The organism is Faecalibacterium sp. IP-1-18, from assembly GCF_023347355.1.
Taxonomy (GTDB): Bacteria; Bacillota; Clostridia; order Oscillospirales; family Ruminococcaceae; genus Faecalibacterium; species Faecalibacterium prausnitzii.
Window position 1 is genome coordinate 630,365 of record NZ_CP094472.1, and the last position, 57,671, is coordinate 688,035.

Here is a 57,671-nt window from a genome sequence, read left to right on the forward strand (position 1 = left end):
CAGCGCGCCGCGCGTCCGCTGGAAAACGGCCTGCGCCCCGGTGCTGCGGCTTCGGTACGGCCGGACGTAGCCGCTATGACCCGCGCCCAGCGGGAAGCCTTGGAGCGCCGTGTGCTGCACGGTGCACAAATTGAACTTTAACCTGACAGGAGAAAGGAAAAAAGCATGATGAATTTTAACATCCAGCTGTTTGCGGACGCGCAGACCAACACCACCGGCACCATGTCGGTGGAGATGAAAACCTTTTACGAGAAGCGCCTGATCGATCAGGCAGAGCCGCGCCTTGTGCATGACCAGTTTGCGGATTACTACCCCGTGCCCCAGAACGGCGGCAAGACCATCGAGTTCCGCAAGTACGACAGCCTGCCCAAGGCCAGCACCCCGCTGACCGAGGGCGTTACCCCCAACGGTCAGGCCCTGAACGTGACCAGCATCACCAGCGACCTGCACCAGTACGGCGGCTGGACTCCGCTGACCGATGTGCTGCAGATGACCGCCATCGACAACAACGTGGTGCAGGCCACCCGCGTGCTGGCAAGTCAGGCCGGCCGCACCATGGACAGTATCACCCGCGATGTGCTGGCGGGCGGCACCAATGTCATTTACGCCCCGAAGCTGGGCGCAGACGGTGCCGAGACCGCCGTTACCAGCCGCAAGGCGCTGGACAAGAGCTGCACTCTGACCCCGAAGCTGTTCTTTCAGGCAGCGGCGCAGCTGGGCGCAATGAACGCCGACCCCATCGGTGACAGCTACGTTGCCATCATCCACCCCTATGCGGCCTACGATCTCAAGACCTGCAAGGAGTTCATGGAGGTGCACAAGTACGCCGACCCCGACACCATGTTCCGCGGCGAGATCGGCAAGCTGGGCAACATCCGCTTTATCGAGACCAGCGAGGCCAAGATCTGGAAGGACGACACCTGCCCGGCGGGTCTTGCGGTGTTCGGCACGCTGGTGCTGGGTGCCCACGCCTACGGCGTGACCGAGCTGGAGGGCGGCGGCCTTGAGCACATCGTCAAGCAGCTGGGCTACGGTGACGACCCGCTGAACCAGCGCGCCTCTGTGGGCTGGAAGGGTATGCGCGCCGCCGAGCGTCTGGTGGAACAGTACATGGTGCGCATCGAGAGCGTGTCCAGCTACTCTGCCACCGCTGCCGCCAACTAAGGAGGTGCCTATGGCTGAAAAGAATGTGCGCATCCGGCTGTTCAAGGACAACAGCCGCTACAAGGGCGATCTGTTCGTCAGTGTCAACGGCGTGAACTACAAGATCCGCCGTGGCGTGGAAGTGGAGGTGCCGCCCGCTGTGGCCGAGGTACTGGAGCACAGCCAGCGTCAGGACGAGCTGACCGCTGCCCGCATTGCCGCCGCGGAGAACGCGGCGCAGTAAAATCTGCAATATCAACGCTGCCCGGCTGGGAGAAATGCCCCCGGCCGGGCTTTTTATAAAAAGGATGTGATGAGATGACCATAGGAGAGGCTTTGGAGCGTGCCGAGCAGCTGCGCCCAAACTGCCGCATTGAGACCGAGACCCGGCTGCAATGGCTGCGGGAGGCGGACGCCCTGCTGCGCACAAAGCTGTTTGACCGCGCCGCCGCCGGGGCGTTTGACGCCGTGGGCGCAGACCGTCCGTGGGAGCAGCCGGTACAGGATGACCAGACGCTGCTGGCACCGCCGCCCTTTGATGCCCTGTACCCGCACCTGCTGTGTGCGCAGATGGATGCCGCCTTGGGCGAGACCGACCGCTACGCCGGGGAGCAGGCACAGTACAACGCCCTGTACGCAGAACTGGCGGTCTGGCTGCGGCAGAACTACCCGCCCCGCAGCCGGGCGCAGTGGCGCTGGTAAGGAGGTGAGGCGATGGTACTGGCAGACAGAATACGGCTTGCCAACACCCGGCAGCTGCTGCGGGCCTTTGGCGGCCTGAACGAGACCTACGGCTGCTCGGAAGCAGAGTACAGCGCCGGAGTGAACTTTTCCACCCGGGATTTTCCCGCACTGAGCACCCGCACGCCCCGCCGCAAGCTGCGGGCGCTGACCGGCCTGAACGGGATGTACCACCTGAACGGTCTGCTGACCGTCTGCGGGCGGGATATCACCTATACCCCGGACGATGCCGCCGCCCCGGCGGTGACGAAGCCGGACGCCGTGACCGATGGCCGCAAGGCGCTGGTGGGCATCGGTACAAAGATCCTGATCTTTCCGGACAAGGTGGCCTTTGATACGGCAGACGGCAGTGTGACTGCACTGGGAGCACTGTGGACGGCGGCGGGCAAAAGCGTGACCTTTGCCCCCTGCGATGCCGCAGGCAAGACTTATCAGGTGGAAGCCTTTGGCCGGGAGGAGCCCGCCGAACCGGCAGACGGACAGCTGTTTTTAAAGGTAGAGGATGCCGACCATCCGTGGCGGTACGACAGCACGCTGGAGATGTACAGCAAAAACTCCGGCAGCTGGGCGGCCATCCCGCTGGAATACTGCCGCATCACGGCGGCAGGGCTGGGCAAGCTGTTCCGGCAGTGGGACACCGTGACCGTGCAGGGCGCAGCCGCCGAAGCGGCAGGGCAGAGCCCGGAGCTGAATGGAGACCAAATCGTGTATGACGTGGGCGAGGACTGGCTGCTGGTGCGCTGCACCCCGCAGGGCGAGTATTTCTACGGTACACTGGTGCAGAACGCCGCCGCCGCCCAGTGGCAGAGCATGGACGGCAAACAGCACCGCAGCGTGGAAGCCGCCCAGACGGTATCCATGGAGCGCCGGGTGCCGGAGCTGGATTTTGTGACCGAGTGTGACAACCGGGTGTGGGGCTGCAACAGCAGGGAGAACGTTATCTACGGCTGCAAGCTGGGCGACCCCACCAACTGGTTCAGCTACCGGGGCATCGCCGCAGACAGCTACGCCGTCACCGTGGGCAGCGACGGAGCCTTTACCGGGGCAGCCTCCTGCATGGGCTATGCACTGTTTTTTAAGGAGAACACCCTGCACAAGCTGTACGGCTCCAAGCCTTCGGATTTTCAGCTTTCCAGCCTGCGCTGCCGGGGCGTAGCCAAAAACGCCGCCCGCAGCCTGTGCGTGCTGAACGAGACGTTGTATTATCTCTCGCCGGACGGTGTTATGGCGTGGGACGGCAGTCTGCCCACCAAGGTGTCCGGCGCGCTGGACGCCGCAAAGCTTTCCAACGTGCAAAGCGCCGTGGGCGGCGCGCTGGATGGCCGGTACTACCTGCACATCTCCCGGGAGGATGCCCGGCTGCTGGTCTATGATACCGAGAAGGGGCTGTGGAGCGAGGAGGACGTCTGCTCCTGCGATATGACCAGCACCGGCGGGCAGCTTTATCTGTGGGACGGACAGGCGCTGTGGGCGGCAGACCCCACCCGCGAGCCGGACTGGCAAACCACCGACGGCGTGGAAACGGACATCCCCTTTGAGCTGGTCACCGGCGATGTGGGGCTGGACAGCACCGAGCAGCGGTATCTCTCCCGACTGACCTTGCGGCTGGACGCCGAGTGCACCAGCACAGTAGAAGTGGCGGTGAGCTATGACGGCGGCGCGTGGGAGACGGTGGCTTCCCTTGCCGCCCAAGGCAGCCGTCGCAGCTGTGACCTGCCCTTTGTACCCCGGCGGTGCGGGTCGCTGCGGCTGCGGCTGCGCGGCAAAGGGCAGATCACCCTGCGCGGACTTGTGCGCACCATCGCCCCGGCAAAGGGAAAATTATGGGAGGAGGATGCCTCATGGCAAGCATGAACGGCTTGAGCAAGCTGGGCCTGCCCAAGTTCAGCGATAACATGGACCCGGAGGATGCCCGGGCACTGCGCAGCTATCTGTACCAGATGCAGGAGCAGCTGCAGTATGTACTGACCAATCTGGATACGGAAAATATGTCCGACACCCTGCGCAGCAAGCTGCAGGGATTATAAGAACGAAAGGAGAATTATATGGCATCCAAAAAGAAGGAGGAACTGCTGCAGCCGGAGGTGCAAACGCAGGCACAGCCCGCTGCGCAGTCCACTTACAGCGCCGAGGGGCTGAACAGCCGCGCCGATGTGGAAAAGGCCATGGCAAACGCCAGCTACCGCCCCGGTCAGCAGGTGACCGATGCGGCCGACGCCCTGAAGCAGTGGCAGCAGAACCGCCCTGCAGACTATCAGAGCAGCTATCAGGATAAGATCAACAGCCTGCTGGGGCAGCTGCTGGAGCGGGAGAATTTTCAGTACAGCTACACCCGCGACCCGCTTTACCGCCAGTACGAACAGCTGTATACCCAGAACGCCCACAACGCCAGCGCGGACGCGGCGGCGCAGGCCGCTGCTCTGACCGGCGGTTACGGCTCCAGCTATGCCACCAGTGCGGCGCAGCAGGCCTATCAGCAGCAGATCGGAGGGCTGGCCAGCGCCATCCCCACCCTGTACAATCTGGCGCTGGATACCTACCAGAGCGGCGGCGAAGAACTGGTGAACCGGCTGGACCAGCTGAACGGACAGGAGCAGAATGCTCAGACCCTGTACGACCGTCAGCTGCAGGACTACTACACCCAATTGCAGCAGAAAGGCGAGGCGTACAACGACGCCTATGCCAAGGACTACGGTCAGTATCAGGAGCACCTGAACCGGCTGGACACCCTGCACGGCTACTACACCGCGCAGGAGCAGGCGGAAATCAGCCAGCGCCAGCAGACCTTCAATAACATCATGACGGTGCTGGGCGTCATCGGGGACGTGGTGCAGCTGGCCATTACCGGCACCACCGGTCTGGGCACGTTGGCGGGCAGCCTGATGAACACCGGGTACAACATCTACGCCGGCAACCGCGCCTACGAGGCCGAGCGCGCCGACACCCAGTGGAGCCAGCAGATGCAGGAGAAGCAGCGGCAGGACGCACTGACCCAGCAGCAGTACGATAACACCGCCAGCGAGCGCGCCTATCAGGACGCGCTGAAGCAGCAGGCCTTCAACAACAATGTGACCACCCAGAAGCTGAACATTGCCAAGGGTGAGTGGGCACTGAAGCAGGCTAACGCCCAGCAGAAGGCAGCACAGGCCGCCAGCAAGGCAGCGGCTGCGGGCACAAGGTCCGGCAGCGGAAAGGCCACCGGCAGCAGCGGTTCTGCTTCCGGCGGCAGCCGCTCTGCTTCCGGTGGCAGCCGCAGTGCCGTCAGCGCCGGGGTGCCCTACACGGCAGCGCTGCTGCGCAGTCAGGGCAAGAGCAATGTGGCCATCACCTCCGCCCTGCGGCAGGAGGGCTATACCCCCGCCCAGATCGCAAAGATTATACAGGAGATGAATAAGTAAGAGAAAAGGCACCCCGGCAAAGCAGCTGCTTTGCCGGGGTGCCGTACTTTTGTATTATCCTGCCAAAAGAAAAAGTCCGCTGTTTTGAACAGCGGACTTTTTGGTGGGGTGCCCAGTGGGACTCGAACCCACGGTCTCCAGATCCACAATCTGGCGCGTTAACCGACTACGCTATGGGCACCACATAGATGCGCCCGAAGGGACTCGAACCCCCGGCCCACTGCTTAGAAGGCAGTTGCTCTATCCACCTGAGCTACGGGCGCACGTTGTTATCCCAATGGGTTCCATTATGGCGGCAGTTCTGTGTCGGCACAGGCTGCGAGAGAAATAATACCATACCCATCGCATTCTGTCAAGGAAAATCTGAAAAAAGTTTCAACTTTTTTGCGCTGCGGGCAAAAATGACCGTTCCAGCGTGTAGGAATGGCCTTACAGCAGCCACATTCCGGCACAGCCCAGCGCAAAGCCCAGTGCAAAGCCGCACACCACGTCCCGCACATGATGCACCCCGGTGAGCACCCGCAGACAGCAGATGAGCAGGGCGATGCCCACCATCACGCAGCCTGCAGCGGGGTAGAAATACAGCCACACCGCCGCCAGCACGGCGGCGCTCAGCGCGTGGCGGGAGGGCATGGAGTGTCCACGGCTCTCCTTTGCTACCAGCGGGGTAAAGCCGGGCTGCTCGTAGGGGCGGGGGAAGTGCAGCCGACTGCGCAGCAGCGTGCCGCCCCAGAACACCAGCCCCGGTACAAAGACGGAGCGGGCGATGAGCACCATAAAGTCCAGCGCGGCCTGCTTCTGGGTGAGGAACAGCCGCGAGAGCCGGATGTTCAGCAGGCACAGCAGCACCGGATAGCACACAAAGGGCACCAGCGGCAGCCACCGGTCCAGAAAAACGACCAGCCGCTTTACGGCCGGATGGGCGCTGAACCAGTGATAGATGGGCTTATACTGTTCTGCGGTCAAAGCAGCTCTCCTCCTGTCGGGACGGACATCAGAAACAGGTGTCCAGATAGTTTTCCACATCAAAGGGCTCCGGAGTGGAATCCTTGCGCAGATACAGCGGGTGGTGCGGGTGTCCCTTTTTGCTGCGCTTGCCAAAGGTGACCCACGGGATCTCCCGCTCCCGCGTCAGAGCTACCATCTCCCGCATCAGACCGGGCAGGTAGTCACGCTTTTCGATCAGGGTGCCCCATGCCGCCCACATGGTGGGCTCGGTCTGGGCCAGAACGGCCTGCAGCCAACGCAGGTTTTCATCGCACAGGGCGCGGTCGGGGGTCTTGTCCATATCGTTGGGGTCGGTGGCGCGCTGGGGGTAGACGTTGAACATGATCCAGCTGTCAAAGCCGTTGGCGGCGGCCAGCCGCTCCACACTTTTTAAGGTGGGGTCCAGCGCACCGGGCTGGGCGGTACTGGGATTGATGCCGATGCACACCAGCGGGTGCTTGCCCACCCGCCCCAGAACGTAACGGTAGCTTTGGTAGGTGTGGGGCTCGTAATACCAGATGCCGCCGGCGTATTCGCCCGCCTCGAGCACGGGCAGAGAAATGGTCTGCATGATCGTAAACTCCTGTCGGTTTTGAATATCATTCTTATCGTACCTGAAACCACCGGGAAAATCAACCGTTTTAGCCCTAAAATACTGCCTTATTTCTGTTTTTGTGGTATACTGGAGGTGTTCCGGTGCGGCAGGGGGACTGCGGCACCGCGCTTCGCTTACAGAAAAAAGGAGTTCTTATGCTGGAAGATTATAAAAGTGCACTGCGCGCAGGGCAGCGCGCCTATCGTGCCCGCATAGCCCGCGGCCAGTCGCCCTATCTGGCTGTTCTGGACGATGTGCTCAAGGGCGTGGATATCGTGGCGCAGGAGCCGCTGGGTCTGGTGGAGATCCCGTCGGACAGCCTTGTGGGCACCAAGACCAGCGGACGGCACACCGCTTTTTCGTATGACTTTATGCCCTTGCTGGAGCCGGATACCGAGTTTGCTGCCAAGTGGTCGAACCTGTGCGACGCGCACTTGGAAGAGGGCATCCATACCCCCATCATCGCCTTTGAGTACATGAACCGGTTCTATGTGCAGGAGGGCAACAAGCGGGTCTCGGTGCTCAAGTATTACGGCGCCGTCAAGATCCCGGGCACGGTCACCCGGCTCATCCCCGCCCGCACCGAGGATCTGGAAAATAAGATCTACTACGAGTTTCTGGATTTCTATAAGTTGTCCAAAGTGAACTATGTGCATTTCTCCAAGCTGGGCGGCTACAGCAAGCTGCAGACGCTGGTGTGCAAGGCCAGCGGCGAGGCATGGTCGGAGGATGACCGGCTGAACTTTGCCGCCTTCTACACCATGTTCCACCAGCAGTTCGAAGCCTTGGGCGGCAGATCCCTGGGGCTGACCACCGGTGATGCGCTGCTGGTGTACCTGTCGGTGTACCGCTACTCCGACACCTACGACGCCACCCCGGCGCAGGTGCGGCAGAACCTGGAAAAGCTGTGGAACGAGGTGAAGGTGCTCACCGAGCCCCATGGCGTGGAGCTTTCGCTGGAACCGCCCAAGAGCCCCGCAGAGCCGCTGCTGTCCAAGCTGAATATCTTCAGCCCCAGCAAGCAGCCCAGCGAGCTGCGGGTGGTGTTCCTCCACGAGTACAACGCCAAGATCAGCGCATGGGTGCGTGCGCATGACGAGGGGCGCGATGCGCTGGCCAAGGTCTTCCCGGACAAGGTGTATATCAGCTGCTACGAGGATGTGAACCCGGAGGTGGACGCGGAGCAGATATTGGAGGAGGTAGCCCACAACAATGCGGACGTGGTGTTCGCCACCAGCGTGCGGATGTACAACGCCTGCCTGAAGGTGGCGGCGCAGCACCCCAAGACCCGCATCCTGAATTGCTCGCTGAACGCGCCGCACCCGCTGGTGCGCACCTACTATCCCCGCACCTATGAAGTGACCTATCTGCTGGGCATGCTGGCCGGTATCATGACCAAGACCGGGCACATCGGCTATGTGGCGGCAAACCCCGTGTACGGCGTGCCCGCTGCGATCAACGCCTTTGCGCAGGGGCTGAAGAGCGTGCGCCCGGCAGGCCGTATCTGGCTGCGCTGGGCCTGCCAGCCCGATGCCGCCCATCCGCTGGATTTTGCTGACTGCCCGGAGATCGACATGGTTTACGCCCGGGACAGTCGGGAGCCTGCCGACACCAACCGGGACTACGGCCTGTGCCGCAAACTGCCGGACGGCAGCTTACAGCCGCTGGGTCTGCCGATCTGGCGGTGGGATACCTTTTATGTGCAGATCGTGCGCTCCATTTTTGACGGCAGCTGGGACAATGCAGCCACCACCCGCGCAGTGAACTACTGGTGGGGTCTGCGCAGCGGCGCAGAGGATCTGGAGTATCAGGAAGCGCTGCCCAGCGGTACGCGGCAGCTGCTGGATCTGCTGGAAACGCTGCAGGGCTCGGATAATGTGCACATCTTCCCGGAAAAGCTGTATGATAACGAGGACAACCTGCACTCCCCGGAGAATAGAGTTTACAGCCCCAAAGAGCTGATGGAAATGGATTGGCTGGATGCCTGTGTACACGGCAAGCTGCCCCATTACGATGAATTGGACGTCAAGACTCGTACCGTGCTGGCGATCAACGGACTGGACAACGTAAAGGGTCTGGAGAAATGAGCCGGCCTGACCGGAAACAGAATGGAGCATACGAACGTGAAGATTCTTGCCATTTCAGATGTCCCGTCCAAGGCGCTGTGGGACTATGACACCCGCGCCCGGCTGGAAGGCATCGACCTGATCCTCTCCTGCGGGGATCTGCCCAAAAAGTATCTGGAATATCTCACAAACTTTACCGCTGCGCCCATCCTGTATGTGCACGGCAACCACGACGGCAGTTACCAGACTCAGGGGGAACCCGGCGGCTGCATCTGCGTGGACGATCAGGTGTACACATGGAAGGGTCTGCGCATCATGGGGCTGGGGGGCTGTCAGCGCTATAATAAAGAGGATACCTATCAGTACACCGAGAAGGCCATGCGCCGCCGTGTGCACAAGCTGGAGCATCAGGCGCACAAAAGGGGCGGCATCGACCTGCTGCTGACCCACGCCCCGGCCAAGGGACTGAACGACGGGGACGACTGTGCCCACAGGGGCTTTGAGTGCTTCAACGAGATTTTGGACGAGTACCAGCCTAAATGGTTCATCCACGGGCACGTACACCTGAATTACGATGCAAAGCTGCCCCGGGTATGCACCCGCGGCAACACCACCGTCATCAATGCCACCGAGCGCTATGTGTTCGAGATCCCGGACCCGACACCGACCGAGGAGCGTAAGACCCTTTGGCGGATGCTGGGGTTCTGAGCCGCTGCCTATGCAAAAAAGACACCGCACAGCTGTGCGGTGTCTTTTTTTGTTGATGGAGCCTTATGCGGGAATGGCGGGCGCGGCAGCAGTGCGGTGCTGTCTGCGGCCCTGTAAAAGTTACAGTTCCAGCTTGCCGGAGAACTTATTGATGACGTAGTAGGCTGCGCCTTCCTCGGGCTTGACGTACACCTTGCAGGACTGTACGCCGACCTTGTGGGTGGTGCGGTAGTCTGCCTTGGCGCGGTCAATGATGTCGGTGATGTTGTACTGCTCACCGCCCATCTCTACATACAGCTCGGGGGCCAGCGGCGGGCGGCCGCGGCGGGCGGGAGCCTTGGTGGATTTGCGGGTCTTGCCCTCGGCAGCCGGAGCATCGGCTGCGGGAGTAGAAACTTTCTTTTCAGGCATGATGCATAACCTTCCTTCTGTATTTGATCTGGTGCAGCGGGGCTGCACCGGCGGGCTCCAATGATCTATCGTAAGGCAGAAGCAGTGCAAAAAGCACAGACCCGGCTGCCCCATACGAACCGGTACGAAACTATTTGCGTAAAGAAGTTGAACCTATAATTATATAATATGTTTTTGAAATTCATTTGTAAAGCCTTTTTTGCAAAAAACATTGTAAAATCGGTAAGAAACGGCGGAATAAATGGCCGAAGCAGTCTTCCGGTGCTTTTTTCCGGGCAGAGTACGACTTTTCGGCAAAACAGGCAGCCATTCTCGGGAAAGCCGGGCCACAAATGCGGCGGGCAAAAACGCCCTTTCGCAGAGGAGGAATAAGGCGGAACGGAACTGTCGGCACACGCAGGGGACACAGCAGATAAAAAGCAGAAGCTGCCGCACCGTATTTTTGTGCGGCAGCTTCTGCTTTTCGGTTTTGATATGTACCCCCAATACTGGACACCCAGTATTGGGGGTACATATCATTTTTGCTTATTTCTCAGTCTGTACTCAGAGCAGCATTTCCGGTGCTTTCAATTTGTTTAGCAATCATGCTTTCCAGTTCCTGCGTGATCGTTGCACAGTTTGCAACACGGTAATTCCAGAAATAAGAAACACCTTCGCACTCTTCCACGGACAAATCGCTGTTGACCAAAAGCAAGCTTTCTGGTGTCACATTCAGCTTTTCGCACAGAGAAGCATATTTTCCATAATCAATGCTTCGACTGGATGATTTGGCTTCTACCCAGAAAAATTTTCCATTGATGGAGAATACGACATCCAATTCGTGCGTGCTCCCTACGGATGCCGTTTCTGAAAGAACCACATTGGAGCAAACCGAAACTTCTGCGCCCTGCTCCTCCTGATAGCGGTTCAGGATCTGCTGAACCTGATGCTCTACAAAAAGCTCCAGCCACTTTCCGCTCAAAAAATGCCGGACGGTTTCATTTTGCGCAAGTTCATAGACGATATTCTGCGGATAAATCACAATGGCTGCAAAAAGCCCCATTTTGTCCCACGTCTGCGCAATCTCTGAAAGTGTGGCAAACGATTTTTTGGACGCACCCTTTGGGATACGGAACGAAAAAGAGCCGTCGCTCTGCATATGTGTTCGGATAAACTGCAAGAAATCCACCACCACCGGGTCGCAAAGAGCCTCGCCTGTTTTCCATGCCATCCGCTGAACAGCAATCGGTGGGAGTTTTTCCGGTACGACCTGCTGAACGATTTTATACCCACAGCGTTCCAGATGCTCTAATGCGGTCAAAGGCTTCTGGATTTTTGCTTTGACTTCGGGCTTTTCTGCGCCGGATGTATTCTCGGCCAGATAGTTGAATTTCCATCCGTATTCCCAAGCAGGCGAACGGGTCAGTACTCCGACCGCATGAAATCCGCTGTCATGCTCCTCCATCGGAAAAGTGATCTTGTTCTTATGAATATTGATTTGGAGCGTTTTGTTTTTTAGTGCTTTCTGATAAGCGTCAAGAAAAAATTCCTTTCCCTTATACGCCAGCTCACTGGAATTATTTGTAGCAAGACCAGCACTTTTTGCCAAAGAGAGGAGCAGACAGGTCGCTTTGGGCTGCTCAAGGATCTGTTCCATCTGCGCACCGTCCGGAATATTTGCATTATCGGACTGCGACGATTCGTCTGCAGGAATCTCCTTTGCCGGTGCAGAAACCTCGGGTGTCTTTTTTGAAGCGGTCTCAGACTTTCCAGACTTGGGCAAAGGCTTTGGCTCCGTGTAAACTTCCGCAATGAATGATTCATAGGAATCGATGCACGGAAGTTTTCCAGCCGCTGCAAGTCCTACATAGATTGCAGCCGCCCGCGAGGAATCGCCATAATACTTTTTAGAATCCGCTGCGGCAGCAATATCAGAAAAGGCATTATATCTGCTCAGCTGCGCAGCCTTTTCCGGGAGCTGCTTCAACGCACGGCAGTAGAGCCACTCAAAAAATGAATCCGGGTACGGCTCTATCGGATACTCATTTCCTTCCAGAGAGTAGCGCAGCAACTTTCCATTGGTTCGCAGTCGAGTGTCCTTATGGACTTTGGATGGCGCACAGGTCAGAAGGTCAGCGAATGGCCCACCATGTTCAAATACCTTGGCGGCTTCAAAAACCGTGCTGATGGGCACATCCTGCGCAACAGAATCCAGACGCAGCAGAAGCCGCAGAGAAGAGACAGCCTCACCCTCCGGCTGAACGGATGCAGAGCTGACTTCCAGAATTGAAACATCCGGGTCTGTTGTATGGACGGCATCATGGACGGCACGGATATTCTGCCGCTTGCTACCTTTTATCCACGTGAATGTCACCGGCTGTTCTTTGCAATAGGGGTAGCCGGATATGGGAAAACAAATGGTTCGTGTAGCCATGAGCACCTCCAACTTTTTAGGACGAACAGGTTTATGTAAATCAAGTATAGCACAATCCCGGATGTGCTGCATAGCACTATTTTCTGCTTCCGGGAATCTATCTGTGCAAAAAGTGCCGATACCACAGGCATCGGCACTCAGATTAAAAAAGCATTTTGCAAAAATGCGCAGCCTGCATCGCACGATGCAGAACGATAGGGGATTGGGCACAGCCCAACAAGCGTTTTGAATTTGGATTTTGAAAAATCCGATTCAAAAATCGCAAGTTGGTACCAAGTTGCACTGCTTGCGACGTAGATGTTTCCGTCAACTGCTGCGTCAGAAATTTTCAGATCACTTCAGCTTTGCGAGGATATCGTCTGCGCTCACGCCGCTTGCCAGCAGCTTTTTCAGAACATCCTCTGCTTCGGCTTTCTTTGCGGATTCCGCTGCTTTGGTTTCAGCCTTGATCTTTTTAGCTTCAATTCTGGCGATTTCCTTGTCGATCGATTTCAGCTCTGCCTTCTTGGTTTTCAGGTCGGCTTTCAGCGTATCGATATTCGCAGTGATGGATGCGATTTCAGCGGCAGCGGCTTCCTTTGCAGACTGCTTTTCAGCAATCTGTGCAGCAAAGTCAACGGTTGCTTTTACGGTCTTGGTCTTGTTCTTGCTTCCTTTGGGACGGGGCATAGTAGACACCTCCAATGTTTTTTGATGGTTTCAGTATAACACGCGTTTTTTGTGTTCGCAAGAGGTGCATTTTGTAGAATAAAAATATATCTATGAGTGAAGCAATAAATCGATTTTGGAATATGCACCGGCGTGGGTTGCCAACTTGTTGGGATGTATCTCCCGCTGGTCGTAGAACTGTTCAAAGTGTTTGGCAACGGCATCGTTTACAGTCGTGATGAAGTTCACCTCACTATGATGTTACAGAAATCCGTGCAGCTATGCATACGCATCTGCGTATGATGCAAAAGTATTTTATGATACAGAGAATGTACAGCCGCGTAATGGCAAAGAATATATTTAATAAAAAAAGTATCCTCCACAGTGATAATGGAGGAACGACGTAGAAATCGTGCACTATTACGTTATATTTAGCACATCCCCGCCCCTCATGGACACCTGATGGGAGAAAATTCGGTTCATCTCCCGGCGCTTTCGGGTCAGGTCAGAGTGCACATAGCGCTGCAAGGTGATGTTGGCGTTAGCGTGTCCTAACAATTCGCTGAGGGTCTTTACATCGCACCCCGCCTGCAGACAGGTCGTTGCAAAGGTATGGCGCAGCGCGTGCGGACGTACCTGCCGGACAGCTGCCTGTTTCAGATATGATTTGATGCTTTTTCGGTAGCAGCGGGGCTCGGTGGGCTTGGACTCGTTGCCGGACAGAAACCATGCAGCATTGCTGACACATCCGCGCAGCTTTTTCAGCATAATGAGCAGCTGTTCCGGGATTGGAATTTCCCGGCGGGAGGTGCTGGTTTTAGGCGTTTGGATGACAACCTTTGTATGCCCATTTTCACAGGAAATTCGGCAGACCGTCCGGTTGATTTTCAGCGTTCCGAGTTTCAGGTCGAAATCGCCCCACTGTAAGCCGCAGATCTCGCCAATACGCAGCCCCAATTCCACCCCTAATAATAAGCCAATTTTGCGGGGCGTTGGGTCCTCCTGTACATACTGATAAAGCCGCTGCTGCTCTGCCGGGGAGAGAGGCACAGAAATTTTGTCGATGGCTTTTGGCAGCGCTACTTCTAGCTCCATCGGACGGATCAGGCGCAAGTGCGCGGCATATTTGCAGATACGGCGCAGCATCGAGAGGCATTCCCGGGCAGAGGAGTTCCCCAGCGGCTTGTGTGCGGCATCTACCGGCGCAATGATCTGCTGCATAGCCTGTTCCAGAAAGCTTTCCTCAAGGGATGCGACTGGCACTTTACTCAAAACCGGAAGAAGATATTTGTGCAGCGTGTACGAGTAATGCGCATAGGTGGATTCTTTTACTGCATTCCGCTGGGAGTGCAGCCATACCTCAGCCAGTGCTTCAAAGGCCAGGTCGGTTCTCTTTAGATTGTAGAAGCCTGCCTCTGCTTTCTTTTGAATCAGCACACGTTTGACCTCAGCATAGACCGTGCCATAGACGTAGCCCCACTGGATTTTTCCCTCCGGTGTACGCGCTTTGATGTAGCGGCCTTCCCACCGGCCATCCTTGCGTTTGTGAATGTTTTCTCCCCGTCGTGCCATTTCTGTTTCCTCCTGCGTCTTGGACACCCTTCTGACCACTTATTCTGTCCACCTTCGTTTTTTGCTGGATTTTTCATGCAGAACTGGGCAATGTGCAACAAACTTTTAGCTTCTGCGAGTTTTTTTCTAAGGTCAGGTGGGATGCATTTGTAAGGATTTCTATTGATTCCCAGATATAACCATGATAAAATAAGAGAAGAATTCAAACAACGATGTCGAAAGATTTGTATCCTCCATTATCACTGTGGAGGATACCCTTTTATGCGGGAAGGGGTGAACAAGGTGGCATTATGTCTGTTTGAGCACAATGAAAAAGCATATCATGCGGCAGTCCGGATGATGGAGCAGTATGGCAAGGCTGCCATTGTTCATCCCACCGGCACCGGAAAGAGCTACATTGCGTTCAAGCTGATCGAGGACAACCCGGAGAAGGTCGTAATCTGGCTTTCTCCCAGTGAATATATCTTTAAGACCCAGCTGGAGAGCCTGAAAAGGAACGACCCGGATTTTCCGCTGGCAAACGTTCACTTTTATACCTATGCCAAACTGATGTGCTGCACGCAGGCGCAGCTGGACGAAATAGCAGCGCAGAAGCCTGCCTATATTATACTCGATGAATTCCACCGTGCCGGTGCTGAATGTTGGGGCGAAAGCACGGTGGCTTTATTAAAGTTATGCCCGGATGCAAAGCTTCTGGGGCTGACGGCAACAAACATCCGATATCTGGATAATAACCGCGATATGGCCGAAGAGCTTTTCGATAGCCGTGTTGCGAGTGATATGTCCCTTGGCGAAGCAGTCGTCAGGGGCATTTTGCCTGCCCCGAAATATGTGACCACGGTCTACCAGTACCAGAAAACGCTTGCAAAGTATCAGGCGCGGGTGGATAACCTACGAGCACCTGGCATTCAGGATGTGAATCAGAAATATCTGGACGCGTTGCGCCGCGCACTGGAGCAGGCAGACGGCTTGGACAGGGTCTTTGCCCATCATATTACAAACAAATCTGGAAAATACATCGTGTTCTGCGCCAACAAAGAGCACATGGACGAGATGGTATCCCACGTGCCGGAGTGGTTCGCAGGGGTCAATCCAGATGTTGTGGTGTACGAAGCCTACTCCGATGATCCGAATACTGATAAGGCGTTTGCAGACTTCAAGACGGACATCAGTGACAGGCTCAAGTTGCTGTTCTGCATTGATATGCTCAATGAGGGCGTTCATGTGGAGGGTATTTCGGGAGTCATTCTATTCCGACCAACGATTTCGCCCATCATCTACAAGCAGCAGATCGGACGCGCCCTGACCGCTGGGGATAATACGACACCACTTATCCTAGATGTTGTCAACAACTTTGAAGGTCTGACCAGTATTTCCGGCCTGCAAAGCGAGATGCAGGAAGCAGTCCATCGTCTGTATGCCAACGGCGAGGGCGATAAGATCGTGACCGAACGGTTCGAGGTCATCGAGCAGGTGCATGACTGTCGGGTGCTGTTCGAGCAGCTGCAGGCAAGCCTTTCTTCTAGCTGGGAGCACTATTTCTCCGAAGCAAGCATCTACTATGCGGAGCACGGCAATTTGGACGTCCCGAAACTGTATACGACGCCCGGTGGTCTGAGCCTTGGGGTGTGGCTGGTCACCCAGCGCCGTGTGCGCGAGGGACAGATCCAAGGCAATCTGACCGAGCAGCAGATCGCGCGGCTAGACAGCATCGGCATGGTCTGGGGCAACCGGAAGGAAATTGCGTGGCAGCATGGATTTGAGGTTGCCAAGAAATACCACGATACCTACGGGAACCTGATGGTGCCCGGAAAATATGTAGACCCGGACGGCTACCCACTGGGACAGTGGATCATCAAGACCCGGCAGCAGAAGCTCAATGGCCGTTTGAAGGAAGAACGCATCGCACAGCTTGATGAGATCAGCATGGTGTGGAACATTTTCGATGCCAAGTGGGAAAAGGCTTATGCGCTGGCTGCCGCCTACTATGAGGAAAACGGCAACCTGAATATTCCGCGCTCCTATGTGACAGCGGCTGGTGAACGACTGGGACAGTGGGTCGCAAGCCAGCAATGGGCATACCCGAAAGGAAAACTGACGGGCGAACAGGTCGAGCGGCTGAACCGTATCGGAATGTACTGGGGCAACCGCAATGACCGCCAGTGGAACGAAGGGTATCAGGAAGCGAAGCGCTACTTTGATGCCCACGGCGACCTGAATATCCCGGCAGAATATGTGTCGCCGAACGGATACAACCTTGGCAATTGGGTCAAACGGCAGCGGTATACCCGCCATAATCCTGAAAAAAGCTGCGCTGTCCTGACAGAGGAACGGATTGCAAAGCTGGATGAGATCGGGATGAGCTGGGAAACCAGAAATCCGAAATCTCAAAAATCATGTCTCAATTTAAAAGAAAATGTAGAACCTGCAAAAGCAGGATGATAGTGTGAGGAAAACATGGAAGAATTGAATTACCACGTTGATTTTGGACAGTTCTATGTCCATCTGACTCGGAAACAGAAGAAATACCTTGCGGTGAGATCTGTAATTGACCGCATTCTGGCGGCGCTGGCGCTGATTGTACTTTCCCCTTTGTTTTTGGTGGTGAGCGTTGCACAGAAGATCAGCGCACCGGACGAACCAATTTTCTTTTTACAAAAGCGGGTAGGCAGAGGCGCACATTGCTTTAATATCATCAAGTTCCGGACGATGAAGAGTTCTGCGCCGAAGAATGTGGCAACTGGTGATCTGGAAAGTCCAGAGACGTACATTTCCCGACTGGGACGTTTTCTACGAGACACCAGCATTGATGAGTTGCCGCAACTGGCAAACGTGGTTCGTGGTGAAATGAGCCTGATTGGTCCTCGTCCACTGGTATATACGGAACGTGAGATTCGTTTTCTGCGCCGCTGGTACGGGGTGTATCAGGTAACGCCGGGCATTACTGGTTGGGCACAGATCAATGGTCGGGATACGGTGGAGGTATACGATAAGGTTTACTACGACCGCGAGTATGTCCAGAATGTTAGCTTGAAATTTGACCTGAAAGTCATTTGGAAAAGCATTCAGGTCGTGCTGGGCCGCAAGGGCGTTGTAGACGGAAAAATCGACCCGGAGTTCCGGAAGGAAAGCATTGTGCTTCTACGGGAGAGCAGGCTGGTGTCGGTAAATGATACAAATTGTGAAACGGAAAAACTACAAATGGTGTGAGTGAAAGATGCGAATTATTTTAGCTGCAAACGATACTACTTTTATCTATAATCTGCGCCGGGAAATTTTGAAAGGCTTGATTGCAGAAGGACACGAGGTGTCTGTAATGTGTCAGGTACTCCAGTTTAAGGATGAGCTCGAGCAGATGGGGTGCGGTGTTATCGATATCGAGACCGCTCGACAAGGAAAGAACCCATTTAAGGATATTGTCCTCTTCCGAAAATACCATCAGACGTTAAAAAGGCACAAACCGGATGTGATGCTGGGAAACAATATCAAACCGAATGTTTATGCAGGGCTGGCCTGTCAGATGTTAAAAATCAAGTACATCCCCAACATTACCGGCCTCGGTACTCCGGTGGAAAATCCCGGCCCTTTGCAGGCACTGACGACCCGGCTTTACAAGATGGGCGTGGCCGGTGCAAGCTGCATTTTTTTCCAGAACAGCGAAAACCAGCGCTTCTTTGAAGCACACAAGATGATGCCGAAGCATGCGAAGATCCGGTTGTTGCCGGGGTCCGGTGTAGATTTGGAGAGCCATCCAGCGTTCCCATATCCGGAAGGTGAGACAGTACACTTCCAGTTTACATCCCGAATTTTGAAGGAAAAGGGAATCGACCTGTATCTCGCTGCTGCCAAACGTATCCATGCGGAGTACCCCAACACGGTGTTCCATATCTGTGGAGGCTGTGACGACCCTGCCTACGAAGAGATCCTGAAGCAGGCACAGGAAGCTGGAGATGTGGTCTATCATGGCCAGCAGAAGGATATGATCCCGTTCCTGAAACAGGCAAGCTGCATCGTACATCCGTCCTACTATCCGGAGGGAATGAGCAACGTGCTTCTGGAGGGGGCGGCCAGCGCCCGGCCTATCATCGCCACAGACCGTGCAGGCTGTCGGGAAACGGTGGAAGATGGAGTGACCGGATTCCTGATTCCCATTCAGGATGAGGAAGCTCTAGTCCATGCGCTGGAACGGTTTATGCAGATGACGCCAGAGCAGCGGAAAGCCATGGGGCTGGCCGGTCGTGCAAAAATGGAACGGGAATTCGACCGGAAAATCGTGGTGAAGGCGTATTTAGAAGAGATTCAGGCGTTGGAGGGGAAAGATGAATAAAATACATTAAGGCGCTGTTTTGTGTTCCGTTTGGGGGAATCAAGTATGCTATTCTGAAGATTGAGAATGGTGGACGGTTTCATGCAGCCTTTCCGGAAATTATGTCGCCGATGACCGAAGTCACCGTAGATGGAAAATCCGAGTTGCGCATTGCGAAAAAGTTGAAAATGCATAATGGTGCAAAGATCCGAGTTCGCAAAGGTGGAAAATTGGAAATTGGAAAGAATTTTGGAATGAGCAATGGGTGCGTTGTTACTGCCTACGATCATATTAAAATCGGCGACAATGTGATGTTGGGTCCCAATGTTCTGATCTACGATCAGGACCATGATTACCGTGCAGAAGGCGGTGTGGCTGCAATGAGGTTCAAGACCGCGCCAGTTGTCATCGGCAATAATGTCTGGATTGGTGCCAATACGCTGATCCTCCGTGGAACAACAATCGGGGATAATTCTGTCATCGGGGGGGACAGTCATCAAAGGAGAGTACCCGCCTGACAGCGTAATTATTCAGAAAAGATTAACAGAAGTGAGAGAATGTAATGAAGAAAATTCTATATATCGGCGGATTTGAACTTCCAGATAAGAATGCAGCCGCACACCGTGTTTTGGCCATTGCAAAAGGATTGCGAGACAGCGGTAATGAAGTGGTTTTCATGGGAGTTTCGAAAGATAACAGAGAGACTGACGTATTAAAGACCAAGTCAGAAGTGCAGGGGTTTATCACATATTCAGTGCCGTATCCCCAGGGAAATTCGGACTGGGTGAAATATTTAACAGATCCCAAGCCGGCTGAAAAGCTGATGAAAGTGTGTGGACCATTTGACGGTGTTATTTGCTATAATTATCAGGCTGTTGCATTTGATCGGCTTAGAAAATTTTGCAGGGCAAATAAAATAAAGATTTATTCGGATTGTACAGAGTGGTACAATACAAATGGTGCGTCTTTGCCCTTTAAAATACTCAAAGGATTTGATACATGGTACAGAATGACTGTGGTTCAAAAAAAACTTGATGGAATTATAGCAATCAGTAATTATTTGAAGAATTACTACAAATCATGTAAAAATGTTGTCGTTATTCCCCCGTTGGTTGATTTCTGCGAAGAAAAGTGGTCGGTGGAGGCAGAGAACCTTGGAGAGGGTGTTAATTTCATTTATTCTGGTCAGCCGGGGAAAAAAGACAAAATTGGTGAAATTGTTACCGCGTTTTCCAAAGTTGCAGAAAATGGCAACTGCAAATTATTTGTGGTGGGAATTAATAAAGAGCAGTTTTTGAAAAGCAATCCTCAATTCACGGCAGCGGATGTGCCAGAATCGGTAGCCTTTTTAGGCAGAGTGCCTCATGAGCAGAGTATTGCATATCTGAAGGGCGCCGATTGCTCTTTGATCATTCGTGATTCAACAAGAACAAACAATGCGGGGTTCCCGACGAAGTTTGCGGAAGCGGTTACTGTGGGTGTAGATGTTATAGCAACGGATATAAGTGATCTCAAGATATATTCTAAAAAATCTAATAATGTTATGATTGTTGAAGAAACACTTGAAGAAACGATGGCAAAATTTGCGTCCGTAATGCCTAGAGAAAAAAAGGAGAGAAAACTGTGCGATTTATTTGATTACCGAAAGTGGACGAAAAACATAGAAGCGCTTATTGGGTAAAATAAGAAGAAGTGAAGCTAAAAAATTGCCTTGATGTTTAAAGAGAATGGAGAAAATGACATACAAAATATAAAGGCTGTATGATAAAGAAAGTACACTTTGTACTGCTTAATGGAGAAAGATACATTATGGAAAAGTGTCCTAGAGTGTTGATCGTGAACGCTCAAAGTATGTATAAGAAGAATGCGACTGGAATAACGCTGCAAAGCATATGGAGCGGATGGGATGCAGATTGCCTTTTTGAAGTGTATTCGGATCCGGTGGTAATGGATCAATGTAATCAAAGGATTAAGAGCTATTGTATTCCTCCTAGCCATATAATTCAATTTTCAAGAGGGAAAGTAGCTCAATCAATCAACAGCAATATAAAAGCCGCGAGCACACAGCAGAGTAGCAACAATAAGATCAAGTCCTATCTTCGTCAATTCGCAGTTTGCACACTTGATAGCATCTCGGTAAAGTTGGATAAATCTACGATTGATGCTATCAGGGATTTTCACCCGCAGGTGATTTATACGTTGGGAGCCAGCGTTTCAATAATGCGTTTGGTGAATCAGCTGTCTATGCAGCTGAATATTCCAGTTATAATGCACTTCATGGACAATTGGGCAGAACACATTCAATGGGAAGATAACCCGCTGTTATCACTGTACAAATCCAGCTTAAAAAAGAAAATGCTGGCGTGTATAAAGCGGTGCAAGCTAGTGGTAACGATTAGTTCTAGTATGGCTGAGGCCTACCATGAGAAATTCCAGAAAGAAACGCTGGTTCTGATGAACACGGTTGATTTATCAAAATTCAAGGGTCCGGCCTCAAAGCCCACTGGAATCACCCATTTTGTCTATGCAGGTGGATTACACCTAGACCGATGGAAAGCGTTAAAAGAAATTGCTGAGGCAATTAAGGAAACCGACGGGAAGGGTATACTGGATATTTTTACCTCAAAAGACAGTATAGAGTTATATCATTCCAATTTTAAGATGCTTCCTGTTGCTTTCCATGAAGCGGTGCCCCATGAACATATTAACGAAGTATATCAAAAAGCAGATGTCCTTGTGCATACAGAAGTTCAAAGTGAAAAAATGAAGGGCTTTTTCAAATATTCGATTTCCACCAAAATCCCGGAATATCTGGCAACGGAAAAACCAATTTTGTTTTATGGACCACAGGATATGAAGCTGTTCGAGTACCTCTTACAAAATCGAGTAGCTCTAATGGCGAGTGCGAAAGAGGAACTACAGTGTTGTGTAAATCGTTTGGTGTCGGATGAAGACTTTACAGAAATGTGTAAGAACGCACGGTGTCTGGCTGAGAAAAATCATTGCGCAAGTGAAAATCAGATAAAACTGTACAATGCAATTGAAACGGTTCTATTAAATTCATGATAAAAATGAGAGGTTAAGATGGAACAATTTAATATTCCAGTCGTGCTATTCTGCTTCAAGCGAACTGACACGACTAAACGAGTGCTAGAAGCTATTCGTAAAGTACAGCCGAGGAAAATGTACATACTTGCGGATCAGGGAAGGACTGCACAAGAAAAAGAAATGGCAGCAGCTTGCCGTAACATGGTTGAATCTGAAATCGATTGGCCGTGTGAGGTAATTAAAAATTACGCAGCAGAAAACAGGGGCGTTTATAAAAACATTGGCTTGGGAGCCAAATGGGTATTTGAACGTGAGGCAGAAGCTATATTTTTAGAGGACGATTGTTTGCCGGATATTACTTTCTTTTCATACTGCAAGCAATTGCTTGAGCACTATCGTGAAAATGAGAAAGTTTTATGGATTTGCGGCACAAACTACCTCGGCGAGTATCATAATGCAAATCAAGATGACTACATGTTTACCTCACATCTATTGCCTTGTGGATGGGCCTCTTGGTCAAAGAAGTTTCTGAAGTACTATGACGCAGAATTCAATTTGTACACTCCCGAGTATCTCAAGATTGCTCAAAAAACATATGATGTTCCAGCACTGTTTAGGCAGCAAAAACGAAGCATAGAGTCGGAAATAAATGCGTTCAAAAGACGCGGAGTGCCGACATCCTGGGACTTCCAGATGATTCTCTCTTTGCGAGCAAATGGCATGTACGGTATAAGTCCTTCAGGGAATCTGATTCGAAACATTGGAGCCGACGAAAACTCCACTCACGGTGGAACATCCTTGAATAAAGTGATGACAAAACGTTTTTGTGAGGTGCCGCTGCATTCGGTTCCGGTGCAATTAAAATATGTGGATGAGATATGTGTAGACCCGGAGTATGAGAGAAAAATATCGAAGATAATTCTCTATCCACTGAATATGCGAATTGAATTTTTTGCCAAAAGGAATATCGGAGCTTTGATACGAAAAGCTTTCCGTATCGACCCTGATATCCGAATCAGTAATTGGATTGGAGCTAAATTTCATGCCTAAAAAAATCCTTCGGCCAAAACTGGATGAGATTGTGTCCAATATGTGGTGCCTGTACGGAATTTTTATGGTGGTGTATTGTAGCGGACACTACCACATGGTAACGAGTTCCAGTGTGGCATTGTATATGATGCTCCCATTTGCATGTGTATCATTATTGATGTATGTGCACCAGAATGGATTGAAATTGCCTAAGCACAGTGGTTTATTTTTGCTATTCTGTATATTTACGGCAGCAGTTTCGATGCTGGCGAATTTTCCTTCGGAAACCATTTATTCTCTTGTCTCTGTCATCGTGTTATTTTTTACAGCATTTGCGATTTCGGAACAGATTGAATGGAATAGGTTTCAAAAAATATACGGAGATGTAATGCTGGTTATAAGCGTAATATCTCTAGTGCTTTATCTTGCAGTCAATGTTGCCAAAATACAAATACCATTTTCTCATGAATGCTTTATTGGAACCGAGTCGTATACAGGCAATTATATATTTGCGTATCGGACGATTTACAGCATAAGAAATCAGGGACTTTTTTGGGAGCCAGGTCTTTTTGCAGCCTATCTAATTCTGGCATTAGTTCTTCACATCCTGTACGAAAGTAAGATTTCTATCGTGAGGGTTATTGTGATCACGTTCACTATTTTTACGACACAGTCTTCTGCAGGAATTATACTTCTGATAATAGTTGTACTGTTGCTGATTTTGAGGAATTCAGGAGAAATGGGAAAGATAAAACAGGGCATGATTGTGTGTCTTGGAACAGGAATCTGCTTTTTGGGATTAAGTCAGAATGAATACTTAAGTGCAAAATGGTTGGGAGGAATACAAGGTGCAATAGATAAGATTTCAGGTCAGAGTGTAAATGTTGTGAGTAGACAGAATAGCCCGCTCATAAATTTGAAAATTTTTTCTAACTATCCTATCTTTGGTGCAGGTTACCAAAATGCAACGAATATTTACGTTAATTTGAGAAATAGCTTGGGGACGGTAGATTCACAAACATCAACAACGACCTATCATCTTGCAGCGATTGGAATTGCGGGAATAGTATTTTCAATTGTTGTCTTGATTGGTATTTTACATTTAAAAAAATTTAACCTTGCTTCCCGCATTCTGTTACTGGTTTTATTTTTTTCGCTGATCAATGTCGAACCATACAGTGGATTACTTATTTACTACATTCTATTGTTCTACTTGGTCAAGCAATTCGATATCCCTACGATGTCTCTAAATGAGGGGTGATGGCTTCAAAGTATATAGAATTACTCGATGAATATGAATTTACCCAAAATGATAAAAAGATACTAAAACAATATTTTAGGAGGAAATAAAAATGTCTGATTTTAACAATGCAACCCTTATGATCACTGGTGGTACTGGTTCTTTTGGTTCTACCGTTCTGAAGCACTTCCTGGACTCTGACTTGAAGGAAATCCGTATCTTCTCTCGTGACGAAAAAAAGCAGGATGACATGCGCCATGAGCTTCAGGCCAAGCATCCGGAGAATGCCAAGAAGGTCAAGTTTTACATCGGTGACGTCCGCAATCCGCAGTCCATCCGTGACGCTATGCCCGGCGTTGACTACATCTTCCACGCTGCCGCTTTAAAGCAGGTTCCTTCCTGCGAGTTCTTCCCCATGCAGGCTGTCCAGACCAACATCATAGGCACGGACAACGTCCTGCACGCCGCCATTGATGCCGGTGTAAAGCGTGTCGTCTGCCTGTCCACCGACAAGGCAGCCTACCCCATTAACGCTATGGGCATCTCCAAGGCCATGATGGAGCATGTCATTTATGCCAATGCCCGTGTAGCTGCTGAGCGTGGTGGCACTACCATCTGCTGCACCCGTTACGGCAACGTGATGTGCAGCCGTGGTTCCGTCATTCCGCTGTTCATTGACCAGATCAAGGCTGGCAATCCCATCACCATTACCGACCCCAATATGACCCGCTTCCTAATGAACCTGGACGAGGCGGTAGATCTGGTCTTGTTCGCTTTCCAACATGCAAATCCTGGTGATTTGTTCATCCAGAAGTCTGATGCTTCCACCATCGGCGATTTGGCAAAGGCCGTCCAGCAGCTGTTCGGCGATACCGGTACGAACATCATCGGCACTCGTCACGGCGAGAAGCTGTTCGAGACTCTGATGACCCGTGAGGAGCGTCTGCGCAGCCAGGATATGGGCCATTATTTCCGTGTTGCTGCGGATAACCGTGACCTGAACTACGATAAGTTTGTCGTCAACGGCGAGGTACATACTATGGCAGACGAGTCCTACACCAGCCATAACACTACCCGTCTGGATGTGGAAGGCACTGTTAAGAAGATCCTGACCACCGAATATGTCCAGAACGCACTGAAGGGCATCCCGAATGTCTAAAGAAAAGTTGCTGCTGGTTGGTGCCGGCGGCTTTGGGCGCATAGTGGTGGAGCAGGCGATGCTCCAATATGACTGTGCCTTTGTGGATGATGGGCAACCTGTGGGCACTGACATCTGTGGCATTCCGGTGGTTGGCAGTCTTGCTGATTTGCCGGAGCTGCGGAAGGAGTACGGCTTGCTGGTGGTGGGTATCGGCAACAATCGGTTCCGGGCACAGGTGTATGAGAAGGCGAAAGTCCTTGGCTTTGCTTTTCCCAATATCGTTGCGCCCAGCGCCTACATTAGTCCGTACGCAAAGTTGGGCTGTGGCTGCGTGGTGCTACAAAATGCCTGTGTCCAGAATGGTGCATCTGTTGGTAACGGCGTTCTGTTAAATGCCGGAACAGAAGTCCACTGTGATGCAGCGGTAGGGGACTACGCCCTGATTTACACCAACAGCGTCATTCGCACTGGTGCGACTGTGGGCAACTTTACCCGCATCGGCAGCAACTGCACCATCTGCAATAACGCAACTGTGCCGGATGGCGCAGATATTCCGGACTGCACCGCAGTACATTAAAGAGGTGATAGGATGAACATTCTAGTCACAGGTGCCAAGGGCATGGTGGGAACCGCCCTGTGCAACAACCTGAAAAACATCCGAGATGGGAAAAATAAGACCCGCCCGGCGCTGAATATTGAAGAAATCTACGAGTATGACCTGAATTCCACCCCAGAAGAGCTGGACGGGTACTGCCGGAAAGCAGACTTTGTATTCAATCTGGCTGGTGTGAATCGCCCGGAAAACCCGGAAGACTTCATGAAGGGCAATTTCGGCTTTGCATCCGACCTGCTGAATTGCCTGAAAAAGCACAACAATAAGGCAACCATCATGTTGTCCTCTTCCATTCAGGCCACGCTGGCAGGTCGGTTTGGCAACAGCGAGTACGGCCGCAGCAAAAAGGCTGGCGAGGAACTGTTCTTCCAGTATGCTCAGGAGACGGGGGCAAAGGTTGCAGTCTACCGCTTCGTCAACCTGATGGGTCACAGCCGCCCCAAGTACAATAGTGCCGTCAGCACCTTCTGCTGGGCGGTCGCCAATGACGAGCCCTTCACTGTCAACGACCGCAGTACCGAGTTGGAACTGCTGTACATCGACGATTTGGTAGAGGGAATGTTTGACCTGCTGGAAGGCAAGGAGCAGCACTGTGAATTTGACGGTGTGGAGACTGTTCTGAAAGCAGACGGTCGCTACTGCTGCGTTCCCGTGACCCACAAGGTTACGCTGGGGGAAATTGTGGATCTGCTGCAGGAGTTCAAGACACAGCCGACTACGCTCATGATGCCCAAGATGCCAGATGGCTCCTTTGCTAAGAAACTGTACTCCCTGTACCTGACCTATCTTCCCACGGACAAGTTTAAGTACGCCCTTAAGATGAACGTGGACAACCGTGGTTCCTTTACCGAGCTGGTACACACCGCCGATTGCGGGCAGGTGAGCATCAACATCAGCCGTCCCGGAATCACCAAGGGGCAGCACTGGCACAACTCCAAGTGGGAGCTGTTCATTGTGGTCGCCGGTCACGGCTTGATTCAGGAACGGAATATCAACACCGGGGAAACGGTGGAGTTTGAGGTTTCCGGGGATAAGATCGAGGCTGTCCACATGATTCCCGGCTGGACTCACAATATCATCAATCTGTCTGAAACAGAGAATCTGGTGACAGTGATGACCTGCAACGAAATCTTCAACCCGAACCACCCGGACACCTTCTTCGAGCCGGTGTGAGAGAAGCTGCTGGTTGACGTTAGGAGATTTTTATGGAACACAATTTTACATGGAAAAATGATGGGCGCACCAAGGTCATGATTGGTTGCGGTACCCGTCCGGAGATTATCCGACTGGCTGCGGTTATCAAGCGTTGCCGGGAATACTTTGACTGCTGCGTGGTCTACTACAATCAGAACTGGGACAGAAACCTTTCCACCGTGTTTTGGGAGGATTTCGAACTGAAGAACACCTTCGGGGAATATGGCCCGGACATTCTTGTGCCTGTGGTTGGCGAGAATCTGGGTGTGACCTGCGGTAACATTCTGGGACGTAGCTATGAGCTGCTCAGCGAATTGCAGCCGGAGGGCTATCTGGTGCTGGGCGATACCAACTCCTGCCTGTCTGCCATCTCTGCGAAGCGACTGCACATTCCTCTGTTTCACATGGAGGCCGGCAACCGCTGCAAGGATGAGTGCCTGCCTGAGGAGACTAATCGCCGCATCGTGGATGTGATTTCTGACGTGAATATGTGCTATTCCGAGTTTGCCCGGAAGTATCTGGCGGACACCGGACTGCCCAAGGAACGCACCTACCAGACCGGCTCTCCCATGGCGGAAGTCCTGCACATGAATCTGGAGAAGATCCAGAAAAGCGACGTGCTGGAGCGTCTGGGACTGGAGAAGGACAAGTACATTCTGCTGTCTGCTCACCGTGAGGAGAACATCGACTCTGAAAAGAACTTCCTGAGCCTGTTCACCGCTATCAACGCACTGGCAGAAAAGTACGATATGCCCATTCTCTACTCCTGCCATCCTCGCAGCAAGCACCGTCTGGAAAAGAGCGGCTTCCAGCTGGACCCTCGTGTCCGGGTCAACGAGCCGCTGGGCTTTAACGACTATAACAAGCTGCAAATGAACGCTCTGGCAATCGTCTCCGACTCCGGCACTCTGCCAGAGGAGAGCAGCTTCTATCTGTCCATCGGTCACCCCATCGCCGCCGTGTGCATCCGCACCAGTACGGAACGCCCTGAGGCGCTGGAAGCCGGTGATTTCATCCTAGCTGGCATCACTACCCGGGAACTGCTCAACGCCACCGATATGGCGATTGAAATGAAGAAGAAGGGCGTCCTGGGCAAGCCCTGCCCCGATTATGTGGACGAGACCGTGTCCATGAAGGTGGTTCGCATCATTCAGGGTTATGTAAATGTCGTTAATAAGATGGTGTGGAGAAAAGGGTAAGGGTGATAAAAATGGGTAAAACAGTATTCATTACCGGTGCATCCGGTTTTATCGGCTCCAACCTTGCCAAACGTATCCTGACCACTGAGCCGGATACCAAGGTCATTGGTCTGGACAACATGAACGATTATTATGACGTCCGCATCAAGGAGGCTCGTCTGGCGGAGCTTCAGAAGTTCGAGAACTACACCTTTATCAAGGGTAACCTTGCGGATAAGGCACTTATCAACAGCATTTTTGAGCAGTACCATCCGGATATTGTGGTTAATCTGGGTGCTCAGGCTGGTGTTCGCTACTCCATCACAAACCCGGATGCCTACATCGAGAGCAACATGATTGGCTTCTACAACATTCTGGAGGCCTGCCGTCATTATCCGGTGGAGCATTTGGTGTATGCATCTTCCAGCTCTGTCTACGGCAGCAACAAGAAGGTGCCCTACTCCACCGATGACAAGGTGGACAATCCGGTTTCTCTGTATGCGGCTACCAAGAAGTCCAACGAGCTGATGGCACATGCTTACTCCAAACTCTACAATATCCCCTCTACTGGTCTGCGGTTCTTCACGGTCTATGGCCCTGCTGGTCGTCCGGATATGGCATATTTTGGCTTTACCAATAAGCTGGTGAACGGCGAAACTATCAAAATCTTCAACTACGGCAACTGCAAGCGGGACTTTACTTATGTGGATGACATCGTGGAAGGCGTTGTCCGTGTGATGGCGAAAGCTCCTGAAAAGAAGAATGGCGAGGATGGTTTGCCCATTCCGCCCTATGCAGTCTACAATATCGGCAACTCCAACCCGGAGAACCTGCTGGACTTTGTGCAGATCCTGTCGGAGGAGCTGGTGCGTGCCGGTGTACTCCCTGCGGACTATGACTTTGAGGCTCACAAGGAACTGGTTCCCATGCAGCCCGGTGACGTGCCTGTGACCTTTGCTGACACTGAGCCGTTGGAGCGTGACTTCGGTTTTAAGCCCCATACCCCACTGCGTGAAGGCCTGCGGAAGTTTGCTGAGTGGTATAAAGAGTTTTATATGGAATAAGAAGAGAGGGGAAGACTATGAAAATCGCAGTTGCTGGTACCGGCTATGTCGGTTTGTCCATTGCTACGCTGCTATCGCAGCATCATGAGGTCATGGCAGTGGATATTATCCCGGAAAAAGTTGACCTTATCAATCACAAGAAGTCTCCGATTCGGGACGAGTACATTGAAAAGTATCTCGCCGAAAAAGATCTGAATCTGACTGCCACACTTGATGCTGAAGCCGCCTACAAAGATGCGGATTTTGTTGTCATTGCAGCACCTACCAACTATGACAGCAAGAAAAACTTCTTTGATACTTCTGCAGTAGAAGCTGTCATCAAGCTGGTGATCCAGTATAATCCTGATGCCATCATGGTCATCAAGTCCACGATTCCGGTCGGATTCACGGCTTCTGTGCGTGAAAAGTACCACTGCGACAACATAATTTTCAGCCCGGAGTTCCTACGGGAGTCTAAAGCTCTGTACGACAATTTGTACCCGAGCCGTATCATTGTTGGCACTGACGTGGACAATGCCCGTCTGGTGAAAGCCGCCAACACATTTGCGGGTTTGCTGCAGGAGGGTGCTATTAAGGAGAACATCGACACGCTGATCATGGGCTTCACGGAGGCAGAAGCTGTTAAGTTGTTTGCCAACACCTATCTGGCCCTGCGTGTCAGCTATTTCAACGAGTTGGATACCTATGCAGAGATGAAGGGGCTGAACACCCAGCAGATTATCGAGGGCGTCTGTTTGGATCCTCGCATTGGCAGCCACTACAACAACCCTAGCTTTGGTTATGGCGGTTACTGCCTGCCCAAGGACACCAAGCAGTTGTTGGCCAACTATGCTGATGTTCCGGAGAATCTGATTGAGGCCATTGTGGAATCCAACCGTACTCGTAAAGACTACATTGCCGACCGTGTGCTGGAAATTGCGGGCGCATACGAAGCAAACGAGGCTTATGATCCCAGTAAGGAACACAATGTGGTGGTTGGTGTATATCGCCTGACCATGAAGTCGAACTCCGATAACTTCCGTCAGTCTTCCATTCAGGGCGTTATGAAGCGCATCAAGGCAAAGGGCGCAACGGTCATCATCTATGAGCCGACGCTGGAGAATGGTTCTACCTTCTTTGGCAGTGAAGTCGTGAATGATCTGGCGGAATTCAAGAAGCGCAGTCAAGCCATTATTGCCAACCGCTACGATAGCTGTTTGGACGATGTTCAGGAGAAAGTATACACGCGCGATCTGTTTCGCAGAGACTAGTTTAGCGCTGAGGCATCTTAGTCGGCATGTACTATTAAATTTGCAGAAAAATGGTTTTTGCAGACAAAGCGAAAGTTGATTTCCTCATTTCCACATATATTTTCCTACTATAAAACCAGCATTTCAAGGTTGTACTTGTTTGACGAATTAAGATGGCATGAAGGAAGGAATAATCCAAAATCTCCGAAATGACCTGAAGGAGTACATTTTATATGGTGGATATTAAACGAAAACTTCAAAAGATGTCAGAGAGTGCGAAGTCGGCGATTGTCTATACACTGTCTACAGTCTTTTCAAGAGGATTGGCGATTATAACAGTTCCAATCTTCACCAGACTGATGACAACAGATCAAATTGGCGAAGTTAACCTGTACAATTCATGGTATTCCCTGATAAGTGTTGTTACAACGCTCTCGTTGACATCGGGTGGCTATTCAGTGGCAATGAAGGAGTATCCGGATAAGAGAGACCAGTACCAATCTTCTGTGCTGTCACTGACATCTTTGATTGCTCTTATTATTGCCATCATATATTTTATTACTCCTGATATTTGGAGTAGATTGTTGGGACTGCCAAATGGATTGATGGTTTTGATGTTGATTGGATTCCTAGTGGCCCCGGCTCGTGATTTTTGGCTGGCACGTCAAAGATACGAATATAAATATAAGTTATCAGGATGCGTAACGATAGGATCTGCGATATTGGCATCAGTATTGTCAGTTGTTGCAGTGCTTGGCGCAAATAGCGTTGGACATGAGAATATTGCAGAGGTACGACTTTACGCAAACTATCTCGTTGTATATGGTGTGGCTGCAGTAATTTGGGTGTGCCTGTTTTGGAAGGGAAAGACACTGTACAATAAAGAATATTGGAAGTTGTCTTTATCTCTAAGCATTCCGCTTATTGGATATTCAATAGCCGCACAAATTCTAAGTGTATCTGACCGAATGATGATTAGTCAGATGGTAAATAATAGTGCAGTTGGAATTTATAGTACCTTGTATACAGTGAGTTCGCTGTCCTTGATGCTTTGGCAGGCAATTCACGCTTCTTTTGTTCCGTATCTATTTCAGAATATAGAGAGCAATGTAAAAGGTATAAAGAGGATATCGTCTCAAATTATGCTTTTGTATGCAGTGATGGCAGTGATGATGACCTATATGGCACCGGAAATTGTTAGAATACTCGCAACAGAAGAATATTATGAGGCTATCTATATTATGCCGCCGATTGCTGCGGGAGTCTTCTTCACGGCATTTGCCAATATTTATTCGGATATAGCTGTGTACTACAAGAAAACACAGTATGTGATGTATCCGGCAGTGATTGCAGCTGTGGCAAATCTTGTGTTAAACTACATCTTTATCAATGCTTATGGATATATGGCTGCGGCATATACAACGCTGTTCTCTTATATTCTGATGGCACTCTTCCAAGGAATTTGGGCTAGAAAATTGTGCAAAGAGAATGGTATTGCGGAATCTTCTGTTTTTGAAGATAGAAAACTAATATTACTCGCATGTGTAACAACGGTTCTGTGTTTGCTTGGTATAGCTTTGTATAATTTCTATATTATCCGGTATTTGATTATTGTACTTATGGCAGTGCTGAGTATAGTTTTTTATAAGAAATACAAAACAGCCAAGAAAAACTGATGTAAAATAGGCCATGTGTCCTCAAGCACATGGCTGTGCTGCTCAAGTGTGCCACCTCTCCATGGTGAGCAGCAGGCAACGGATAATTATCCGGCTAAAGCATATATACGTAAATTCACTCTTTGGATGAGGAAAAAACTATAATGGGAAAGTATTTTGGAACCGATGGCTTCCGTGGAGAAGCTGGTATTGACCTGACCGCCGACCATGCCTACAAGGTTGGCCGCTTCCTTGGCTGGTATTATAACGCACTGCGCGAGCGCAACGGCAACAACGAGCCTGCACGAATCGTCATTGGTAAAGACACTCGTCGCAGCTCCTATATGTTCGAGTATAGCTTGGTTGCTGGTCTGACTGCTTCCGGCGCAGACGCCTATCTGCTGCACGTCACTACTACGCCCAGTGTGGCCTACATCGCCCGCGTGGACGACTTCGACTGTGGCATCATGATTTCTGCCAGCCATAATCCCTACTACGATAACGGCATCAAACTGATCGACTGCTATGGCGAGAAAATGCCCGAGGAAATCCTGTTGCTGGTAGAGGACTACATCGACGGAAAGCTCCATGTGTTCGACAAGGACTGGCCGGAGCTGCCCTTTGCTCACCGTGAGCACATTGGCTGCACTGTGGACTATGTTTCTGGTCGTAACCGCTACATGGGCTATCTGATCAGCCTCGGTATCTACTCCTTTAAGGGTGTCAAGGTCGGTCTGGACTGTGCCAACGGCTCCAGCTGGAACATTGCCAAGTCTGTGTTTGATGCTCTGGGAGCAGATACCTACGTCATCAATGCACAGCCCAACGGCACCAACATCAACAACAATGCGGGCTCCACCCACATTGAGGGTCTGCAGAAGTTCGTGGTGGAGAACGGTCTGGACGTTGGTTTCGCTTATGACGGTGATGCGGACCGTTGCCTGTGTGTGGATGAAAAGGGTAATGTGATCACTGGCGACCATATCCTGTACATCTACGGCTGCTACATGAAGGAGCGCGGCAAGCTGCTGACCAATACAGTCGTTACCACGGTCATGTCCAACTTTGGCCTGTATAAGGCTTTTGATGAGCAGGGCATCGGCTACGCAAAAACCGCTGTGGGCGACAAGTACGTCTATGAGTATATGGCTAAGAACGGCTGCCGTATCGGCGGTGAGCAGAGTGGTCATATTATTTTCAGCAAGTATGCCAGTACCGGTGACGGCATCCTGACCAGCCTGAAGATGATGGAGGTTATGCTGGCCAAAAAGCTGCCCATGAGCAAGCTGGCTGAGCCGCTGAAGATCTACCCGCAGGTGCTGGAGAACGTTCGTGTGACTGACAAGAAGGCCGCACAGGATGACGAAGCAGTGCAGGCAGCAGTCAAGGCCGTAGCCGAGGCACTAGGCGACACTGGCCGTATCCTTGTCCGTGAGTCCGGCACTGAACCGGTCGTGCGTGTGATGGTGGAAGCACCTGACCACGACACCTGCCAGAAGTATGTAGATGAAGTTGTGGAGACCATCAAGAGCCGGGGTTACGGAGTTTGTGAGAACTGCTGAGCCAGATCCACTACGCCACATCTGCAAACCTGTCGCCCTCGGAGCTTGTGCTTCTGGTACTACTGGGTACGATTGCGTGGCACAACCGCAAAGATAAGCAATGGCTCCCAGTTGTGTACTGTGTCTTTCTGATCCTCTATATCACGCTGCTACGCCGTGCGCCGGGATATAACGAGAGCATTCGACTCAGGCTTAAGCTATGGCCGAATGCGGGTGTATGGGCAGGCAACTTGCTCAATTTGATTCTCTATGTGCCGTATGGGGTAACAAGCTGGCAGTGGAAGCGGGAAGGCAAGAAGATCGTCGTTGCCGGGTTTGCCTTATCTGTGTTCTGCGAAGTGCTCCAGTACTTGACTGGGCGTGGAATGGCAGATGTCAACGACGTGTTGTTCAACACGTTGGGGGCGGCTGTGGGAGTATGGTTGGCCAGGAGAATAGCTTAGTAGTCACTGTCGTCGTTATCCTCCTCATCTTCATCGTCCTCTGGTTCTATGCCATTCCATCCGATGAATTCTTCTGTGGAGGACGGACGGGATAGTCCATTTCGCCCTCGTCCTCGTCGATGATAGAATTGTTGATGTCGGATTTGTAGAAATCTGTGTTCATTTTAAGTCACCTCTATGGATAAGCATAAAGGCGAAATTGGAACATTATGATGTATATATGCTTGATATCGTAAGTTGACCTTGAAAACAATGGACTGAAAGTATAATATTGAGCTGTGAGGACCTGTGTCTCACAGCTTTGCCGCTCGAAACTTTGCACACCTCTACGCGGTGAGCGGCAGGCAACACAAATGATTGTGGCTAAGAATGCAAAGTTTTTAGCAATTCAAAATATTTAGGCAGGTGAATTCGACTATGGCAGAATACAGAATGACCTATTTGGATGCAAAAAAATTTATTGATGATTGTGCCGATAAATCTAGCACGCCTGAACTTATTAAATCACATTCACCGGAAATACTTGCGGCTTTAACGGCGAAAACAAGTGTGGATTGCGGGATGAATGAGAAATCTCTAGATGAAACAGTAACACTGTGGAAAAACCAAATAGGAAATCCCAGCGAATTATTACTTGGAACAAAGTATTTTTCAATTAAGAGTAGTATGATAGAACTGGTTGAAGGAATGGCTGGATCGGGAATACTGGACTTAATTATTTCGAATTGCGTAGCAGGTGTCCCGTTTAGTTTTCAGGGGATTACGGTGGGGGCAATTGCTAATTTGGTAATCACCTTAGAACATATTTTCAAGGCAGCCAGTGATTTGGAAGATCATGATTTTTGTGTCTACATGCAAGCAACAACACACTTTAGAGAATATAGAGAATTTACGCATGATGATTTGGTTCATTGGTTCCCTGATGAACCGGACAACATCTGTAATATGCACAATTCAACATGGGATTGCGAGTACTACATAAATGATGATAAGTGTGATATGCTGAAAAACGGCCACCTTGATTGTGCTTTGGCATCTTTGAAAGGAAAAGGAATCCTGTCTTTAAAACGAAAAAATGGTAAGGATTACTATTCATTTGTGTGGTAAATATGGTGTAAATATGAATGACGAAAAAGAAAAGTACACAGCAGATGATTATAGGGAAACTTCGTTTTTAGTTATTGACGATGAAGATTCCTCGAAGGTGATTCACGATTTTTGTGATGCTGTATTCGCCCAACAGTTGCCAAGTGAAAATGATAAGAATGAAGATGTTAAAGAGCAACATGATGCGGAAGAGCTCATTCTTTCTGGAAAAGAATTTCTGGCACATTTTATAATTGATTTACCAAAACCAATTACAATTGTCCAGGAAGTCTACCATATAGATCGGAGCTTTAGAGATACATACTATATGTATTTCTCAAATCAACATTTTCAAGTTGAACGGTATTCGCGACGCTTATCATTCTTTTTTGGATCATACGGCAGAAAGAAATTCTTGGGTAATAGTAGTAAAATACAGACAGAACTGGAGAATAATTTCATTGGATGTTGTGTCATAAATCCTCTGGTAGCAGGCGGTTTGGGAAGAACACTGATAAATCCAAAGTATGTCCTTCCAAAGAAAGAACTGCCGGTGTATATGAGACTGTCTGATTTCTGTGTTCATATTTATGGAAGAACATTGAAGGTAAGAGCATTTCCGTACAGAATGCAAGATCAGGAAACTATGCGTTGTGCGGAAGTGACTCTTATGAATATATTGGAATATTATTCGAATGGCTACAACGACTATAAGAGTGCTCTTCCCAGCGAAATTATTGAAAAAGAAAGAGAGTGTGCTTATGAGCGTGTGCTTCCGTCAAGAGGAATTACATACACGGTCTTGACAAAGGTTCTTTCTGAATTTGGATTTTCTCCAAGGCTATATCATATTTCTGCTATTGATGACTTTGAGTACTCATCGATACGGCGAGAAAACGAATTGAGAAGATGGTTGCACTATTACATTGAATCTGGCATTCCTGTGGCAATAGGACTTGGTTCAGTGGAGGGAAATGAATCGGGCCATTCTATGGTTTGTATTGGACATGGAAAAGCAAAAGATACATTGAAGAATCAGGCGTACAGAAACAGATGGATCTCGTGGGAAAATCGAAATCAAGCCCATCCTATTATCAATTCAGCGGATTTTTATGAGGATTACGTTGTGGTAGACGATAACCAGCCAGTTTATCAGGTTAGAAGCTTTGACAATCTTTCCCTCTATCCCAATATGAGAGTTGAGAATTTAGCTGTTCCACTGTATAAACGTATGTTTTTAGATGCACCGGATGCGACATCAACTATTAGATCACTGTTAAACGATGAGAGATTAGGTCTGAATGTGTGGGCAAAGGATTGTCTTCATGAAGGTGAAAGTGTTGTAGTCAGAATGTTTATGGCTTCTTCACGCAGTTATAAAGCTTTTAGGGCGAAAACACTGTCAGGTGTGCTTGTAAAAGAACTTTATACACTTATCCCTATGCCACGATTTATTTGGGTCTGTGAATTATATAGGATTGGCGATTATGACAACTTAATGGCTTTTGGGGAAATCGTTATAGATGCAACATCTGCGCCTAATCGTAGTCATCAAAGCCTTATTTTAATGCATTATCCAAAATTGATTGCATATCGCGAACCGGACCAGAATGAAGCTGGATTTAGTAAAATGGCAGAATTGCAAAGTGATCAATTGATTCCAGGATATAGACGAAATCTGGACGAGATCACTTTGGAATGATGCGTATTTATGTCGAAGCGAACTATAATGGCGTTTGAAATGATAATTTGCACTCCTACGAAAAAAAAGATTGACGTGACCCGGAGAATGTGCTATAATAGTACAGCGTTTATTTGAAGCGTCGGAGATTTTTGATCGTTAGAACGACGAGGTGATTTCATGAAGACTAGTAGTATGATTGAGCGAGAAATGAGACGCAGCGGCGGGCGGGTTAAGATTATCTCGGTTCCTGCTAGTATGCGACCGACTAAGGCATCATTGAAAAAACTTGACAGAGAAATTTCGGCGCAGGTGCGTGCAAATGAAGCGATGAGTACGAGAAGCATTTTGTACTCGTCTCAGTCTTCTTTGAAGTGACAGGTGCGGGGATTGGAGTGCTAGTAGCATAAATGATGGTGATATGGCATTTTGCTGTTGCGCTATCAGCACCTCGATCGTTTTTTTGGTGCTGATTAGTGGCATGAATGCAGACGAGATTCTCGCCAAGTTGAAGTTAGCATAGTAGCCGTGTGAACTCCAGAAGTTCACACGGTCATTTTTAGAGGTATCTATATAGTTAGTGATGGAAATAAAAGGAAGAGATATCCTGTGGCTAAGACGCGCAAGCCCGGCGGAGGGCGGAAGCCATCAAAACCAGAGTACAGTGCAGCCAAGAACTTAGCACAGCAGATGAAAGCAGCTACTGAACTTTATACGGACAAAATGAGTCTGCAAGCCATCGCGGACGCACTGTCCCTCAACCCCATCAAGGTGAGAAAGTTGCTCATCACTGCCGGAGTCTACGAGTCGGATACGGCAAAACTCGTTCAGCAGACGTTCCGTTCTTTTAGAAGCACACAAAACTACTCCACTGCCGTCACCTCCACAATGTCTGCCTTGCAGTTATCCCATTCCTCTGTGACCTCTTATCTGCCGTATGAGAAGGGCGTGTACTTCCCGGAGGAAGCTGAAGCGGCGAATATCAGTGCCGGGGCAGAGCGGCAGCGACACTACCGAGCTGTGGTTGCGCTGAGGAAGGATCCCTGCGAAGAAAACCTCTGGAAGTGTGTGGTGGCTTTTCGGGGATACAAGTTCAAGACGATATCCGGCTTGCCCTTTACATATACGCTGAAAAAGGGCAGGGGAGATGAGTTCACCAAGGAGCTGTGGATCGACCGCAGAGAGGACAGCAAGAGCCTTGCTTGGAGTTCTGTGCTGCTGGCGTATCACAATATCGGTAAAATCGGAGAGGTAGTGGACAGACCCAAGGCGCTGGGAGATATCCGGGGTGTGTCGTATATCTATGGGCTGTTCTACCGCTTTGGTCTGATCGACGTGCCGGACAAGGCTAAGGAGAAGATGGCGAAGCAATAAGAAAACGAGACATATTTTGTTTTAAGATGGAATGTGATATAATAAAACTGGCGGTTTACCGTACTACATGAAAAGGGCAGGTGAATGTGCTAATGTACATCATTTGTCAAGATTCAATCCTTTCATCAGCTATCGAGGCGATTACTGAGGCAGTAAGTCTATTGGAGCTGAAGCAAGAAAAGAACAGAATCAATAAGCGGATTCAGTCATTGCTTCATATTGCTGATGATCTGGCACCGGATTCTGTGGAGTATCAGTGCGTTTATGAAAGAATTCTCGAATTGGAAAGGATGCGAGAACTGATCAGACGCATTAGAAAGGCTAAGTGTGCACAGATTTATGCGCAATTGCATATGCTATGGGTTAATAGAGCCAAAAAGGCCGGTCGCGCGACTGCGGGTTTGACTACTGATCCAATGAGCATCGCTATGCCCATTCCTCCCACGTTTGAGGCTACCTTGAGTAGTTTCGGATGTGGGAGGGATTTGGATGCCCTCGCATGCTGAAAAAAATCAAACAGAGATCGAAAACTACTATCATATTATAGACCCGGAAGGAAGGCTGTCTAAGTACGAGAAGGCTGAAGAAGAACGCAAGGTGTTAGCGAATATGCCTGCTTGCTTCCCGGAAGCACTACGATATGTGATGACACGCTTCGGATTTACGCAAGAGGCTCTGGCCTTTGAATCAAAGGTGTCGGAGTCAACGATCGGTCGCTACAGAAATGGAAAGGTTGAAAGTTTTTCTGAGAAAAACGTGGTTGCACTATGCGTTGCTATGCACCTTCCTCCATGGCTTTCGTTTGCGCTCATAGCAAAAGCGGGTTTTAGCTTGGCTGCAACCAGAGAACAGCTAGCACATTTGATGATTCTTAACTGTATGTATATGAGGTCAATTGATGAGGTGAACGAGTACTTAAGGGAAAGAGGAAATGCTTCACTGTCCCGAGAGACGGCACAGGATTGTCGAGCTTCTTGAGATTCTGAACCTAAAATGATGAGCCGTGTGTTCAACTCCCTGCCGGAGAAGGATACACGGCTCATTTGCACTGTTTGAGGACAAGGACAAGAAGAGCCAGATGCGAATCTGCACACTTGGCTTATCGGGAGACCGTGTGAGCCAGTTTAAAACTGAATTGCTGCCTGTTTGGTGCTGCTCAGAACGCGTAGTAAGCCGGGGTGGACTTCAAAAAATCTGAAATTATTTCGGATTTTAGGAGTCTATTCCGGCTTTTTTGCGTTTATAGGATCGGAATTGGCAGATTACACAATTTTCCGACTTATTTCTCGTCGCTTCGATGAAAAGTGGCTGCTCCTATTTACAAATAGAGTTTTGGCTGCTATATTATAGATATAATAATAGCCTGAAAAGCTCTATTGAAAAGATAATAATTTGTAACGTGGAGGTGTATTACCAGACAAAGATAGTCATGTTGTTCAGTTAAAAAAATCCTTCTGAATGACGTCTCAGCAAGAGACATTACATAGGTTTTTAGTAGAGTGCCGCGATTGTTGGAGGCAGTCAGCGCACAATTATTGAGGAGTTATAACTAAACGGTCCTTAATTCAATACTAAAACACTACTGTAAGGTTGAAGTGCGTCTACTTGCTGATAAGACTATAAAATGTCTGGCTAATACACATCCGGTCAATGAGTACGGAAACGGAAATACATAAGACCGGAGTAAATTTAGAAACAAGTAATGCGTAAGCAACTTGAAATCTGAATTTGCTCCGGTCTTTTTTTGTTTGCATTTGCAGTATGGAAGGGGGTGAACCGAGGTGGCATCCGATGTACATAAGAATACGGATACCAAGGTGGAAACCGTCAGTGCCAACTCGGTTTGCCGTCAGTTGCCGCAGAAAACTGCCGAACAGGGATTGGCAGCTGCAGTTGCGTTTGCGGAGGAGGTTCAATGGTCGTTGGCAATACGCAGAACGATTTCGGGGGTAGGGTTTGGAGAGGCCTTGAAGCTGCTGATGAACGACCGGGATATGTCTGTGGAACAGATGGAGTCAGAGTCTGGGCTCTCTGTATCTACGGTAAAGCGGCTTCGTGCAGGACAGGATGCAAGTGTGGAGCAGATCGTTGCCATTTCGGTGGCACTGCACCTTCCGCCACCTGTAAGCGGTGATTTGTTGAGGATGTGCGGAATCACGCTGGATTTCAACAATCAAAAGAATACTGTCTATCAGATGATTCTGACGGAGTATTACAAAGAGGGCATCGAACAAGTCAATGTCTGCCTTGCAGCATGTGGATGTGCGCCACTCAAAACTGCTTGTTAATGCGGACACAACAGAATATACCTATGAGGCGATTGGACCATAAAACGGTCTGGTCGCCTCTTTTTTTTGAAATTTTTTCTGAGGTAAGGGCTCAAGAAGTGAGCCCTAAACGGTAATAAAACGGCGCAGTAAGGCTGCATAAGAGCATCTGACATGACGGTATTTTTTTATAAAAGTACGAAATAACGATGCTTTGTGCGCTGCTTTTTAGAGCTCATCTGATGAACTGGTGATTTGAGGTGTTCTCGGTTATCATGTAGTCAGTTCAAGGGACAAGCCCCAAGAACAAAAATATCGTAAGGCCCGATTCTAGAGAGGGTTAAGGATACCATAACGGAGTTTTACCATCCGGCAGACGCTGTCTGCTGCGATAGAACGACCGGTCTATGGGTGTACCTCCCATCTCTGGAATCGGGCCTTTTTGCGTTTTGCAGGCTGGTTCAGTGCACGGCGTGAACCCCTATCCAGTCTCCGTCATCGGTATCCTTCCCCTCCCTGAGTCCGGGGGAAAGGACACGAAAATGACTGACGTGATGAACTGCGTAGACAAGCTGCGGGAGAAGAAGATCTCCGGCTACAAGCAGCGCATGGCTGTGAACCCCTGCGGTGATTATCGTTAGCCTTCCAAATTTTCGACTTTTAACGCTTTATCGAAAATTTGGAGGTTACACATGAGTTTCAATAATGGTAATGAACGTCGCAAGCTGAATGCAAAGTGGGAGCAACTCCGTGTGCAGTACCGCGAAGCCGGAATGAGCGAAGAGGCAATTCAGGAGATGTATGAGTTTGATCTGGGCGTCCTGAACAGTGAACGCGCCTATGATGCCAATACGGTGGCAGTCTGTGCTGGCGAAGATGACGTTGACGCAAGGAAAGCAGCGGATCTTAAGCAATATGAGGCTGCAATCACGGTAACGGATACCTACCACGAAACCAAGAGCCGTTTTGGATGGATCGGCGAGATCGAGAATGAGCGGCTGCTGGCTGGTCTCGAAAATTTATCGGAAGATGATCTCAAACTTTTGACACTCTATGTTTATGAGAGTTACACAGAGAGCGAAATTTCTAAAGCTTTTAATGTTTCACAGCCTTCAATTCATAAGAGAATCATGAAAATTGCTATATTTTTGAAGAAGTTTTGATTTTTGGCTATAATTTGCCCCTTCTCGATGGCTCGTAAGTGAAGGGACAATTTCCCAAGCGGCACTCACCGCAAGGCAAAGCGTCCGACCTCGCGCACCTTGAAAACTGAATAGTTCCGTCATCTGGTACTCCGATAATGATACTTCCGTAATTCGCGGCCCGGTCACAAAGCAGACGGGGTGGCTGAAATGCCAATGAAGCGGTAAAAGTCCGCTGCCAGATGTTTATGCCCCACTCGCAGGGGGCCGAGGGCGAATATGCGAGACCTTTAATCATATTGATCCGGGAACTGCCGGGTACGTTTTTGCGCATCTGGCAGTTCCCGTTTTTTACGTATCCCAATTTATTCTTTATCCGAATATCCACTTTGATACATATAGGAGGACACTTTTATGGATGAGTTGAACCCCACGGTGCGCGAGCAGGAGATCTACGAGGAGATGGAGCTGACCCCTGAGATGGTCAAGTCCATCCGTACCCTCTGCAGCACCTGTCTGCGGCACTTTGTGGACGCAAAAGTTTTCAAGATCGCGCTTGTACCCAGCGCAGACCGGAGCATGGACACTTGCACAGTCTGCCAGACCCGGCGCGGTCATGACTACGTTGTGATGAACCGCTGAACAAACACACCGCACACTGCCAAGGAGGTGCAGCGGGCGGTGTACATATTACAAAGGAGGGCAGCTTTTGATTCAAAACTGGAAATTCCAGCGTGGAGACATTTTCTTCACCCGTTTCGACAACGCCACTGGTTCAGAGCAAAGCGGGAATCGTCCGGCGGTCATTCTTCAGAATGACGTGGGTAACTACCACTCGCCGACCCTGATCGTTGCAATCATGACAAGCAAGGCGGAAAAGAAAGTAAACCAGCCGACCCACTGCCTGTTGGAAAACGCAGGGTTGAATATGCCGTCCGTTGTGCAGGCAGAGCAGATCTTCACCATCGACAAAAGCCGGGCGCTGAAGTATCTGGGGCATCTGACCCCGGAGGAGATGCGCCGGGTGGACGATGCAGTTCGGATCAGCCTTGCGCTGAACCCCATGGGCAGCATCCAGCAGATGGAGCCTATCCGGCGCTCTACGTCGCTTTACGCGCCGCCTGAGGTGGTGGATGGCAAACCGCCTGTCTACCCCTATACGCCCATCCGGTCGTCCTTTGAGAACGCCGGAAGCATCGAGGAAATGATGCTGTACACCGAGTTGCAATCCGCGGTTCATGCCATGATCCAGCGGCTGGAATACAGCTTCACCTTCAATCCCAGCCTGCTCACCATCCCGAAGCGTAAGCAGCAGGTGGCTGAGATCTTAGAGGAAGCCGAAAAGTACATTTGGAGAATCAAGGAGGAAATGCGATGCGCCTGAACGACAACAATTCTTTCATCGGTATCAACCCGCCGTACCAGCTTTCGGTCATCCACAGCAGCAAGCTGATCTATCCCCGCGAACTCTACCAGCTGGGCGAAGAAATCTACTGCGAAGCCCTGCGGCACATCGTGGAAGCGTGGGAGGGCAGACCGGATTCCTTGCAGCAGGTCGGTGACCTGTCTGTGCCGGAATACCTGACCCGCTGGCTGCGGGAAAGCGTGATGAACCTTTCCCCGGATACTTACGGTCGATACGCCTACGATATGGGCAGGGTCATCATCCCGTACTTTGAACGAAAGCGGCTGTCTTTAAAAGCGCTCACTCCGCGCGATCTGGAAACGTTTTTCCGCTATGAGCGTCAGCAGGAGGAAGCGACCGTACAGCAGCTTCTGGATTGGCACAGGGAGCTGACCGATGCCCTTCAGTATGCCGTTGACAGTAACTGGCTGAAAGCGAACCCCGTCAAGACGGTTGACCCCTGCCTTGATAACTCCCCGGTACTTTTCAACGATTTTCTCATGGACTGGTTGAAAATGATGAAGTCCCGCGTGGCGATCACGACCTATGCAAACTACGAGATCGTGATCACACGCCGCAGATAAAAAAGAAAACTCCCCCAGACAAGCTGGGGGAGTTTTTTATGCCGGTGGTGGGGGTCGAACCCACACGTGTTATTAGCACAAGGGATTTTGAGTCCCCCTCGTCTGCCATTCCGACACACCGGCGCATCGGTTTGAACGTCTTTTATTATACCGGATTCCCTGGGCAAAATCAAGAGAAAGTTTGCGTCTTTTTTCAGATCGTCCCGCATGGCGTAAAATACATGACTCCGGTTCTTGCCCGGCGGCGCGGGCTGTGCTACACTAAGGTCAGATCAAAACGTAAATGATACCCACAAGGAGGGAACCGGACTTTGAAACATCTGCATTCTTTTGCCCGCCGCGCGGCGGCTTTTCTGCTGGCGGCGGTGCTGTGCGTCTGCATCCCGGCGGCAGCGGCTTCGGCTGCCACCACCATCGGCGGGGCCGATACCACCCTGATCCCTGCAGAGGACGAAAACTGTCTCAGCTGGCTGTTTGGCTCCAAGGATAAGATCACCATGCCCTACCTGAACATCAAGGGGCAGGGGCTCAAGCGCAATGTTACGCTGGATCTTGAGGACTGTCTGGTGGGCATCACCTATACCGAGCTTGGCTCCATTGGCAGCTATGTCAGCGCCAGCGCCGCGCAGCAGGCGTGGAAGGCGCAGGCGGTGGCCATCCACTCTTATCTGGAATACCACAAGCAGTACGGCTCGTCCACCAATGCGCTGATCTATACCCCGGTCGATCAGATCCCGGCCTCTGCCCGCAATGCCATCCGCAAGGCGGTGCAGGCGGTCAAGGATGAGGTGCTGGTGTACAACGGCAGCGTGTGCGATGCAGTATGGTCGGCCAGTGCGGGCTACAACACCCAGACCGGTGTGTACGGTACCTGCGCCAGTCTGGACGCGTGGGGCACGGATGTGCCCTACCTCCAAAGCGTGGAAAGCCCCTACGAGGAGCAGTACCACAAGCTGCTGCGCCGGGTGATCGGCAAGGACTACACCTATATAGAATACAACGACAGCCGCACCGGCGAGCCCTACCAGAGCGCCGACACCACCCACAAGGATCTGGGCGGCTTTGTGCAGTACAACACGCTGGTGTCCAACGGACGCAGCTACCGGTATATCAACCAGTTCGTTTCCTCCCGCTACTGCTTCGATTTCGGCACCGATGCCAGCGGCACCCCCTGCATGACCTACTACGGCTATGGTCATGGCGTGGGTATGAGCCAGTGCGGCGCAGTGGGCTACGCCGCCGAGGAGGGTATGAATTACAAGCAGATCCTGCAGCACTACTACACCGGGGCGAAGATCCGTACCAGTACTACCCGCAGCGGCGGACTGTTCGGCTGGCTGGCGGGATTGTTCCGCTGAACGTGTTTCACTGAAATTTTGGAAAAACCTTCTCAAACGCCGCAAGATTTGGTATACTATATCCGTTTGTGAAAAATGAACGGGAAACATAACTGCGTAGAAAAGCGCACGGATTGGAGTATCAGCATGGAGTTGGATCAGGAAAAGCAGAATCAGGAGGCCGCCGAGCGCAGCCGTGCACTGGCACAGCGCATCGTGCGGGAGCTGGCTCCCCGCAGCGTACAGGTGCTGGAGGACAGCGGGCTGCTGGAAAAAGCTTTTTGTAAAATGAATACTGCGGTGGTGCAAAGCGCCCCGGAGCTGCTGGTGGTGGCAGACCCCCAGTGGGTCACCCTGCCCGCCGTACAGGCGGAAAAAGTGCTGCTGGTGTGCGCAGAGTACGCCGGCATGGCAGACTGCGCAAAGCAGCTTGCCGCGCAGGGCTTCTGCCGGGAGCTTGCGTGGAAGGACCGCGGCAAGGAGCAGCTGACCGCGCTGTTCTGCCGCATGGACGCCCCGGAGCTGCCGGAACTTGAAGATGGCTACGAGCAGCAGCTGGATGTTCTGCGGGAGCGTACCCTGCTGGCCGAGCGCACCGCAGCCGAGCAGACTGCCCAGCTGGAGCGGCTGCGCAGCGACCTTTCCCTGAGCCGCAGCCACGAGCAGGAGCTGGAAAAGACCCTGAACAGCGTGGTCAACTCCACCTTCTGGAAGGCCAGCTGGCCGCTGCGGTATCTGGTAAGCAAGTGCCGCCAGCTGTGGCGCACCTTCCCGCTGTTCGTCTTTTTTGCCACCCTGCGTCGGGTGGGCTTTGCGGGCGTAATGGCACAGGCCAAGGCCAAAAAGGAGTACAAAAAGCTGTTTCCGGGCAAGGCGATGCCCGCCGACCGCTTTGCGGACGTGGAGCTGCTGGTAAAACAGGCCGCAGACCAGCCCGCTGCACCCCTGATTAGCATCGTAGTGCCGCTGTACAACACCCCCCACGATTTTCTGGTGGAGCTGCTGGACTCGGTACAGAACCAGACCTACCGCAACTGGGAGCTGTGCATGGTGGATGCCGGACAGGACGCGGACGTGGGTGCCCTCGTGCAGGAGCGTGCCCGCACCGACAGCCGTATCCGCTACCGGAAACTGGACAGCAACGAGGGCATTGCGGGCAACACCAATCAGGGCTTTGCCCTTGCCACCGGTGACTATATCGCCCTGCTGGACCATGACGACATTTTGCACCCCTGCGCACTGTGGTATGTGGCGGAAGCCATCGCCAAGCAGGGCGCGGACTTTGTGTACACCGATGAAGTGACCTTTGAAGGGGACATCGACCATCTGACGGTCTACCACTTCAAGCCGGATTATATGCTGGATAACCTGCGCTCCAACAACTATATCTGCCACCTGAGCGTGTTCAGCGCGGCGCTGCTGGCAAAGGTGGGCGGCGATGAGCGGGCAGAGTTCAACGGCAGTCAGGATTACGACCTCTACCTGCGCCTGACCGAGCAGGCGGAAAAGATCGTGCATATCCCGCACCTGCTGTACTACTGGCGTTCCAGCCCCGCCAGCGTGGCCAGCAACATCTCTGCCAAGACCTACTGTCTGGAAGCAGCCATGAAGGCGCTGCGCGCCCACTACGACCGCATGGGCGTGCCGGTGGACGCGGTGACCATGGTGCCCAACACCCCGGGCTTCTACAAGACCGATTACACCATCACAAAGCCCGGGCGGGTCAGCGTGCTGATCCCCAGCTGCGACCATTCGGGCGATTTACGGGTGTGCGTGGAGTCCATCTACCGCAAGACCACCTACCCGGATTTTGAAGTGATCATCATCGAGAACAACAGCAAGGAGCCTGCCACCTTCCGCTGCTACGAGCAGCTGCAAAAGGAGCACCCGGACACCCTGCATGTGCTCACATGGCAGGGTACCGGCTTCAATTACAGCGCCCTGAACAACTTTGGCGCACGCGCCGCTACCGGCGAGTATCTGCTGCTGCTCAACAACGATACCGAGGTCATCTCGCCCCGCTGGATGGAGGAGATGGTCATGTATGCCCAGCAGGACCGTGTGGGCTGCGTGGGCGCAAAGCTGCTCTACCCGGACAATACCATCCAGCACGCAGGCATCGGCTTCGGTTTCCTGACGCTGGCGGCGCATATGCACAAGAACTTCCCCGTGGGGCACCCCGGCTATATGGGACGGCTGGTCTACGCACAGGATGTGTACGCCGTGACCGCCGCCTGCCTGATGGTGCGCAAGGACGTATACGAGCAGGTGAACGGGCTGGACGAGAGCTTTGCCGTGGCCTTCAACGACGTGGATTTCTGCGTCCGTGTGCGGGAGGCAGGCTACACCAACGTGTTCACCCCCTTTGCCCAGCTGTACCACTACGAGAGCAAGAGCCGCGGGCTGGACGAGAGCCCTGCCAAGCGCAAGCGCTTTGCCTCTGAGGTGGAGCGGTTCCAGAAGCGGTGGGCAAAGCAGCTGGCTGTGGGCGACCCCTGCATGAACCCCAACTTTGACCTGATGAAGGAGGACTTCAGCTTTGACATCAAGCCGCTGGAGTGAGCCTTCCGCCAACGATAAAACGAAAGGGGGAACGCAGATGGAGCTTTCGGCCTGTATCGTGGTGTATAACGGCGCCGGGGAGGCTATCAAGGCCGCCCAGACCGTGCTGGACTGCACCCGCCGCTACCCGCTCACCTTATATCTGGTGGATAACGCCAGCCCGGACGGCAGCGGCCGGCAGCTGACCGCCGCTGCCAAGGACGGCACCCTGCGCACCGCCCCCGGGCAGACGGTGCAGGTGCTCTGCCGACTGGAGAACGGCGGCTTCGGCACCGGGCACAACACGGTGCTCTCGCTGCTGCACAGCCGGGTGCACTTTATCCTGAACCCGGACATCCAGCTGACCGCAGACACCCTGAGCGACCTTGCGGACTGGATGGCGGCGCACCCCGGCGTGGTGATGACCCGCCCGGGGCTGACCTTTCCGGACGGCAAGCCCCAGCAGCTGCCGCTGCGCCGGTGCAACGTGCGCGCCATGGTCTACCGTCAGCTGCCCTGTCTGCGCTTCTGGGCAAAGTACAACGACCGCTACCTGATGGCAGACAAAGACCTGACAAAGCCCACCGAGATCGAGTTCTGCACCGGCAGCTTTTCGGCGGTGGACACTGCCGCCTTCAAGGCCGTGGGCGGCTTTGACGAGGGCTACTTCATGTATGTGGAGGACGCTGACCTGACCCAGAAGATGCGCACCCGGGGCAAGGCGTATCTGGTGCCCCAGTATACCGCCATCCACGCATGGCACCGTGCGGCGCACCGCAGCCTGAAGCCCTTTCTGTGGCAGCTGCGCAGCCTGCTGCGCTACTTTTCCAAGTGGGGCTTTGCGTGGTGAGCGGGGAAGAAAAAATAGTGTTTTTGATTCACAGAAAGCGGTGTGCCGTCGGCACACCGCTTTCTGTCGTTTCCGCCTCTTGCATTTTGCGTGCTTTCATAGTAAAATAAAGTGTACTGCCATCGTCTTTTGCAAAAATGCGGCCATGGCAGACCCAAAATCGTTTACAGCGGACGCAGCTCCGCTTTGAATTAAGCTGCACATCTTTTTATAAGAAAAAAGGAGTGCACAAGTATGAAAGGCATTATTCTCGCCGGCGGTGCCGGCACACGGCTCTATCCCTTGACCATGGTCACCAGCAAGCAGCTGCTGCCGGTCTACGACAAGCCCATGATCTACTATCCGCTGTCCACCCTTATGCTGGCGGGCATTCAGGATATCCTGATCATCTCTACCCCTACCGATACGCCCCGCTTTGAGGCGCTGCTGGGCGATGGCAGCCAGTACGGCATCCATCTGCAGTATAAGGTGCAGCCCTCCCCGGATGGTCTGGCACAGGCCTTTATTCTGGGCGAAGAGTTCATTGGCGACGACTGTTGCGCCATGATCTTAGGCGATAACATTTTCTACGGCAACGGCTTCTCCAAGCTGCTCAAGAGCGCCGTGGCCAACGCAGAGAACAAGGGCCGCTGCACCGTGTTCGGCTACTATGTGCAGGACCCCGAGCGCTTTGGCATCGTGGAGTTCGACAAGGACGGCAAGGTGCTCAGCGTGGAGGAAAAGCCCCAGCATCCCAAGTCCAACTACGCCATCACCGGCCTGTACTTCTACAACAAGGAAGTGGTGCAGATGGCAAAGCAGGTAAAGCCCTCTGCCCGCGGCGAGCTGGAAATCACCACCCTGAACGATATGTATCTGAAGCAGGACGAGCTGGATGTGCAGCTGCTGGGCCGTGGCTTTGCATGGCTGGACACCGGCACGATGGAGAGCCTTGTGGAGGCTGCCGACTTTGTGCACATGATCGAGAAGCGTCAGGGCATCAAGATCAGCGCACCGGAGGAGATCGCTTTCAAGTACGGCTGGATCGACCGCGACACCTTGCTGGAAAGCGCCGAGCGCTACGGCAAGAGCCCCTACGGCCAGCATCTGAAGAACGTGGCCGACGGCAAGCTGCGCTACTAAGCATAAGGAAAGGCACATTGGTATGAAAATCATTGTCACAGGCTGCAAGGGGCAGCTGGGCACAGAGCTGCTCAAGCAGCTGCAGGAGGGCCGCAGCGAGCTGGGCCCCATCCCCGAAAAGCTGCTCAACGCTACGGTGATCCCGGTGGATCTGCCGGAGCTGGATATCTCCAACTACAGGATGGTGGACGAGTTCGTGCGGCGCAACCGCCCGAATATCATCATCAACTGCGCCGCCTACACCAACGTGGACGGGTGCGAGGTGCACCACGACGATGCCTTTAAGGCAAACGCCCTCGGCCCCCGCAATCTGGCGCAGGCTGCCGAAAAGACCGGCGCACGGCTGGTGCACGTTTCCACAGACTATGTGTTCTCCGGCCGGGAGAACGGCGGCATCCCGCAGGATGAAGCCACCCTGCCCGGGCCCATCAGCGCCTACGGCTCCACCAAGCTCATGGGCGAAAAGTATGTGGAGCGGTTCTGCCACCGCCACTTCATCGTGCGCACCGCGTGGCTGTACAGCTACTACGGCAAAAACTTTGTCAAGACCATCGTGAATGCGGGCAAAAAGTTCGGCAAGCTGGAAGTGGTCAACGACCAGTGCGGCAACCCCACCAACGCTGCCGACCTTGCCCACGAGATCTTGCAGCTGTGCGTGACCCACGAGTACGGCCTGTACCACTGCACCGGCGAGGGCATCTGCTCCTGGTACGATTTTGCTGCCGAGATCATCCGCCTTTCCGGTGTGGACGCTACCGTTGCCCCCTGCACCAGCGAGGAGTACAAGGCAAAGCACCCGGACAGCGCCGACCGCCCCAAGTGGAGCGCACTGGACAACCGGATGCTGCGCTGCACCGTGGGCAACGATGTCCGCGACTGGAAGGACGCGCTGGCCTGCTTCTTCGCCCACTGGGACGGCGAAAACGGCATGAAGGGCTGAGAAAAAACTGAAAATCCCCCCTGCGGAAGAACTGAGGATGTATCATGTTTGATGCGATTTTTGGCAGATCTGTCAAGATATTAAAGATCCTTGCAAAGGTGCAGTGTGTGCTGGCCTTTGTGCTTGCATCCATGCTGTGCGGCGCGGTCCATGAAATGCTGAAGCCCATCAACCAGTTTTCAGCCATCGTGCTGGGGCTGGTGGTCGCCGTGGTGTTCTGGGTGCTGCAAATGTTCCTTGCATGGGCGCTGTACGCCTTTGCGGAGCTGGTGGAGTACACCAAAGCCACCCACAAGGAGCTCAGCAACATGAGTGCAGGTCTGGCACGGTACACCCAAGCCACCTACGAGGAGCTTCACAGCATGAACAAAGGGCTGGAAGCATACACCAAGGCCATGGGCAAGACCATGAACAGCATGAACAAGAACCTCTACCTTGTGGCAAAGCACTGCTGCGCCGAGGAGGAACGCGCCCGCGCCGCAGCCCGCCCGCAGTCCGGGAACAACAACAAATAAATAAAGAGGGATACTGACCTATGAAAACCTATCTGATCACCGGCTGTGCCGGTTTTATCGGTTCCAACTTTGTGCACTATATGCTCAAGAAATACCCGGAGATCCTGCTGGTCAATCTGGATAAGCTGACCTACGCGGGCAATCTGGAAAACCTGAAGGACGTGGAGGGCGACCCCCGCCATGTGTTCGTGCAGGGCGACATCTGCGACAAGGAGCTGGTGGAGAGCCTGTTTGCAAAGTACGATTTCGACTACGTCATCAACTTTGCCGCCGAGAGCCATGTGGACCGCTCCATCAAGAACCCCGAGATCTTTGTGCAGAGCAACGTGATGGGCACCGTCAACCTGCTGCAGCGCGCCAAGGAGGCATGGTACGACGCCGATGCCAAGACTTGGAAAGAGGGCAAGAAGTACCTGCAGGTGTCCACCGATGAGGTGTACGGCGCTCTGGGCGCGGACGGCTTCTTTATGGAGACCACGCCGCTGTGCCCCCACAGCCCCTACTCCTCCTCCAAGGCCAGCGCCGATATGTTCGTCATGGCCTTCCACGACACCTACGGCATGCCGGTGAACATCACCCGCTGCTCCAACAACTACGGCCCCTACCAGTTCCCGGAGAAGCTGATCCCCCTGATGATCAACAACGTCAAGCACCACAAGCAGCTGCCCGTCTACGGCGACGGTATGCAGATCCGCGACTGGCTGTATGTGGAGGATCACTGCAAGGCCATTGATATGGTGGCAAACGGCGGCAAGGTCGGCGAGGTGTACAACGTGGGCGGCCACAACGAGCGCCCCAACATCTTCATCGTCAAGACCATCATCAACCAGCTGCACGACCGTCTGCAGGACGAGGGCATCAGCGAGGAGCTGATCAAGCACGTCGCCGACCGTCTGGGTCACGACCGCCGCTACGGCATCGACCCCACCAAGATCAAGAACGATCTGGGCTGGTACCCCGAAACTCCCTTCGAGAAGGGCATCGTGCTGACCATTGACTGGTACCTGAACCATCAGGAGTGGATGGACCACGTCACCAGCGGCGACTACCAGAACTACTATCAGGATATGTACAAGAATAAGTAACAGCCTGTAAATTTAAACTCCCTCTGCATCTCACGGTGCAGGGGGAGTTTTTTGCTGTCATTCCCGTTACGACCCCTCCCGTGAAAATGGAATAGCGGAGCGTCCGCAGACGCTCCGCTATTCCGAAATTATAAATATTCTTTCCGCTATTTATGCGCAGAGCAACGCGGCGCGCATTCTAAATCGTCCCGCCTTGGGTGGTCTCCACCACAAAATCCGCGCTTTCGGCTATGCCGTACTGCGCAAAATAGCCCTCCTCCAGCGGCACCCACCGGGCGGCAAAATCCGCGTAACGCGCGCCCTCCCGTGCCTGTAAGCGCCGGGTCTGCTCGGCCTTGGTGCAGGTCACGAACACCCGCAGCGTCTCGTAGGGGCGCAGCAGCGGGTGGTGGCTGTAACTGCCCTCTAAAATCACCAGCGGCTGCGCGGGCAGCTGTACCGGGGGCAGATAAGCCCCCTGCCGGCAGCTGTACGCCCGGTAGGCTACGGGCTGCCCCGCGTAGGCAGGGCGCAGGGCTTCGTCCCGCAGACGGGTAAGGTCCATGTTGGCGCAGGGGGTGTGTGCCCAGTCCGGGCTGCGCCGGGCGGGCGGCAGGTAGAAATCATCCGTGCGCAGCAGGGTGCAGCCGGGAAACTGCGCCGCCAGCCCGTTGGCAAGGGTGGTCTTGCCGCTGCCGCAGCGGCCGTCCAGCGCCAGCACCAGCGGGCGGGTGGGCTTTTGCGCCAGCGCGGCGCTCAGCAGCGCAGACAGGGTGGACGCGGTGATGGGTGTGGGCATGGGTTTGGCCTCCTTGGCAGGGGTGCGCCCAAAGGGGCAGACCCGATAATACCCCGATTATATCATAACCGCCGCCGGAAGGGTAGCGCGGGCGTGGTTTGCCATAAATAACTTTTTTGCCGGAAAGGCTTGACACGCCCCGCTGCGTTGTGGTACACTACTGGCGTTAGAAGCAACTAACCATGTGAGACCCCACCGGCAGCGCCCGCAGACCGGGTGTGCTGCTTCTTTTTTGGGATGACGGTTAGCTGCGTCTTACTTATAACCGCCCGGCATCCGGGGCACACTGACCCTGACACCGCCGCCAAAGGAGAACCGCCATGGAGCGTGATTTTGAGACCGTAATGATCGAACAATGTGCCCCGGTACTGGCGGGGCTGAAGCCTGCGGGGTTGTTCCGCTACGAAACGCGAAACCGTGCCGACCTTGCCCGGCGGGTGGCGGGCTGGAACGCCCAGCTGAACCCCAAGGGCCTGCAGGTGCGGGTGCTGCGGGGGTGCATCGCTACCCGGCAGTATCTGGTGTACGTCTACCGCGCCGCCAAGCTGCAAACGGTGCTGGCAGATGCCGCTGTGCGCGGCTTTTTAGCCCGGGAGGGCTACCGTCTGCCGGAAGATGCTGCGGACTGCAACGCGCTGCTGGACCAGCTCAGCCTGCGTCTGTGCTGCGCGGCGGAGGCGGCGGATTTCCCCCACGAGATCGGGGTATTTCTGGGCTATCCGCTGGAGGATGTGGTGGGCTTTATCCGGCACCGGGGCAAGTGCTTTACCTGCTGCGGGTGCTGGAAGTCCTACGGCGACCCCGCCGCCGCCCAGCAGCACTTTGACCAGCTGGCCAAGTGCACGGCGGTGTACCTGCGGCTGTTCCACAGCGGCACGCCCATTTTAAAGCTGGCAGTGGCCGCCTGAAAAATTGATATTCTCTTTTCAAATACTCTCTTTTATCCTTGGCAACTCTCCTATGCTTCCGACACAGGAGAGAGCGATCCTCCTTTTTACACATGACCGCCCGGTGCAGTTTTGACCCCTGCGCCGGGCGGTCGTGTTTCTCCGTCACCCTGCCCTATAAAATGGCAAAGCGACCCTCTGAAAATGTAAACATTGGCTAACTTTAACTCAAGAAATAGAGTTAGTCATTGATGATTTTGATAAAAATGTGGGCCGGTTCTGGCATAAAATTTGTTTGTTCATATAAACTAACTATGAGATATGAAAAAACTATTGACAAGCTTGGTTAGCAGCGGTAAACTATCTATGCTGATAGTTACGGCTGACTAACCACCGCAGCATCACATCATTTTTATGGAAGGGGAGCACAGCGATGATGCCTTTGACGATGACAAAAGCAGGCGAGACCGTCACCATCCGCAGGATCAGCGGCAAGGACGAGGTGCGGCTGCATCTGGCCGAGCTGGGGTTCGTGGTTGGCAGCGAGGTGACCGTGGTCAACGAGATCGCGGGCAACCTGATCGTGCAGGTCAAGCAGAGCCGTCTGGCACTGGATAAGACCATGGCAAGCCGCATCATGGTGGACTGAGGCAGCGCCTTCCCGGTGCTGCATGAGATACTGCAAGGGAGGAACGAGTACGATGAAAACACTGAAAGACGTAAAGGTGGGCGAGACCGCCACCGTGGCACGGCTGCACGGCGAAGGCCCGGTGAAGCGCCGCATCATGGATATGGGCATCACCAAGGGGGTGCAGATCTATGTGCGCAAGGTGGCGCCGCTGGGCGACCCCATGGAGCTGACCGTGCGCAACTACGAGCTGAGCGTGCGCAAGGCCGACGCTGAGATGATCGAAGTGGTCTGATACGACCAAAAGGGAGGAAAGGTATCCGCAATGAGCATTAAAATTGCACTGGCCGGCAACCCGAACTGCGGCAAAACGACCCTGTTCAACAACCTGACCGGCTCCAACCAGTACGTGGGCAACTGGCCCGGCGTGACCGTGGAAAAAAAGGAAGGCAAGCTGAAGGGCGACAAGGACGTTGTCATTCAGGATCTGCCCGGCATCTACTCGCTGTCCCCCTACACGCTGGAAGAGGTGGTCTCCCGTACTTACCTTGTGAAGGAGAAGCCCGACGCCATCCTGAACATCATCGACGGCACCAACATCGAGCGCAACCTCTACCTGACCACCCAGCTCATCGAGCTGGGCATCCCGGTGGTGATGGCTGTGAACATGATCGATCTGGTGCGCAAGAACGGCGACACCATCGACCTGAAGAAGCTGAGCGCAGAGCTGGGCTGTCAGGCAGTGGAGATCAGCGCGCTGAAGGGCGAGGGCACCGAGGCTGCCGCTAAGGCTGCGGTGGCAGCTGCCAAGGCCGGCAAGACCGGCGAGCTGCCCCATGTGTTCACCGGCAGTGTGGAGCACGCCATTGCCCACATCGAGGAGAGCATTCAGGGCAAGGTGGATGACCGCTTCCTGCGCTGGTACGCCGTCAAGCTGTTCGAGCGCGACGACAAGGTGCAGGATGAGCTGAAGCTGGACAAGGCCCTGATGGATCACATCGACGAGCACATTCAGGACTGCGAAAAAGAGATGGACGATGACGCCGAGAGCATCATCACCAACCAGCGCTATGCCTACATCAACACCGTGGTGGGCAAGGCTGTCAAGAAGAAGGCCCGCGTGGAGCACCTGACCGTTTCCGATAAGATCGACCGGATCGTTACCAACCGTGTGCTGGCACTGCCCATCTTTGCAGTGGTGATGTACCTGATGTACTCCCTGTCCATGGGCACCTCCATTGCGGACGGCGGCTGGGCCATCGGTACCTTTGCCACCGACTGGACCAATGATGTGCTGTTCGGTGAGATCGTTCCCAATGCGCTGGGCGGCTTTTTGGAGAGCATCGGCGTGGCGGGCTGGCTGTACGGCCTGATCATGGACGGCATCGTGGCCGGTGTGGGCGCGGTGCTGGGCTTTGTGCCCCAGATGCTGGTGCTGTTCTTCCTGCTGTCCATTCTGGAGGACGTGGGCTATATGTCCCGCGTGGCCTTTATCATGGACCGTATCTTCCGCAAGTTCGGCCTTTCCGGCAAGAGCTTCATCCCGGTGCTGGTGGGCACCGGCTGCGGCGTGCCGGGCATTATGGCAAGCCGTACCATCGAGAACGAGCGTGACCGCCGCATGACCATCATGACCACCTGCTTCATCCCCTGCGGCGCAAAGATGCCCATCATCGGCCTGATCGCCGGTGCAATGTTCGGCGGCTCTTCGCTGGTGGCAGTGTCTGCCTACTTCATCGGCATGGCAGCCATCATCTGCTCCGGCATCATGCTGAAAAAGACCAAGCTCTTCGCAGGTGATCCCGCACCCTTCGTGATGGAGCTGCCCGCCTACCATGTGCCCGCATGGGGCAACGTGCTGCGGGCAACTTGGGAGCGCGGCTGGTCCTTCATCAAGCGCGCAGGCTCTGTGATTTTGCTCGCTACCGTCATCCTGTGGTTTATGCAGGGCTTCGGCTTCGAGAACGGTGCCTTCGGTATGGTCGAGGATCAGGACAACTCCGTGCTGGCTGCTATCGCTACCAAGGTCGCATGGATCTTTGCACCTCTGGGCTTCGGCAACTGGCGTGCAACCGTCGCTTCCGTCTCCGGCCTGATTGCAAAGGAGAATGTGGTGGGTACCTTCGGTGTGCTGTACCACTTCGGCGGCGAGCTGTCTGAGAACGGCGACGAGATCTGGGCTGCTGTTGCGCAGGACTACACCGCTCTGTCCGCTTACGCCTTCATGATCTTCAACCTGCTGTGCGCTCCCTGCTTTGCTGCGATGGGCGCCATCAAGCGCGAGATGAATAACGGCAAGTGGACGGCCATCGCCATTGGTTACATGTGTGCTCTGGCTTACTGCTCTGCGCTGGTGGTGTATCAGCTGGGCGGCCTTATCACCGGCGAGGTGCACTTCGGCCTGTTCACCGTGGTGGCTGTTGTGGTGCTGGCAGCGTTCATCTACCTGATGGTGCGCCCCAACAAGTACGCCGACAACAACGAAGTAAAGCTGGATACTTCCCGTATCTGATAGAAACGAAAGGGTGTATGCTGTATGATGGAATTTATTGCTACAAACTTTAATCTGCCCACCATCATCGTGGCAGCGCTGGTGTTCGGCGCGCTGGGCTGGGTCGTATGGCACACCCACAAGCACGGCGGCGGCTGCAGCTGCGGCGGCGATTGCAGCCACTGCAAGGGCTGCCACTGAGCACTGAACGGAACACTGAACCGCAAAGGAGCGCGGGCTGAAACTCTCGGCTCGCGCTCCTTTTTTAAGTGAAATAAAGTTAGCTTATGATAACACCGGGCAGGCCCCGGCGCGTAAAAAGGAGAGTGACCGGTATGCAGCTGACCGCAGCGCATCTGCGCTATCTGCTGGCCATCTACGAGGTAAGCCGCACCCATCTGGACATCAGCTCCCGCAGCATTGCGGAAAAGCTGGGGGTGACAAAGCCCTCGGTGGTGCGCATTTTGAACCTGCTCATGGAGCAGGGCATGATCGTAAAGGAGTACTACGGTAAAATCTACCTGACCGACCGCGGCATCTGGGTGGCAAAGCGGGTGCAGCAGGAGCTGGACGC

Annotated in this window: 55 protein-coding genes and 3 tRNA genes (2 of these 58 running past the window's edge); 48 read left to right on the forward strand and 10 right to left on the reverse strand. The window is 52.6% G+C overall.

Annotated elements, in window-relative coordinates; translation table 11 throughout:
* From MTP43_RS02975 to MTP43_RS03005, 7 genes are all read left to right on the forward strand, one after another.
* Window positions 1–141, forward strand: partial view of a ribosomal-processing cysteine protease Prp gene (locus tag MTP43_RS02975; protein ID WP_113621464.1) — the final stretch only. Its footprint begins 786 nt before the window's first position; the window shows 141 of its 927 coding nt (coding positions 787–927); its start codon lies beyond the left edge, outside the window; it ends in the stop codon at window positions 139–141.
* A gap of 24 nt (window positions 142–165) precedes the next feature.
* The gene (locus MTP43_RS02980) at window positions 166–1,164 is read left to right on the forward strand and encodes a N4-gp56 family major capsid protein (RefSeq protein ID WP_015536641.1); all 999 of its coding nucleotides are present in this window, start codon (window positions 166–168) and stop codon (window positions 1,162–1,164) included.
* Window positions 1,165–1,174: 10 nt separating this feature from the next.
* Window positions 1,175–1,387, forward strand: coding sequence for a hypothetical protein (locus MTP43_RS02985; RefSeq protein WP_005927203.1), 213 nt, complete (start codon window positions 1,175–1,177; stop codon window positions 1,385–1,387).
* A 74-nt stretch (window positions 1,388–1,461) separates the two neighbouring features.
* Window positions 1,462–1,845 (forward strand): hypothetical protein, encoded by a 384-nt coding sequence (locus MTP43_RS02990; RefSeq protein ID WP_005927206.1) that lies wholly within the window; start codon window positions 1,462–1,464, stop codon window positions 1,843–1,845.
* 12 nt (window positions 1,846–1,857) lie between these two features.
* Complete coding sequence (locus MTP43_RS02995; protein WP_113621463.1) at window positions 1,858–3,738, forward strand: hypothetical protein; 1,881 nt, start codon at window positions 1,858–1,860, stop codon at window positions 3,736–3,738.
* The gene (locus tag MTP43_RS03000) at window positions 3,726–3,911 is read left to right on the forward strand and encodes a hypothetical protein (protein ID WP_015536643.1); all 186 of its coding nucleotides are present in this window, start codon (window positions 3,726–3,728) and stop codon (window positions 3,909–3,911) included. Before MTP43_RS02995 ends, MTP43_RS03000 begins: the two co-directional genes overlap by 13 nt.
* Window positions 3,912–3,929: 18 nt before the next feature.
* Window positions 3,930–5,282, forward strand: a complete 1,353-nt coding sequence (locus MTP43_RS03005; RefSeq protein WP_113621462.1) for a cell envelope biogenesis protein TolA — start codon at window positions 3,930–3,932, stop codon at window positions 5,280–5,282.
* Window positions 5,283–5,386: 104 nt separating this feature from the next.
* Here MTP43_RS03005 and MTP43_RS03010 read toward each other — a convergent pair.
* From MTP43_RS03010 to MTP43_RS03025, 4 genes are all read right to left on the reverse strand, one after another.
* Window positions 5,387–5,463: transfer RNA gene (locus tag MTP43_RS03010), tRNA-His, on the reverse strand.
* Between the two features lie 8 nt (window positions 5,464–5,471).
* Window positions 5,472–5,545 (reverse strand) — tRNA-Arg (locus MTP43_RS03015).
* A 166-nt stretch (window positions 5,546–5,711) separates the two neighbouring features.
* Window positions 5,712–6,248 carry a phosphatase PAP2 family protein gene (locus tag MTP43_RS03020; RefSeq protein WP_113621461.1) on the reverse strand — a complete coding sequence of 179 codons (537 nt, stop codon included), beginning with the start codon at window positions 6,246–6,248 and terminating at the stop codon, window positions 5,712–5,714.
* 28 nt (window positions 6,249–6,276) lie between these two features.
* A complete protein-coding gene (locus MTP43_RS03025; RefSeq protein ID WP_112121283.1) occupies window positions 6,277–6,840 on the reverse strand; it encodes a DUF1643 domain-containing protein in 564 nt (187 codons plus the stop codon).
* A 179-nt stretch (window positions 6,841–7,019) separates the two neighbouring features.
* Here MTP43_RS03025 and MTP43_RS03030 point away from each other — a divergent pair, with 179 nt between their 5' ends.
* Together MTP43_RS03030 and MTP43_RS03035 are read left to right on the forward strand one after the other, a co-directional pair.
* Complete coding sequence (locus MTP43_RS03030; protein WP_117928656.1) at window positions 7,020–8,951, forward strand: BMP family ABC transporter substrate-binding protein; 1,932 nt, start codon at window positions 7,020–7,022, stop codon at window positions 8,949–8,951.
* Window positions 8,952–8,972: 21 nt separating this feature from the next.
* Complete coding sequence (locus MTP43_RS03035) at window positions 8,973–9,638, forward strand: metallophosphoesterase family protein (RefSeq protein WP_242965713.1); 666 nt, start codon at window positions 8,973–8,975, stop codon at window positions 9,636–9,638.
* A 120-nt stretch (window positions 9,639–9,758) separates the two neighbouring features.
* On the opposite strand, the gene MTP43_RS03040 is transcribed toward MTP43_RS03035, so the two are convergent.
* The 4 genes from MTP43_RS03040 to MTP43_RS03055 form a co-directional block, all read right to left on the reverse strand.
* Window positions 9,759–10,049, reverse strand: a complete 291-nt coding sequence (locus tag MTP43_RS03040) for a DUF6465 family protein (RefSeq protein ID WP_005927234.1) — start codon at window positions 10,047–10,049, stop codon at window positions 9,759–9,761.
* A 532-nt stretch (window positions 10,050–10,581) separates the two neighbouring features.
* Window positions 10,582–12,462 carry a DUF1887 family protein gene (locus MTP43_RS03045; RefSeq protein WP_249235054.1) on the reverse strand — a complete coding sequence of 627 codons (1,881 nt, stop codon included), beginning with the start codon at window positions 12,460–12,462 and terminating at the stop codon, window positions 10,582–10,584.
* Between the two features lie 333 nt (window positions 12,463–12,795).
* Window positions 12,796–13,131 (reverse strand): hypothetical protein, encoded by a 336-nt coding sequence (locus MTP43_RS03050; RefSeq protein WP_097784749.1) that lies wholly within the window; start codon window positions 13,129–13,131, stop codon window positions 12,796–12,798.
* A 399-nt stretch (window positions 13,132–13,530) separates the two neighbouring features.
* A complete protein-coding gene (locus MTP43_RS03055) occupies window positions 13,531–14,682 on the reverse strand; it encodes a tyrosine-type recombinase/integrase (protein WP_249235055.1) in 1,152 nt (383 codons plus the stop codon).
* A 261-nt stretch (window positions 14,683–14,943) separates the two neighbouring features.
* Here MTP43_RS03055 and MTP43_RS03060 point away from each other — a divergent pair, with 261 nt between their 5' ends.
* The 26 genes from MTP43_RS03060 to MTP43_RS03180 all read left to right on the forward strand — a co-directional run bounded on the left by MTP43_RS03060 (window position 14,944) and on the right by MTP43_RS03180 (window position 43,923).
* On the forward strand, window positions 14,944–17,124 hold the full coding sequence (locus MTP43_RS03060) for a Helicase associated domain protein (protein ID WP_249235056.1): 2,181 nt from the start codon (window positions 14,944–14,946) through the stop codon (window positions 17,122–17,124).
* 15 nt (window positions 17,125–17,139) lie between these two features.
* On the forward strand, window positions 17,140–17,892 hold the full coding sequence (locus tag MTP43_RS03065) for a sugar transferase (RefSeq protein WP_113621455.1): 753 nt from the start codon (window positions 17,140–17,142) through the stop codon (window positions 17,890–17,892).
* 7 nt (window positions 17,893–17,899) lie between these two features.
* Window positions 17,900–19,009: a glycosyltransferase family 4 protein gene (locus tag MTP43_RS03070; protein ID WP_113621454.1), complete on the forward strand. Its 1,110-nt coding sequence runs from the start codon at window positions 17,900–17,902 to the stop codon at window positions 19,007–19,009.
* 110 nt (window positions 19,010–19,119) lie between these two features.
* On the forward strand, window positions 19,120–19,506 hold the full coding sequence (locus MTP43_RS03075; protein WP_173016287.1) for an acyltransferase: 387 nt from the start codon (window positions 19,120–19,122) through the stop codon (window positions 19,504–19,506).
* Window positions 19,507–19,550: 44 nt separating this feature from the next.
* Window positions 19,551–20,669: a glycosyltransferase gene (locus MTP43_RS03080; protein ID WP_005927272.1), complete on the forward strand. Its 1,119-nt coding sequence runs from the start codon at window positions 19,551–19,553 to the stop codon at window positions 20,667–20,669.
* A gap of 128 nt (window positions 20,670–20,797) precedes the next feature.
* Entirely contained in the window at window positions 20,798–22,054 is a 1,257-nt protein-coding gene (locus MTP43_RS03085) for a hypothetical protein (protein ID WP_044960708.1), read from the forward strand.
* Window positions 22,055–22,072: 18 nt separating this feature from the next.
* Entirely contained in the window at window positions 22,073–23,086 is a 1,014-nt protein-coding gene (locus MTP43_RS03090; RefSeq protein ID WP_113621452.1) for a glycosyltransferase family 2 protein, read from the forward strand.
* Window positions 23,079–24,326, forward strand: coding sequence for a hypothetical protein (locus MTP43_RS03095; protein ID WP_113621451.1), 1,248 nt, complete (start codon window positions 23,079–23,081; stop codon window positions 24,324–24,326). Before MTP43_RS03090 ends, MTP43_RS03095 begins: the two co-directional genes overlap by 8 nt.
* Window positions 24,327–24,417: 91 nt before the next feature.
* Window positions 24,418–25,464, forward strand: a complete 1,047-nt coding sequence (locus tag MTP43_RS03100) for a polysaccharide biosynthesis protein (protein ID WP_097783459.1) — start codon at window positions 24,418–24,420, stop codon at window positions 25,462–25,464.
* Window positions 25,457–26,023: a PglD-related sugar-binding protein gene (locus MTP43_RS03105; protein ID WP_097783460.1), complete on the forward strand. Its 567-nt coding sequence runs from the start codon at window positions 25,457–25,459 to the stop codon at window positions 26,021–26,023. The genes MTP43_RS03100 and MTP43_RS03105 overlap by 8 nt, the downstream gene beginning before the upstream one ends.
* A 12-nt stretch (window positions 26,024–26,035) precedes the next feature.
* On the forward strand, window positions 26,036–27,232 hold the full coding sequence (locus MTP43_RS03110; RefSeq protein ID WP_113621450.1) for a polysaccharide biosynthesis C-terminal domain-containing protein: 1,197 nt from the start codon (window positions 26,036–26,038) through the stop codon (window positions 27,230–27,232).
* A 32-nt stretch (window positions 27,233–27,264) separates the two neighbouring features.
* Window positions 27,265–28,452 carry a UDP-N-acetyl glucosamine 2-epimerase gene (locus MTP43_RS03115; RefSeq protein WP_097783462.1) on the forward strand — a complete coding sequence of 396 codons (1,188 nt, stop codon included), beginning with the start codon at window positions 27,265–27,267 and terminating at the stop codon, window positions 28,450–28,452.
* Window positions 28,453–28,463: 11 nt separating this feature from the next.
* On the forward strand, window positions 28,464–29,495 hold the full coding sequence (locus MTP43_RS03120; RefSeq protein ID WP_097783463.1) for an NAD-dependent epimerase/dehydratase family protein: 1,032 nt from the start codon (window positions 28,464–28,466) through the stop codon (window positions 29,493–29,495).
* Between the two features lie 17 nt (window positions 29,496–29,512).
* Window positions 29,513–30,745, forward strand: a complete 1,233-nt coding sequence (locus MTP43_RS03125) for a nucleotide sugar dehydrogenase (RefSeq protein ID WP_097783464.1) — start codon at window positions 29,513–29,515, stop codon at window positions 30,743–30,745.
* A gap of 212 nt (window positions 30,746–30,957) precedes the next feature.
* The gene (locus tag MTP43_RS03130) at window positions 30,958–32,400 is read left to right on the forward strand and encodes a lipopolysaccharide biosynthesis protein (protein ID WP_097783465.1); all 1,443 of its coding nucleotides are present in this window, start codon (window positions 30,958–30,960) and stop codon (window positions 32,398–32,400) included.
* A 143-nt stretch (window positions 32,401–32,543) separates the two neighbouring features.
* The gene (glmM, locus tag MTP43_RS03135; protein ID WP_113621449.1) at window positions 32,544–33,941 is read left to right on the forward strand and encodes a phosphoglucosamine mutase; all 1,398 of its coding nucleotides are present in this window, start codon (window positions 32,544–32,546) and stop codon (window positions 33,939–33,941) included.
* A 113-nt stretch (window positions 33,942–34,054) separates the two neighbouring features.
* Window positions 34,055–34,384: a VanZ family protein gene (locus tag MTP43_RS14470; RefSeq protein ID WP_162789058.1), complete on the forward strand. Its 330-nt coding sequence runs from the start codon at window positions 34,055–34,057 to the stop codon at window positions 34,382–34,384.
* A 417-nt stretch (window positions 34,385–34,801) separates the two neighbouring features.
* Window positions 34,802–35,491 (forward strand): hypothetical protein, encoded by a 690-nt coding sequence (locus MTP43_RS03140; protein WP_097782303.1) that lies wholly within the window; start codon window positions 34,802–34,804, stop codon window positions 35,489–35,491.
* A gap of 13 nt (window positions 35,492–35,504) precedes the next feature.
* Window positions 35,505–37,172: a hypothetical protein gene (locus MTP43_RS03145; protein WP_097782304.1), complete on the forward strand. Its 1,668-nt coding sequence runs from the start codon at window positions 35,505–35,507 to the stop codon at window positions 37,170–37,172.
* 588 nt (window positions 37,173–37,760) lie between these two features.
* On the forward strand, window positions 37,761–38,525 hold the full coding sequence (locus MTP43_RS03150) for a hypothetical protein (protein WP_238057030.1): 765 nt from the start codon (window positions 37,761–37,763) through the stop codon (window positions 38,523–38,525).
* A gap of 489 nt (window positions 38,526–39,014) precedes the next feature.
* Window positions 39,015–39,503, forward strand: coding sequence for a helix-turn-helix domain-containing protein (locus tag MTP43_RS03155; protein ID WP_113621446.1), 489 nt, complete (start codon window positions 39,015–39,017; stop codon window positions 39,501–39,503).
* An 803-nt stretch (window positions 39,504–40,306) separates the two neighbouring features.
* A complete protein-coding gene (locus tag MTP43_RS03160; protein ID WP_113621445.1) occupies window positions 40,307–40,813 on the forward strand; it encodes a helix-turn-helix domain-containing protein in 507 nt (168 codons plus the stop codon).
* A 671-nt stretch (window positions 40,814–41,484) separates the two neighbouring features.
* Window positions 41,485–41,955, forward strand: coding sequence for a sigma-70 family RNA polymerase sigma factor (locus tag MTP43_RS03165; RefSeq protein ID WP_113621444.1), 471 nt, complete (start codon window positions 41,485–41,487; stop codon window positions 41,953–41,955).
* A gap of 393 nt (window positions 41,956–42,348) precedes the next feature.
* Window positions 42,349–42,576, forward strand: coding sequence for a hypothetical protein (locus MTP43_RS03170; protein ID WP_249235057.1), 228 nt, complete (start codon window positions 42,349–42,351; stop codon window positions 42,574–42,576).
* A 67-nt stretch (window positions 42,577–42,643) separates the two neighbouring features.
* The gene (locus MTP43_RS03175) at window positions 42,644–43,318 is read left to right on the forward strand and encodes a type II toxin-antitoxin system PemK/MazF family toxin (RefSeq protein WP_249235058.1); all 675 of its coding nucleotides are present in this window, start codon (window positions 42,644–42,646) and stop codon (window positions 43,316–43,318) included.
* Window positions 43,309–43,923 carry an N-terminal phage integrase SAM-like domain-containing protein gene (locus MTP43_RS03180; RefSeq protein ID WP_249235059.1) on the forward strand — a complete coding sequence of 205 codons (615 nt, stop codon included), beginning with the start codon at window positions 43,309–43,311 and terminating at the stop codon, window positions 43,921–43,923. The genes MTP43_RS03175 and MTP43_RS03180 overlap by 10 nt, the downstream gene beginning before the upstream one ends.
* A 39-nt stretch (window positions 43,924–43,962) precedes the next feature.
* Here MTP43_RS03180 and MTP43_RS03185 read toward each other — a convergent pair.
* Window positions 43,963–44,046, reverse strand: a tRNA-Leu gene (locus tag MTP43_RS03185).
* A 188-nt stretch (window positions 44,047–44,234) separates the two neighbouring features.
* Here MTP43_RS03185 and MTP43_RS03190 point away from each other — a divergent pair.
* The 7 genes from MTP43_RS03190 to rfbB all read left to right on the forward strand — a co-directional run bounded on the left by MTP43_RS03190 (window position 44,235) and on the right by rfbB (window position 52,313).
* Window positions 44,235–45,281, forward strand: a complete 1,047-nt coding sequence (locus MTP43_RS03190; RefSeq protein ID WP_097784819.1) for a SpoIID/LytB domain-containing protein — start codon at window positions 44,235–44,237, stop codon at window positions 45,279–45,281.
* 126 nt (window positions 45,282–45,407) lie between these two features.
* Window positions 45,408–47,822 carry a glycosyltransferase family 2 protein gene (locus MTP43_RS03195; RefSeq protein WP_249235060.1) on the forward strand — a complete coding sequence of 805 codons (2,415 nt, stop codon included), beginning with the start codon at window positions 45,408–45,410 and terminating at the stop codon, window positions 47,820–47,822.
* A complete protein-coding gene (locus MTP43_RS03200; protein ID WP_249235061.1) occupies window positions 47,800–48,651 on the forward strand; it encodes a glycosyltransferase in 852 nt (283 codons plus the stop codon). Before MTP43_RS03195 ends, MTP43_RS03200 begins: the two co-directional genes overlap by 23 nt.
* A 234-nt stretch (window positions 48,652–48,885) precedes the next feature.
* Window positions 48,886–49,773, forward strand: coding sequence for a glucose-1-phosphate thymidylyltransferase RfbA (rfbA, locus tag MTP43_RS03205; protein WP_015536678.1), 888 nt, complete (start codon window positions 48,886–48,888; stop codon window positions 49,771–49,773).
* A 22-nt stretch (window positions 49,774–49,795) separates the two neighbouring features.
* Complete coding sequence (gene rfbD / locus MTP43_RS03210; RefSeq protein ID WP_117528051.1) at window positions 49,796–50,713, forward strand: dTDP-4-dehydrorhamnose reductase; 918 nt, start codon at window positions 49,796–49,798, stop codon at window positions 50,711–50,713.
* Between the two features lie 44 nt (window positions 50,714–50,757).
* Window positions 50,758–51,228, forward strand: a complete 471-nt coding sequence (locus tag MTP43_RS03215; protein WP_117528049.1) for a hypothetical protein — start codon at window positions 50,758–50,760, stop codon at window positions 51,226–51,228.
* A gap of 20 nt (window positions 51,229–51,248) precedes the next feature.
* On the forward strand, window positions 51,249–52,313 hold the full coding sequence (rfbB, locus tag MTP43_RS03220; RefSeq protein ID WP_097782315.1) for a dTDP-glucose 4,6-dehydratase: 1,065 nt from the start codon (window positions 51,249–51,251) through the stop codon (window positions 52,311–52,313).
* Between the two features lie 178 nt (window positions 52,314–52,491).
* On the opposite strand, the gene MTP43_RS03225 is transcribed toward rfbB, so the two are convergent.
* Window positions 52,492–53,091, reverse strand: coding sequence for a uridine kinase family protein (locus tag MTP43_RS03225; protein WP_117528047.1), 600 nt, complete (start codon window positions 53,089–53,091; stop codon window positions 52,492–52,494).
* A gap of 320 nt (window positions 53,092–53,411) precedes the next feature.
* Here MTP43_RS03225 and MTP43_RS03230 point away from each other — a divergent pair, with 320 nt between their 5' ends.
* The 6 genes from MTP43_RS03230 to MTP43_RS03255 all read left to right on the forward strand — a co-directional run.
* Complete coding sequence (locus tag MTP43_RS03230) at window positions 53,412–53,999, forward strand: DUF3793 family protein (RefSeq protein ID WP_097782317.1); 588 nt, start codon at window positions 53,412–53,414, stop codon at window positions 53,997–53,999.
* Window positions 54,000–54,411: 412 nt separating this feature from the next.
* Window positions 54,412–54,627, forward strand: coding sequence for a FeoA family protein (locus MTP43_RS03235; protein ID WP_005927389.1), 216 nt, complete (start codon window positions 54,412–54,414; stop codon window positions 54,625–54,627).
* 52 nt (window positions 54,628–54,679) lie between these two features.
* Window positions 54,680–54,901: a FeoA family protein gene (locus MTP43_RS03240; protein ID WP_005927392.1), complete on the forward strand. Its 222-nt coding sequence runs from the start codon at window positions 54,680–54,682 to the stop codon at window positions 54,899–54,901.
* 30 nt (window positions 54,902–54,931) lie between these two features.
* The gene (gene feoB, locus MTP43_RS03245; protein ID WP_249235062.1) at window positions 54,932–57,118 is read left to right on the forward strand and encodes a ferrous iron transport protein B; all 2,187 of its coding nucleotides are present in this window, start codon (window positions 54,932–54,934) and stop codon (window positions 57,116–57,118) included.
* Between the two features lie 24 nt (window positions 57,119–57,142).
* The gene (locus tag MTP43_RS03250; RefSeq protein ID WP_005927399.1) at window positions 57,143–57,298 is read left to right on the forward strand and encodes a FeoB-associated Cys-rich membrane protein; all 156 of its coding nucleotides are present in this window, start codon (window positions 57,143–57,145) and stop codon (window positions 57,296–57,298) included.
* A gap of 134 nt (window positions 57,299–57,432) precedes the next feature.
* Window positions 57,433–57,671, forward strand: partial view of a metal-dependent transcriptional regulator gene (locus tag MTP43_RS03255; protein ID WP_154265854.1) — the 5' portion only. The gene runs 166 nt beyond the window's last position; only the first 239 of its 405 coding nucleotides appear in the window; the start codon lies at window positions 57,433–57,435; its stop codon lies beyond the right edge, outside the window.

Bases quoted from the DNA above. Each gene is read 5' to 3' on its own strand.
- MTP43_RS02980 (WP_015536641.1), top strand. From the start codon at position 166: ATGATGAATTTTAACATCCAGCTGTTTGCGGACGCGCAGACCAACACC.
- MTP43_RS02985 (WP_005927203.1), top strand. From the start codon at position 1,175: ATGGCTGAAAAGAATGTGCGCATCCGGCTGTTCAAGGACAACAGCCGC.
- MTP43_RS02990 (WP_005927206.1), top strand. From the start codon at position 1,462: ATGACCATAGGAGAGGCTTTGGAGCGTGCCGAGCAGCTGCGCCCAAAC.
- MTP43_RS02995 (WP_113621463.1), top strand. From the start codon at position 1,858: ATGGTACTGGCAGACAGAATACGGCTTGCCAACACCCGGCAGCTGCTG.
- MTP43_RS03000 (WP_015536643.1), top strand. From the start codon at position 3,726: ATGGCAAGCATGAACGGCTTGAGCAAGCTGGGCCTGCCCAAGTTCAGC.
- MTP43_RS03005 (WP_113621462.1), top strand. From the start codon at position 3,930: ATGGCATCCAAAAAGAAGGAGGAACTGCTGCAGCCGGAGGTGCAAACG.
- MTP43_RS03025 (WP_112121283.1), bottom strand. From the start codon at position 6,840: ATGCAGACCATTTCTCTGCCCGTGCTCGAGGCGGGCGAATACGCCGGC.
- MTP43_RS03030 (WP_117928656.1), top strand. From the start codon at position 7,020: ATGCTGGAAGATTATAAAAGTGCACTGCGCGCAGGGCAGCGCGCCTAT.
- MTP43_RS03035 (WP_242965713.1), top strand. From the start codon at position 8,973: ATGGAGCATACGAACGTGAAGATTCTTGCCATTTCAGATGTCCCGTCC.
- MTP43_RS03040 (WP_005927234.1), bottom strand. From the start codon at position 10,049: ATGCCTGAAAAGAAAGTTTCTACTCCCGCAGCCGATGCTCCGGCTGCC.
- MTP43_RS03045 (WP_249235054.1), bottom strand. From the start codon at position 12,462: ATGGCTACACGAACCATTTGTTTTCCCATATCCGGCTACCCCTATTGC.
- MTP43_RS03050 (WP_097784749.1), bottom strand. From the start codon at position 13,131: ATGCCCCGTCCCAAAGGAAGCAAGAACAAGACCAAGACCGTAAAAGCA.
- MTP43_RS03055 (WP_249235055.1), bottom strand. From the start codon at position 14,682: ATGGCACGACGGGGAGAAAACATTCACAAACGCAAGGATGGCCGGTGG.
- MTP43_RS03060 (WP_249235056.1), top strand. From the start codon at position 14,944: ATGCGGGAAGGGGTGAACAAGGTGGCATTATGTCTGTTTGAGCACAAT.
- MTP43_RS03065 (WP_113621455.1), top strand. From the start codon at position 17,140: ATGGAAGAATTGAATTACCACGTTGATTTTGGACAGTTCTATGTCCAT.
- MTP43_RS03070 (WP_113621454.1), top strand. From the start codon at position 17,900: ATGCGAATTATTTTAGCTGCAAACGATACTACTTTTATCTATAATCTG.
- MTP43_RS03075 (WP_173016287.1), top strand. From the start codon at position 19,120: ATGACCGAAGTCACCGTAGATGGAAAATCCGAGTTGCGCATTGCGAAA.
- MTP43_RS03080 (WP_005927272.1), top strand. From the start codon at position 19,551: ATGAAGAAAATTCTATATATCGGCGGATTTGAACTTCCAGATAAGAAT.
- MTP43_RS03085 (WP_044960708.1), top strand. From the start codon at position 20,798: ATGGAAAAGTGTCCTAGAGTGTTGATCGTGAACGCTCAAAGTATGTAT.
- MTP43_RS03090 (WP_113621452.1), top strand. From the start codon at position 22,073: ATGGAACAATTTAATATTCCAGTCGTGCTATTCTGCTTCAAGCGAACT.
- MTP43_RS03095 (WP_113621451.1), top strand. From the start codon at position 23,079: ATGCCTAAAAAAATCCTTCGGCCAAAACTGGATGAGATTGTGTCCAAT.
- MTP43_RS03100 (WP_097783459.1), top strand. From the start codon at position 24,418: ATGTCTGATTTTAACAATGCAACCCTTATGATCACTGGTGGTACTGGT.
- MTP43_RS03105 (WP_097783460.1), top strand. From the start codon at position 25,457: ATGTCTAAAGAAAAGTTGCTGCTGGTTGGTGCCGGCGGCTTTGGGCGC.
- MTP43_RS03110 (WP_113621450.1), top strand. From the start codon at position 26,036: ATGAACATTCTAGTCACAGGTGCCAAGGGCATGGTGGGAACCGCCCTG.
- MTP43_RS03115 (WP_097783462.1), top strand. From the start codon at position 27,265: ATGGAACACAATTTTACATGGAAAAATGATGGGCGCACCAAGGTCATG.
- MTP43_RS03120 (WP_097783463.1), top strand. From the start codon at position 28,464: ATGGGTAAAACAGTATTCATTACCGGTGCATCCGGTTTTATCGGCTCC.
- MTP43_RS03125 (WP_097783464.1), top strand. From the start codon at position 29,513: ATGAAAATCGCAGTTGCTGGTACCGGCTATGTCGGTTTGTCCATTGCT.
- MTP43_RS03130 (WP_097783465.1), top strand. From the start codon at position 30,958: ATGGTGGATATTAAACGAAAACTTCAAAAGATGTCAGAGAGTGCGAAG.
- glmM (WP_113621449.1), top strand. From the start codon at position 32,544: ATGGGAAAGTATTTTGGAACCGATGGCTTCCGTGGAGAAGCTGGTATT.
- MTP43_RS03140 (WP_097782303.1), top strand. From the start codon at position 34,802: ATGGCAGAATACAGAATGACCTATTTGGATGCAAAAAAATTTATTGAT.
- MTP43_RS03145 (WP_097782304.1), top strand. From the start codon at position 35,505: ATGAATGACGAAAAAGAAAAGTACACAGCAGATGATTATAGGGAAACT.
- MTP43_RS03155 (WP_113621446.1), top strand. From the start codon at position 39,015: ATGCCCTCGCATGCTGAAAAAAATCAAACAGAGATCGAAAACTACTAT.
- MTP43_RS03165 (WP_113621444.1), top strand. From the start codon at position 41,485: ATGAGTTTCAATAATGGTAATGAACGTCGCAAGCTGAATGCAAAGTGG.
- MTP43_RS03170 (WP_249235057.1), top strand. From the start codon at position 42,349: ATGGATGAGTTGAACCCCACGGTGCGCGAGCAGGAGATCTACGAGGAG.
- MTP43_RS03180 (WP_249235059.1), top strand. From the start codon at position 43,309: ATGCGCCTGAACGACAACAATTCTTTCATCGGTATCAACCCGCCGTAC.
- MTP43_RS03195 (WP_249235060.1), top strand. From the start codon at position 45,408: ATGGAGTTGGATCAGGAAAAGCAGAATCAGGAGGCCGCCGAGCGCAGC.
- rfbA (WP_015536678.1), top strand. From the start codon at position 48,886: ATGAAAGGCATTATTCTCGCCGGCGGTGCCGGCACACGGCTCTATCCC.
- rfbD (WP_117528051.1), top strand. From the start codon at position 49,796: ATGAAAATCATTGTCACAGGCTGCAAGGGGCAGCTGGGCACAGAGCTG.
- MTP43_RS03215 (WP_117528049.1), top strand. From the start codon at position 50,758: ATGTTTGATGCGATTTTTGGCAGATCTGTCAAGATATTAAAGATCCTT.
- rfbB (WP_097782315.1), top strand. From the start codon at position 51,249: ATGAAAACCTATCTGATCACCGGCTGTGCCGGTTTTATCGGTTCCAAC.
- MTP43_RS03225 (WP_117528047.1), bottom strand. From the start codon at position 53,091: ATGCCCACACCCATCACCGCGTCCACCCTGTCTGCGCTGCTGAGCGCC.
- MTP43_RS03230 (WP_097782317.1), top strand. From the start codon at position 53,412: ATGGAGCGTGATTTTGAGACCGTAATGATCGAACAATGTGCCCCGGTA.
- MTP43_RS03235 (WP_005927389.1), top strand. From the start codon at position 54,412: ATGATGCCTTTGACGATGACAAAAGCAGGCGAGACCGTCACCATCCGC.
- MTP43_RS03240 (WP_005927392.1), top strand. From the start codon at position 54,680: ATGAAAACACTGAAAGACGTAAAGGTGGGCGAGACCGCCACCGTGGCA.
- feoB (WP_249235062.1), top strand. From the start codon at position 54,932: ATGAGCATTAAAATTGCACTGGCCGGCAACCCGAACTGCGGCAAAACG.
- MTP43_RS03250 (WP_005927399.1), top strand. From the start codon at position 57,143: ATGATGGAATTTATTGCTACAAACTTTAATCTGCCCACCATCATCGTG.